This window comes from Yersinia nurmii (assembly GCF_001112925.1).
GTDB classification, from domain to species: domain Bacteria; phylum Pseudomonadota; class Gammaproteobacteria; order Enterobacterales; family Enterobacteriaceae; genus Yersinia; species Yersinia nurmii.
The window spans coordinates 57,672-115,342 of the sequence record NZ_CPYD01000015.1; the positions used below are offsets into that span (position 1 = coordinate 57,672).

Here is a 57,671-nt window from a genome sequence, read left to right on the forward strand (position 1 = left end):
GCGCTCTTGTACGACTCGTTTGAAGTCACAGCGTTCTTGTCGTGTATCACTACCAAACCAGTTTTTGCGCCAGCGGCGAATGGCCACCGGAATCACTTTATCCACCGCCGGATGCCAACTGGGAATCTGAGTAAATCCTTCTTCTACCACCCAATCGAAATGGATTCCGGGGATGGCGTTCATTGCGTCGGTCAGGGCGGGTAGCGTATGCAAAACGTCGCCCATCGATGAGGTTTTAATGATCAATACGTGCATCAGTGCGCCTCATTTACCGTTAAAGATTGTGTTGCCAACTGCTGTTGTAGCGCGGTCAGAACCTGCTCTGGTTGAATGTCGATCAGGCTTTGGTGGTAGCCTTGATCTGCATCCCCTTTGCGCACTTTGTGGTAGCCGGTAATCAAACGAATAACCGTCGCTTTATCTGACAGTGGAGGAGTGAAGTCCGGGCTGCTTGGGCCATATAAGGCCACCAACGGTTTGTTCAGCGCGGCGGCAACGTGCATCAGGCCGGAATCGTTGCTCACCACGGCGCTACAGGCGGCAATCAGTATTACCGCTTGATCCAGCGTAGTTTGCCCAGCTAGATTCAGGCAGAAATCGCGACTTTCTGCGTGAAGTGCCTGACGAATGTCCTCTCCCGCTTTATGGTCTTTTTCAGAGCCAAATAGGGTGATTTGATAACCGTCATCAATGAGTTTTTGCGCCAAAGCGGCGTAATGGTAGTGCGGCCAACGTTTGGCTGGGCCAAATTCTGCACCAGGACAAAAACCGATGATAGGCCGATTATCGCTGAGATTAAAAGCGGCGGTGGTTTCAGCAATTTCTTCATCCTGCACCTGTAACTGCGGCCAGAGAATGGGCTGCGGCAGATCGGCGGCGGAAGAGACGTGCGACTTATCGTAAGCCAGTGCAACATAACGCTGAACCATCAGTGGGAAAGCCTGTTTATCCAGAATGCGCATATCGTTGAGCAGGAAATAACGCATTTCACCGCGCCAGCCTGTACGTTGACGAATACCGGAAAAGTAGGGTATTAACGCAGACTTGAACGAATTGGGTAAGACATAGGCGCGATCATAGGCTTCCTCGCGCAAAGCGATACCCAAACGGCGACGGCCTTCCAGATTAAATACCCCGTGACCGAGCGGCATTGGGATAGCGCGGCGCACCTCAGGCATTCTGGCCAGAAGTGGACGGCACCACGCGGGTGCCATCACATCAATCTCTGCTGCCGGATATTCGGCCTTCAGGGTGCGGTACAAACTTTGCGACATCATCATATCGCCAACCCAAGAAGGGCCGATGACCAGTATTCTCATACCGTTATCAATTCCTTGCAGCGAATGACTTAAATAGTGGAATTCAACCAGCCTAGATACTCTTTTACCCCTTCGGCGACGGTTTTGAACGGTTTGTCATAACCGGCTGCGCGTAGGTTGGTCAGGTCGGCCTGAGTGAATGCCTGGTAGCGACCTTTCAGTTTTTCCGGGAATGGAATGTATTCCACTGACCGGCTCTGATGGTATTCCACCACGGCGTCCGCGACTGCCTGGAAGGATTCGGCCCGGCCAGTTCCGCAGTTGAAAATACCGGAAACCTTGCTCTTCCAGAACCACAGATTGACCGCAGCTACGTCACCGACATAGATGAAATCGCGTTTAAAGTTCTCGCTGCCAGCGAACAGTTTAGGTGTTTCGCCTGCGTTGATTTGATTGTTCAGGTGGAAAGCGACGCTCGCCATGCTGCCTTTATGGCCTTCGCGCGGTCCGTAGACGTTGAAATAGCGGAAGCCGCAAATTTGTGAATCCGCCTGCGGCAGAATTTCACGTACATATTGATCGAACAGGAATTTTGAGTAGCCGTAAACGTTCAGCGGCTGCTCATATTGGCGATCTTCGATGAAATTATCGGTTCGGCCACCGTAAGTAGCAGCTGAAGAGGCATACAGGAATGGAATACCGCGATCCAGACAGAAGTGCAGAATGTCTTTGGAGTACTGATAGTTGTTATCCATCATGTACTTGCCATCCCACTCGGTGGTAGAGGAGCAAGCGCCTTCATGGAAGATGGCGTCGATATCGCCCATATCATCACCGGCAACAATGCTAGCGACAAAATCTTCTTTATCCATGTAATCCGCGATGTCCAGATCGACCAGATTGACGAACTTAGTGCCGTCTTTCAGGTTATCTACCACTAGGATATCTTTATATCCTATATCATTCAGTGCCTTAACGATGTTGCTGCCAATGAAACCGGCGCCGCCAGTGACGATAATCATCAGGTTCACCCTTATTAATCTGCTTGGTCGGGCACAATGCCCTACACATTATTTGGCGCCATCATAACATTTCATGCGTAAGCGCACAGCCGGAAGGGGGGGAATCGCCCTTTTTGTATGAGGCTTTAGGATAGTTCCCCGTGATATATGCTGCATTTCTTACATTCTCTAACAAGGTTTCTCGTCAGTAAGCCAGCAACTCAGTAAAATGTGAGGCGAAATTGCCAAATCTGGAGATAACCGAATGCCCGCGTCTTTCTATCAACAACTAGAACAACAACTGGCTACTACCCGCGCTGAAGGTTTGTATAAAGAAGAGCGGATTATCACTTCCGCCCAGCAAGCCGATATCGCTGTAGCTGATGGAAGTCATGTAATCAATTTCTGTGCTAATAACTATCTGGGGCTGGCTAACCATCCGGCGCTGATCGCTGCCGCGAAAAAAGGGATGGATACACACGGTTTCGGTATGGCCTCCGTGCGCTTTATTTGCGGTACGCAGGACAGCCACAAGCAGTTGGAGCAGAAGATCGCCAGCTTTTTAGGGATGGAAGATGCCATTCTTTATTCTTCCTGTTTTGATGCCAACGGCGGTCTGTTTGAAACGCTGCTGGGGCCGGAAGATGCCATTATTTCCGATGCGTTAAACCATGCGTCAATTATTGACGGCGTGCGTCTGTGTAAAGCCAAGCGTTATCGCTACGCTAACAATGATATGGCTGAGCTGGAAGCCCAGCTGAAGCAGGCAAAAGCGGACGGCGCTCGTCATATCATGATCGCCACTGATGGCGTGTTTTCTATGGACGGCGTGATTGCTAACCTGAAAGGTGTTTGCGATCTGGCCGACCAATATAAAGCGTTGGTGATGGTCGATGATTCCCACGCAGTAGGCTTTGTTGGTGCCAATGGGCGCGGCACCCATGAATACTGTGAAGTGATGGGTCGCGTTGATATTATCACTGGTACTTTGGGTAAAGCACTGGGTGGCGCATCCGGCGGCTATACCGCAGGCCGTAAAGAAGTGGTGGAATGGCTGCGTCAGCGTTCACGTCCGTACCTGTTCTCTAACTCATTGGCTCCGGCTATCGTTGCTGCCTCCATCGAGGTCCTTTCTCTGCTGGAACAAGGTGATGCTCTGCGGGATCGCCTATGGGCTAATGCTCGTCTATTCCGCGAAAAAATGACGGCGGCCGGTTTCACGCTGGCAGGTGCCGACCACGCGATTATTCCGGTAATGCTGGGCGAAGCGAAATTAGCGCAGGATTTTGCTAACGCGTTGCTGAAGGAAGGTATTTACGTTACCGGCTTCTTCTATCCAGTCGTGCCGAAAGGTCAGGCGCGGATTCGCACCCAAATGTCTGCTGACCACACGACTGAGCAGGTTAAACGTGCCATCGATGCATTCGTGCGCATTGGTAAACAACTAGGCGTTATCGCATAAGGAATTTCAATGAAAGCACTATCTAAGCTGAAAGCGGAAGAAGGCATTTGGATGACCGACGTGCCTCAGCCTGAATTGGGTCACAATGACATTATGATCAAAATCGCTAAAACGGCGATTTGCGGAACCGATGTGCATATCTATAACTGGGATGAATGGTCACAAAAAACCATCCCGGTTCCTATGGTTGTAGGGCACGAATACGTCGGTAAAATTGTCGCTATCGGTCAGGAAGTTAAAGGTTTCTCCATCGGCGATCGCGTCTCTGGCGAAGGGCATATTACCTGCGGGCATTGCCGTAACTGTCGTGGCGGCCGCACTCACTTGTGCCGTAATACCATTGGCGTCGGTGTTAACCGTCCGGGTTCATTCGCTGAGTATCTGGTGATTCCTGCCTTTAATGCGTTCAAAATCCCTGACAATATTCCCGATGAGCTGGCTGCCATTTTCGATCCGTTTGGTAACGCGGTTCACACTGCATTGTCCTTCGATCTTGTGGGGGAAGATGTGCTGGTTTCCGGCGCGGGTCCTATTGGCATCATGGCCGCAGCGGTGTGTAAACATGTCGGCGCGCGTAACGTAGTTATCACTGATGTGAATGAATATCGCCTCGACTTGGCACGCAAAATGGGCGTCACTCGCGCGGTTAACGTTAGTAAAGAAAACCTGAACGACGTGATGACTGAGCTAGGTATGACCGAAGGTTTTGATGTGGGTCTGGAAATGTCCGGCGCGCCGCCAGCTTTCCGTACCTTGCTGAATGCGATGAACCACGGCGGTCGTATTGCCATGCTGGGGATACCGCCATCCGATATGTCTATCGATTGGAATCAGGTTATCTTTAAGGGTCTGTTTATTAAAGGTATCTACGGTCGTGAGATGTTCGAAACCTGGTACAAAATGGCTGCATTAATACAGTCTGGTTTGGATTTAACGCCAATTATTACCCACCGTTTCTCTATCGATGAGTTCCAGAAAGGCTTTGACGCTATGCGCTCTGGTCAATCAGGGAAAGTCGTATTGAGCTGGGATTAGTGGTTAACTGAAATTTAATCAGGTTAATAAAAATGCCGGGCATGATGACCCGGCATTGTTTTATTTGGTTTTGATTAAGCGGGTATTTGTGGCTTCAGTTGCCACAAGTGGCGCGGTTTTGTTAAACCAGAACTGCCAGCGCTGCTGCGCAAAAGTCGCCACTGGGCTTTGTATCAAACTTTTCCCCAGAATTTTAAACACCTCATCGGCGTAGATTTTCTCCGGCGTATGTCCCGCTTTCATTTTGCATTGCTTAATGGCTTTTAACCTGCTGTCTTTAAACGGATCGCGTGGTTTAACCGGCTTGACTGGCGTCAGCGTGCCCGGATTATGTTGCACCGGTTCATTCAGTAACGCACTAGGACGAACCAATACGATATCTGACGGCAATTCCGGCAGCATCTGCTGCAATACCCGAATGGTAGAAGGATGAGGGTGCCCGATGGCAATGGCCGAACCATTTTTACGTGCTAGCTGAATGGCGCGATTGAACTGCTGACGTATCGCCGTATCACTCTGCACATCATCCAGAAAAACCTTGCGTTTTATGACCTTAACGCCTGTTCCTTCCGCTGCTCGACTGGCCTGAGTATTGCCGATTGTCACGCTATCCAGAAAATACAGCTGATAATGTTCCAGCGCCTGCATGACTTTTTGCATTCCTGACAGGCTGGAAGTCATTGCACTACCCATATGATTATTCATACCAACGGCGTAAGGAACGTTGTTTACCGCCTGCTGAATAATGCGCTGAATTTCTTCGCTGCTCATATTCGGCTGCAGAGTATCCCGTTCTAACGGCTGCTTGCTTAAGGGCGCCATCGGCAGATGGATAAGAATTTCACGCCCTTGGCTGTGGGCTTTGATCGCCATTTCTTTGGCGTGGGGAGCATTAGGCAAGATAGCAACAGAGATCGGTAACGGCATCTGGAGAATTTTGTTTTCGTTCTGTGGGCGATAACCGAAGTCATCGATAACAATAGATAATTTTCCTGCCTGCGCAGAACAGGCTATCAGCAAGGTGCCGAATACAAACAGTGAGCGAGCTTTAAAATAGTGCAATGCTTTTTCCCTAATTCTATTCCCTATCTTCCTAACCAGGGTTGTGGGTTGACCGCCTGTCCTTGACGACGGATCTCGAAATACAGAGAAGGCTCACCCTGGCCTCCGCTGGTACCAACCAGAGCAATCGGCTGGCCGGCTCTAACCTGAGTCCCCACGCTGACTAACGCGCTTTGGTTATAACCATATAAACTCATATCGCCCTTACCGTGCTCGACAACGACGACGAGACCGTATCCTTGTAACCAGTCGGCCAGCAGGACGCGGCCATCGGCAATGGCTTTGACTTCGCTGCCTTCTGGCGCGGAGATAACCATACCTTTCCAGCGTAGTTCTCCTTGCAGTGATTCACCGAATCTATGTGTAACATTACCGCGTACTGGCCACAGAGCCTGCCCACTTGGGCGACCTAAGCCGCCGGTACGAGCCATCAGAGATCGCTCACTTTCGCTCGGCTTATAGCTGGAGCCGGTTTTCTTCGCTTGTTGCTCTTTAAGCTTAATCTGCTCCCGAACTCGCGCCGCCTCTTTGGCTTCTCGTTCAGCGCGGGCCTTGGCTTCCCGTTCTGCTTTGGCGATTTGATCGCGTAGACGGGTTTCATTCTGTTTCAGTTCCGCCAGACCCTGCTGGTCTTTTTCTAGCGAGGCTTCCAGAGAAATCAGCGTTTTTTTACGTGCTGAACGAGCCTGTTCCAGCTTCTGTTGCTGAGACTGTTGCTCGTTCAAGAGGGATTTCTGCTGTTGCTGTTTTTCTACCAGCGTTTTTTTCTGCGCCGCAAGATCGCTTCGAGTCTGTTTTAACTCATTGATTGATTTCAGACGGGCTTCATTCAGGTAGCTGAAATAGGCCAGAATGCGTTCGCTACGCTGACTTTCCTCACCGCTGAGAATCAGCTGCAATCCGCTGTGCTGCCCTTGTTTAAAGGCAGCATCCAACTGTTTAGCGAGGATATTTTGCTGGAGTGACTGCTGACTTTGCAGTTTTTCAATCGAGCCGTTGAGCTTGGCGACGTCTTTACCCAATTCAGTCAAAGTGGCTTGGGTGTCGCGTAGGCTACGGCTGGCTTGGGCAATAGTATTTTCTTGTTGTTTCAGCTGATCGAGCAGCGCGCTGCGTTGCTGTTTTTGTTGCTGAACGCTTTTCTCTTTTTCAGCAATATCTTGCTGAATAGTTTTTAATTGAGTCTTATTATCGGCCGTTTTTGCAGCAACTGGAACATCTGCAGCTTGGCTGGATAACGGCAATAGCAAGACGCCAGCGCAAAAAACGCTGGCGTACAGTATGGTTAACGGACGACGCGTAAACCGGGTTGGCAGCAGGCCCGCTAGGGATTGGCAGCTGCCGGGGTTTGCGTTTTCAGTCACCATCAAACGAGCAAATAACGCCTTATCCTTCATAAGAAAGGATTATTCCACGATGAACAGCGGCTTACCAGTCATCTCTTGCGGGATTTCCATTTCCATTAGTGACAGCATGGTTGGCGCGATATCAGAAAGCTTACCGCCAGCCACCGCGGCAACCGGTTTATTGCCGACGTAAATTAGCGGAACCGGCAGGCTGGTGTGGGCGGTGTGAGCCTGACCAGTCGCCGGGTCGCGCATTTGCTCGGCGTTGCCGTGGTCCGCAGTAATCAGCAACTGACCGTCAGCAGCTTTAACTGCATCAACAACCTGTGCAATACAGCCATCCAGCGTTTCGACCGCTTTTACTGCCGCATCATAATCACCGGTATGACCAACCATATCGCCATTTGGATAGTTACAGATGATGACATCGTATTTACCGCTGCCAATCGCCGCGACCAGTTTTTCGGTCAGCTCGGCAGAACTCATTTCCGGCTGTAGGTCATAAGTCGCCACTTTCGGTGAATTTACCAGAATACGATCTTCACCTTTGAATGGTTCTTCAACGCCGCCGTTGTAGAAGAAGGTGACGTGAGCATATTTCTCAGTTTCAGAAATACGTAACTGGGTTTTATCGTTCTTCATTAACCATTCACCAAAGGTATTAGCCAGTGATGCTGGTGGATAAGCGCAGGCTGCATTGATATCGGCCGCATACTCGGTCAACATCACGAAATCACCGAAATTAACTACTTTATCGCGCTTGAAGCCGTCAAAGTCTGGATTAATAAAGGTGCGGGTAATCTGACGAGCACGGTCGGCGCGGAAGTTCATAAAGATCAGTGCGTCGCCATCATTCATAGCAGCATCGGGTTCGCCAGCGGCTTGAATCACCGTCGGTTTGACAAATTCGTCGTTTTCGCCGCGGGCATAGGCATCAGCCAAACCCTGCATGGCATTGGCTGCGGTAAACTCGCCCTTGGCCTGAGTCAGCAGGTCATAAGCTAGTTGGACGCGATCCCAGCGGTTATCGCGATCCATGGCATAGTAACGACCAATAATGGATGCGATGCGGCCTTTGCCTAATGCAGCAAATTTATCGCTAAACATTTTCAAAGATGACTCGGCGCTACGTGGTGGTGTATCACGGCCATCGAGGAAGGCGTGCAAGTAGATTTTCTCGGCACCGCGCTGGGCAGCCAGCTCGACCATCGCCAGAATATGCGCTTCGTGGCTGTGAACGCCACCGGCGGATAGTAGGCCCATGATGTGTACCGCTTTGCCAGCTTTTACCGCTTTATCAACAGCGGCGGTCAGCGTCGGGTTAACAAAGAAATCGCCCTCTTTAATCTCTTTATCTAGCCGGGTTAAGTCCTGATAAACAATACGGCCCGCGCCCAGATTGACGTGGCCAACTTCAGAGTTACCCATCTGACCGTCTGGTAACCCGACGTCCAGACCGGAAGCGGCAATCAGTGTGTGCGGATTTTGCTGCCACAAGCGGTCCATCACTGGCGTTTGGGCATTCAAAATAGCGTTATCCTGATGGTCTTCACGGTGGCCATAGCCATCTAGAATAGTCAGAACTAATGGTTTTTTATTGCTCGACATTGCTTAACCTCATTTTCTTATAAGTCCAAGTGTTAATAGCCATGGGCTATACGTGGGTAGCTCATGGCTATTGACACTTATCGCTTTCGTAATTTTACTACAAAGCAGGTTAAAAATAGCCCAAAGAGATCAAGGTTGGCGTGGGATGGACATGATTGTGGCGGTTTAAATGATGAAAACTTTCCGCGATCCCTCTCAGTTTCTGCAATACCACTTGCTTACTGGCTGTATTTGCCGCAACGCGCAGGTATACTCTGTGACCTTGAATATTGACCCCTAACTAACGGGAGTTTTTCCCCCTATGTTGCAAGAAATTATGCAATTCATTAGCCAGCATCCTATTTTGAGTCTGGCTTGGGTGGCTTTGCTGGTTGCCGTGATCGTCACCACCTTTAAAAGCAGCCTGTCTAAAGTAAAAGAAATCACTCGTGGTGAAGCCACGCGTTTGATTAACAAAGAAGATGCGGTTGTTGTCGATACCCGTTCGCGCGAAGATTACCGCAAGGGCCATATCGCCAGCTCTATTAACCTGACGCCGACCGAAATTAAAAACGGCAGCTTAGGCGAGTTGGAAAAGCATAAAGCGCAGCCTATTATTGTGGTTTGTGCCAACGGCACTGCGTCTCGTACGCCTGCCGACAATCTGAACAAAGCCGGTTTTGAACGTGTATTTACTCTGAAAGAGGGTATCTCTGGCTGGAGCGGTGAAAACCTGCCTCTGGCTCGTGGTAAATAAAACGTGGTAAGTAATAAAACCATCGCTTTATCAACGGAATATTAATATAACTGAGGTCTTATCAATGGCGAAAATTGAGATATACACCAAAGCGACCTGCCCGTTTTGCGTTCGCGCAAAAGCGCTGTTAAACAGCAAAGGTGCGGCGTTCAAGGAAATCGCGATTGATGGTGATATGGCGATGCGTGAAGTTATGATTGAACGCAGTGGACGTTCCACCGTACCTCAGATATTTATTGATGGGCAGCACATTGGTGGCTGCGATGATTTACATGCGCTGGATGCGCGCGGTGGGCTTGACCCGCTGCTTTAAACTCGTCGATGGGGATTCTCATGGCGGTAGTGCTGTTTAATAAGGATGTCTAACTAAGGGTACTTTTACACATGTCAGAACAAAACAACACAGAGATGGCTTTCCAGATCCAACGTATTTATACCAAGGATATCTCTTTCGAAGCGCCAAATGCACCGCAGGTTTTCCAGCAGGATTGGCAGCCAGAAGTTAAACTTGATCTTGATACTGCTTCCAGTCAGCTGGCTGAAGATGTGTATGAAGTGGTACTGCGCGTCACAGTAACGGCCTCTCTGGGCGAAGAAACTGCATTCTTGTGTGAAGTTCAGCAAGGCGGTATTTTCTCCATTGCTGGCATCGATGGCACCCAACTGGCACATTGCTTGGGCGCATACTGCCCGAACATTTTGTTCCCGTATGCCCGTGAATGTATCACCAGCCTGGTTTCCCGCGGTACTTTCCCTCAGCTGAATCTGGCACCGGTTAACTTTGATGCCCTGTTCATGAACTATTTGCAGCAGCAGGCTCAAACTGAAGGCGAAGGTGCCGAACAACGTCAGGATGCCTGATGAACACCACTGATGCTTCAATGACTGTAATCGGTGCCGGATCTTACGGCACCGCATTAGCCATCACGTTAGCGCGTAATGGTCACACCGTTGTGTTGTGGGGACACGATCCCAAACACATTCAGGCGTTGCAGGATGCTCGCTGTAATCAGGCTTTTCTACCGGACGTACCTTTTCCCGACACATTATTACTAGAAACCGATTTGTCCCGCGCGCTGGCGGCCAGTCGTAATATTCTGGTGGTAGTGCCGAGCCACGTTTTTGGCAACGTTTTACATCAGCTAAAACCCCATTTACGCAACGATGCGCGTATTGTTTGGGCAACCAAAGGGTTGGAAGCTGAAACTGGACGTTTGCTACAGGATGTCGCGCGGGAAATCCTCGGCGATTCTATCCCGCTAGCGGTTGTTTCTGGCCCGACTTTTGCCAAAGAACTGGCGGCAGGAATGCCCACGGCGATTGCATTAGCTTCAACAGACGCTCAGTTCAGCGAAGACCTACAAGAGTTGCTCCACTGCGGTAAAAGTTTCCGGGTTTACAGCAATCCAGACTTTATCGGTGTGCAGCTCGGCGGCGCGGTGAAAAACGTGATTGCCATTGGTGCCGGTATGTCTGACGGCATCGGTTTTGGTGCTAATGCGCGAACGGCGCTGATTACCCGTGGTTTGGCCGAAATGAGCCGCTTGGGTTCCGCGTTGGGCGCCGATCCATCCACCTTTATGGGCATGGCGGGGCTGGGTGATTTGGTGCTAACCTGCACGGATAATCAATCTCGCAATCGCAGATTCGGTATCATGCTGGGTCAGGGCGCGGGGGTTCAGGAAGCGCAGGACAAGATTGGCCAAGTTGTTGAAGGTTATCGAAATACCAAGGAAGTATTAGCTCTGGCGCAACGGTATGGTGTTGAAATGCCCATAACCGAACAGATCTATCAGGTGCTGTACTGCCATAAAAATGCCCGCGAAGCTGCCCTGACCTTATTAGGGCGCACCAAAAAAGACGAAAAAAGCGGCGTTTAACCCGTTAGATAAATGCGTACTAAGTCACCTTGGGGTTTCCTCGGGGTGACTTGTTTGTGTCATAGGGAGAATAAGGCATGTCGTCAGAAGAGTTAGAGCAGGTCTGGAGCAGCATTAAATCAGAGGCGCGGGCGCTGGCTGATTGTGAACCCATGCTGGCCAGCTTTTTTCATGCGACATTGCTAAAGCATGAAAATTTAGGCAGTGCCCTAAGCTATATTCTGGCGAATAAATTAGCCGATCCTATAATGCCTGCTATTGCTATCCGGGAAGTGGTTGAAAGCGCTTACCGCAGCGATCCCCATATGATTGTTTCCGCCGCGCGCGATATTCTGGCTGTGCGCTTGCGTGATCCTGCGGTGGATAAATACTCTACACCACTCCTGTATCTGAAAGGTTTTCACGCATTACAAGCCTATAGAATTGGCCATTGGTTATGGGCGCAAGAGCGTAAAGCACTGGCTATTTATCTCCAAAATCAAGTCTCTGTAGCCTTCGGTGTTGATATCCACCCTGCGGCAACCATTGGTTGCGGTATCATGCTGGACCACGCCACAGGCATTGTGATTGGTGAAACGGCAGTTGTTGAAAACGATGTTTCTATTTTGCAGTCTGTCACTTTGGGTGGTACGGGTAAAACCAGCGGCGATCGACATCCTAAAATTCGTGAAGGCGTGATGATTGGTGCCGGGGCGAAAATTCTGGGCAATATTGAGGTAGGACGAGGGGCTAAGATTGGCGCGGGTTCTGTGGTATTGCAGGCGGTTCCGCCTCACACTACGGCGGCGGGCGTACCGGCTCGGATCGTGGGTAAACCGGAGAGTGACAAACCCTCTCTGGATATGGACCAGCACTTCAACGGCGTCAGCCAAGGTTTTGAATACGGCGACGGTATCTGATTCCTGCTATTAATCGAATAATCGAACGGGGCCACTCTGAGCCCCTTTCTGACAAATTTCTTACTCTTTCACCAATGCGCCATTATATCCCAGCTGGCGCCATGCCTCGTATACCACCACAGAAACAGCGTTCGATAGGTTCATACTGCGGCTATCTGGTTGCATTGGAATCCTGATTTTTTGCTGTGCCGGCAATGCATTCAGAATACTGGCCGGTAAACCGCGAGTTTCCGGGCCGAATAACAGAAAATCCTTATCCTGATAACTCACTGCGCTATGAGCTGGCGTACCTTTGGTGGTTAGTGCGAACAGGCGCTCGGGTTTTTCGCTGTCGAGAAAAGCCTGATAATCATGATGATGCTTAATATTCGTAAATTCATGATAATCGAGGCCCGCTCGGCGCAGCCTTTTGTCATCCCAGGTAAAACCCAAAGGCTTGATCAAATGAAGCTGGCAGCCGGTATTGGCGCACAGACGGATGATATTGCCGGTGTTCGGTGGGATTTCAGGTTCAAATAAAACAATATTCAGCATAGGCCCCCCAGTAAAGAGGGGCGCAGGATACCAGAAACTCCGATTTGGTGCAGTGGCATCTGTTGATATGGGCAGGTCTGGGCTGTGAGAACGTTTGTCGATCTGGCCGATCCACGTGGATCGGCCAAATGACTAGGCTTTTAATGGGTGTAGAGGAAGCCAGAGAATCAAGCGCAGGCCGCCAAGCGGGCTATCTTCCGCCCTAACCCAGCCACGATGCTGACTTACGGCAGTTTCAACAATGGCTAAGCCTAAGCCTGTACCGCCGGACTCACGGTCGCGGGCTTCGTCAGTGCGGTAGAACGGCCGGAAAATCTGTTCGCGGTCTTCTGCACTGACACCAGGGCCATCATCATCAACAGTGATGGTTACGCCTTGATTATCCGCATGGAACGCCACTGCGATACGGTGGTGAGAATACCGAAGAGCATTGCGAACAATATTTTCCAACGCACTATCCAATGCAGACGGATTACCAAACAGCGTCCAAGGACCCGGTGGTGCAGAGATTTCCAGCGTTTTACCGACCTGTTCGGCTTCAAATTGCGCATTTTCCAGCACGTCAGACCAAAGCTCATTAGCTTTAATCGGTTCACGCTCCAGCTCATTTTTATGCTGGTTACGGGAAAGCACCAGTAGATCATTGATCATACTGTCTAGCCGATGAGCTTCAGTTTCAATGCGTTCCAGCTCTTTTCCCTCCCCATGGCGACGGCGCATCAACGCCGTTGCCAGCTGAAGGCGGGTCAGCGGAGTGCGAAGCTCATGGGAAATATCGGAAATCAACCGTTGTTGTGCGGCAACCATTCGTTCCAACGCACTGATCATTTGGTTGAAACTGGCACCAGTGGCTAGGAATTCCTGCGGACCGGATTCCAGCTCAGGATGTTGTTTCAGATTTCCACGTGCCACGTCATCGGCGGCATTTTTCAGTTTACGAGCTGGTTTAGCCAGACTCCATGCCAGCCAGAGAAGCAGAGGCGCACTGATCAACATGGTGGCAATCAGCAACAGCAACGGCCTATCAAACATCAGATTGATAAAGTCGGACTGTGGGCTACTTGCTGGTCGAATCAAATAGAGTTGGTAATTGTCATCACCATCACGAATAGAGAATGGCCCGACCATTTCTGCCCGACCATATTTTTTCTTTTTCGGCTGATCGGCATTATCCGATTGGCCAATAAAGTTACGCACAATCTGCATTTCATGACGTTCAGCGCCAATCACTCGGCCTTCGCTGGTCACTAACACCAGATGCTGGCCGGGAGGTGCCCATTTCTCAATGGCGCGATACAGCCGCCGCCACCACATCAAATCGGTGGCAGGATCGCTGGCCAGCTCAACTTCAATATGCTGTTCCAGCATGACGCCCTGACGCTGCTCATTTTCCAATAACGGTGTTAACTGCCGCGAATCCAGCTTGGGCACCATCAGCACTAGCATTAGCACTAGTGCCAGAGTAAACCAGAAAATAGCGAAGATTCGCGCCGTCAAACTGTTGATCATGTTTCAGATACCATCAAATATCCGCGACCACGCAAGGTCTTGAACCAAGGTAAACCATCCTGACGCTCCGGTAACTTACGACGTAGGTTGGAAATATGCATATCAATGGCACGATCAAATGGCGTCAGTCGTTTGCCCAAGACTTCCTGGCTGAGATGTTCACGCGAAACCACCTGGCCCAGATGCTGAGCGAGTAAATACAGCAAGGTAAATTCTGTGCCGGTTAAATCTAATACCTGGCCTTCAAAGCTAGCTTCCTGACGACCCGGATTCAGTTGCAAGCAGTCAACTTCTAGCGTTGGCGCGCCTTGATCGACATTCTGCTGCTGTTCGCTCCAATTGGAACGCCGTAAAATAGCGCGTATACGTGCTACCAATTCACGATCGTTAAACGGCTTGGCCAGATAGTCATCTGCGCCTAACTCCAGACCCAGAACCCGATCCAGTTCACTGCCGCGCGCGGTCAGCATAATCACCGGCGTTTGGTGATGTTGACGCAGCTCTTTTAAGGTTTCGATACCGTTTTTACGCGGCATCATAATGTCCAGCAAAAGCAGGTCGATCGAACTGTCGAGCAGGTTTAGCGCTTGCTCGCCGTCATAGGCAACAACAACGTTGAAGCCTTCCATTTCAAGTAATTCTTTCAATAGCGAAGTTAGTTCGCGATCGTCATCAACCAGTAGAATTTTATGCATAGTTATTTCACCTCTAGACGCAAAATACGTTAACAATTGCCGCGATTCTATGACTTTACCTAGATTTACATCCCCTGACCTCAGTTTTACATGCACTGACGCTAGTTTTCAGCCAGACCGATACACTGCTTCACATTGAATCGCATAGCAGAGTGAATCCAGGAGTTAATCATGCGTAAAGTAACAACGTTAGTTATAGCGTCAATGTTGGCCTTCGGCTCTACCGCCGCATTTGCCGCTGATACTGTTGCAACCGCTGGCAACTGGTGCCACGACTTCGACGGCAAAATGATGAAAGGCGGTCGCGGCCACCATAACATGTTTGAAGGCTTGAACCTGACTGAACAACAGCGTCAGCAGATGCGCGACCTGATGCGTCAGCATCGCGGAACCAAAACGGCAATGTCTGTCGCTGACCGGGAAGCAATGCATAGCCTGATTACAGCAGATAAATTTGATGAAGCCGCAGTTCGAGCGCAGGCTGAAAAAATGTCTAAACAACAGGTTGAGCGTCAGGTCGAAATGGCCAAAGTACGCAACCAAATGTACAACTTGCTGACGCCAGAGCAAAAAACTGCGTTAAACCAGATGCATAAACAGCGGATGGCTATAATGCAGCAGGCTCCAGCGGCGCAACCGGCTTCTGCCCAGAAGTAAAGTACTATCCAGTACCGTAAGGTACTACCCAGTAATACCCTGTTTTCCTTGCCATAGACACCATCCCTGTCTTTTAGCCCTCCATGATGGAGGGCTTTTTTTTGCCTGTATCCGTTATACTTGTCCCCTAAGATTCAATTTGGGAAGAGTTATGGATCGGCAATATGCGCGGCTGGTTAAAGCTGCGGCCTTATCGGCTACTGCACTAGCATCAATTCTACTGTTAATTAAAATATTTGCTTGGTGGGCGACCGGTTCCGTCAGCGTCTTGGCGGCTTTGGTCGATTCACTGGTGGATTTAGCTGCCTCTCTCACAAATCTGTTTGTGGTGCGTTACTCCCTGCAACCCGCGGACGAAGAACATACTTTTGGTCATGGTAAAGCTGAGTCTTTGGCCGCTTTGGCTCAAAGTATGTTTATTTCCGGCTCCGCTTTATTCCTGTTTTTAACCGGCTTCCAGCATCTCGCCTCACCGGAACCCTTACAAGATCCTGGTATAGGCGTCGGCGTTACCTTAGTCGCGTTATTCAGCACCCTGATCTTAGTCACATTTCAGCGCTGGGTGGTGCGTAAAACCCAAAGCCAAGCGATACGGGCCGACATGCTACATTATCAATCAGACGTGATGATGAATGGTGCTATTCTTATAGCATTGGCTTTAAGTTGGTACGGTTTTCACCGCGCTGATGCGCTATTTGCGCTGGGTATAGGTGTTTATATTTTATATAGCGCCCTGCGTATGGGTTATGAAGCGGTACAGTCATTACTTGATAGGGCCTTACCTGATGAAGAACGGCAGGCCATTATTGATATTGTGACTTCGTGGCCGGGAGTGATTGGCGCTCATGACCTACGTACTCGACAATCCGGTCCGACTCGTTTTATCCAGCTGCATCTGGAGATGGAAGACGATCAACCGTTGATGCAGGCGCATATTTTAGCTGAACAGGTTGAAAGTGCGTTGTTACACCGTTTCCCGGGTGCTGATGTGCTTATCCATCAAGATCCTTGCTCGGTAGTGCCAAAAGAGCGCCATGCTCATTGGGAGCTGTAATTTTGCGTTGATTCTTGAAGCTGTGTTACAGAATGATGGAAATATTTACCGTTACTTCGTGTGACTTGAATCAATTCAGCATAGTGTTTTTGCTATAATATCCAATATCATGGTCGTAGCGTTGATTTTATGTACTAGTATCGTGCTCATGGCATAATCGGCTAATAAAGAATTCTCAAAAAATCGCATCTACAAGTTCAGAGGTAGTCATGGTAAAGAAAATCGGTGTGCTAACAAGCGGCGGTGACGCGCCAGGTATGAACGCGGCAATTCGTGGGGTGGTTCGCGCTGCTTTGTCTGAAGGGCTGGAAGTTTTCGGTATTTATGATGGTTACCTCGGCTTGTATGAAGATCGCATGGAAAAGCTGGATCGCTACAGCGTTTCAGACATGATTAACCGGGGTGGCACTTTCCTGGGTTCTGCGCGTTTCCCTGAGTTCCGCGATCCGGCCATTCGTGCAAAAGCCATTGAGAACATGAAAGCGCGCGGTATCGATGGACTGGTTGTTATCGGCGGCGATGGTTCTTATGCCGGTGCTGATTTACTTCAGGCGGAAGGCGGTATTTCCTGCGTTGGTCTGCCGGGCACCATAGATAACGATGTGGCGGGTACTGACTACACCATCGGTTTCTTCACTGCGTTGGATACCGTGGTTGAGGCAATTGACCGTTTACGTGACACTTCTTCTTCTCATCAACGTATTTCTATCGTTGAAGTGATGGGGCGCTACTGTGGCGATTTGACTCTGGCTGCAGCTATTGCCGGTGGTTGTGAGTTTATCGCGATTCCAGAAGTACCTTTCAATCCGGACGATCTAGTTTGTGAGATCAAAGCCGGCATCGCCAAAGGTAAAAAACATGCCATCGTGGCTATCACCGAAAAACTCTGTGATATCGATGAGTTGGCTAAATATATCGAGAAAGAAACCGGTCGTGAAACCCGTGCAACCGTACTGGGCCACATTCAGCGCGGCGGTTCACCGGTAGCTTATGACCGAATTCTGGCTTCCCGTATGGGCGCTTATGCGGTTGAACTGCTGATGAAAAATGTAGATCAGAGTAAAGGCGGCCTTTGCGTCGGCGTACAGAACGAGAAAATGGTTAACGACCTGATTTCTGTTTGTATTGATCCGAAAAACAAGAAAAGCAAATTCAAAGAAGACTGGTACGACACAGCGAAAAAACTGTTCTAATCCACGTTCTAGGTCTGAAAAAGCCTCCGCTCGCGGGGGCTTTTTGCATTTTACGAAACGTATATTCATTAAAGATATAATAGGGTATTTTTTATTCTTTAATCGTTAGCTTAGTTTCTGGCAGGCTTTATCTTATCCAACCTATTGAGGTTGATTATATAAATTCTGGGGAGTGGGCGATGCGTAAATGGGGTGTAGGTTTAACATTAATGCTGTTGGCATCAGGTGCTGTGGCAAAAGATATTCAGCTGTTGAATGTTTCTTACGACCCAACGCGGGAATTCTACCAGGAATATAATCAGGCTTTCAGTAAACACTGGCAGCAGCAAACAGGCGATAAAGTCACGGTACGTCAGTCGCACGGCGGCTCTGGTAAGCAGGCAACCTCAGTGATTAACGGTATTGAAGCCGATGTCGTGACGCTGGCTTTGGCCTACGATGTGGACGCCATTGCCGAACGTGGTCGGATTGATAAGAGCTGGATTAAGCGCCTGCCGGATAATTCTGCGCCTTATACTTCAACCATCGTTTTTCTGGTGCGTAAAGGTAACCCCAAGCAAATTCACGATTGGTCAGATTTGGTAAAACCGGGGATTTCCGTGATTACGCCGAATCCGAAAACGTCCGGTGGCGCTCGTTGGAACTATCTGGCGGCCTGGGGCTACGCTCTGGAGCACAATAATAACGATCAGGCGAAAGCGCAGGAATTCGTCAAAACGCTGTATAAAAATGTTGAAGTGCTGGACTCCGGTGCGCGTGGCGCGACAAATACCTTCGTTGAACGCGGTATTGGCGACGTATTGATTGCCTGGGAGAATGAAGCCTTGTTGGCGGTGAATGAGTTGGGCAAAGACCAGTTTGATATTGTGACGCCGAGCGTTTCCATTCTGGCTGAGCCGACGGTTTCTGTCGTGGACAAAGTGGTCGATAAACGTGGAACCCGTGAAGTCGCCGATGCTTACCTGAAATATCTGTATTCGCCGGAAGGCCAAACCATTGCCGCGAAAAATTTTTATCGTCCGCGTGATGCGACAGTCGCGGCCAAATTCTCCAGCGAATTCCCCAAATTGAAATTATTTACCATAGATGAGGTTTTCGGTGGCTGGACCAAAGCTCAACAAGTGCATTTTGCTACCGGCGGCGTATTTGACGAGATTAATAAGCGCTAAGCGGCATTGAAATTCAGACATAAAAAAACCCCGTTGCCGGGGTTTTTGCATTTTTACGTATTCAAACGTGAATTATGCTTTTTTCGCTTTAGCTGCGGCTTTAACGATCACTGCGAAAGCGTCAGCTTTCAGAGATGCGCCGCCAACCAATGCGCCATCGATGTCCGGCTGAGCGAACAGCTCTGCAGCGTTTTTATCGTTAACAGAACCGCCGTACTGAATAATAACTTGTTCAGCTACTGCCGCATCTTGTTTGGCGATATGGTCACGAATGAATTTGTGAACAGCCTGCGCCTGCGCTGGGGTGGCTGATTTGCCGGTACCGATAGCCCAGATTGGTTCGTAAGCGATAACCGCGCCTTCGAATGCTTTTGCACCCAAAGTGTTCAGCACTGCGTCCAGTTGCTTAGCGCAAACGGCTTCAGTTTGACCCGCTTCGTTCTCTGCGTCAGATTCACCGATGCACAGTACTGGGATCAGGCCGGCCTCTTTCAGTACGCCGAATTTTTTGGCGATGAACTCATCACTTTCGTGGTGATAAGTACGACGCTCGGAGTGACCGATAATGATGTATTTAGCACCGATATCTTTCAGCATTTCTGCTGAAGTTTCGCCGGTGAATGCGCCGGAAAGATTAACATCGACGTTCTGAGCACCCAGAGCAATACGGCTACCGGAAAGATGGTGTTTAGCCTGGCTCAGATAGATTGTTGGTGGCGCAATGGCAACGCCACAGCCGTCAACATTGCTCAGTTCTTTACGCAGGCCAGCGATCAGCTCGTTAACCATGTGAGTACTACCGTTCAGTTTCCAGTTACCCATAACTAATGGATGACGCATGTTTCTTCCTCCAACTAGGGACGCGAGGGTCAATAATAATGACTGCCAGAGCGGCAGTTTACCTGCCCAACAGTATAGAGATGATTAATGGCAATGGCTTTGCTTTTTGTCATTAATTACGCCGAGATTATGGCTCGGATAGTGCCAGCTTAATCGGTTCAATAGCGAAAGTTAGCCCTTTTTCGCCGTTATCTGCCACTACATAGCGGATTGCACCGACAGAATGGCTATGGAAATGGGCGCCTTTCCCCTGCGCTAGCAGTTTGAGTACGTTATCCAGACTTTGCTCTAGCGATAAGGTGGGTTCAAACTGGCGCATCAATGCTGCCATATAACTGATAGCGACCAGCCTTGCGGCTTTCTCTTCATCGCCTTTAATCGGTAAATAAGTAATTTGCAGCGTTTTTATTTTACCGGTGCCTTTTTCCAGCGCCGTTGAGGCATAAAGATTTTCATTAATCTTGCTGGCAGCACGGGTCAGATTGCTGCCCTCATCTTTAGCGCTGATGGCCCGAAATTCATTAATTGGTAAAGATGGATTGGCCTGGTTGTAGCTTTCGCGAAATTTTACCAAGGTTAAATCAAAAGTCGGTGCCCCTGATAGCAGGTAGGGCGCAGTGGGTTGGTTGTTCGGCACCGGAGCGCCGCTATTATCCGTTGGGTCAGCATGAGCTGTGCGGCTAACCGTGGCCATTAGCACTAAAATGGCGAGCACAGCGGCTATGGTATTTCTCATGACTTACGCCGTAGTTAAGGGAGTGTGTAGAGGATTAAAACGGTATTCGGTAGTCGTTGTCAAAAATCCCCGCAAAGATTATTCGTTAAGCTCGGCGTTAGGGTACACTTTGGCGCAATAATTTCGAAGAAATGGAATCGAATCTCTATGACCATTCAGCAATGGTGTTTTTCGTTTAAAGGCCGTATTGGTCGTCGTGATTTTTGGATTTGGATCGGCCTGTGGTTACTGGCCATGGCAACTATTTTTACGCTTGCCGGGCAAGAGATATTGCCGATGCAAACCGCCGCCTTTGCGATTGTTTTTCTGTTGTGGCCCACGGCGGCAGTTGTGGTAAAACGCCTGCACGATCGCAATAAAGTCGGTTGGTGGGCGCTGTTGGTGGTGCTGGCCTGGATGCTGATGGCTGGAAACTGGCAAATGTTGGCACCGATCTGGCAATGGGGCGTTGGGCGTTTCATTCCCACGCTGATTATTGTCATGATGCTGATTGATTGCGGCGCATTTCTGGGTACCGAGGGCGATAATCGTTTTGGCCCAGAGCCAGATCAGGTGAAGTTTTTGCCTGAGAAAAAACAATGACGACCACTCACGGGTTATCTATATGAAGAAGGGCGCTTAGCGCCCTTTTTTTCGACCAAATTTAACGGCTGACTCGAGTTACCAGTAATGTTCGCTGGTGATATGACCGGGTTTGCGACGTAGGTGTTTTTTCATCTGACGCTGATCTTTCAACGTCTGTTGCGTATCGCGGACCATCTGTGGGTTGCCGCACAGCATGATGTGATCGCGTTCGCTATCAATCTTCAAACCTACCGCAGCTTCAAGCAGGCCATGTTCAATCAGCGCGGGTACGCGTCCGGTCAGAGAACCGGGGGACTCTTCGCGACTGACCACGGTTTGAATTCGCAGTTTGCCATTGTAGCGCTGCTCCAGTTGCTGCATTAGCGGCAGGTAGCTGAGATCCTGAGCAAAGCGTGCGGCGTGAACCAGTACCAGATTGTTGAACCGTGCCAAATCGCGACCTTCCTGCAAAATCGACAGATAAGGGCCAATGGCGGTGCCCGTCGCTAACATCCACAAGGTGTCGCAGTCAGGAATTTCTTCCAGAACGAAGAAACCTGCGGCCTGTTTGGTCACCATAATTTCATCGTTGACCCGAAGCTGACGCAGTCGAGGACTGAGTTTCCCTTCCGGAACGTTGACCAAATAGAACTCAAGCTTGTTATCACTGGGAGCATTAACGTAGGAATAGGCTCGCTGTACCCGTTCACCGTGGACATCCAGTGCCAGTTTAGCGTACTGACCGGCAGTAAAGGTATCTATTGGCGCGTCAACCTGAATGCTGAACAAGGCGTCCGTCCAATGTTCAACGTGCGTGATTTTACCACTGACCCATTCAGCCATGCTTACAACTCCCGTTATTCAGATGTGCTCATGATGTAAATAGCGATGGAAGCATTTTATGGGATTTGGCTGGAAACCATTATCGATTAAATGTTATCAGCATAAAGTGTGGATATTATTCTTCAAATCCAGTTGATGATGTACAGCTTAATTTACATTCTGGTCGTTTTTACTGCCAAAATACTGTTTATCAAAATCTTACTCTAGCTGGATATAAGTTATGAATTTGATAGCTTATGCGCCATAACTAAAGGTGTGCTGTGATTTCCCCGAAATTTCCGCAGAAAAAAGCATGTAATCTGCATTGAGATATTATTTAAGACCATGAGAAAAATAGAGAATTTTCACCTGCTGTTGATGTTAATCATTCTGGTTGCTGTCGGTCAGATGGCTCAGACCATTTATGTCCCGGTGATTGCTGAAATTGCTCGGGATCTTGCCGCACGCCCCGGAGCCGTACAGCGGGTTATGGCTGCGTATCTGTTGACTTATGGTGCTTCGCAGTTGATTTACGGGCCTTTATCAGACCGTATTGGTCGCCGTCCGGTTATTCTGGCGGGGATGACGATATTTATGCTCGGCACGTTAGGCGCTTTGTTCTCTAATAATTTACCGATGTTGGTGGCGGCCAGCGCTCTGCAAGGGATGGGCACCGGTGTCGCAGGCGTGATGGCGCGTACCATGCCGCGTGATTTATACGCCGGTACTGCGCTGCGCTATGCCAACAGTATGTTGAATATGGGGATTTTGGTCAGCCCGCTATTGGCACCCATTATTGGTGGCGTGTTGGCAAGCTGGTTTGGCTGGCGCGCCTGCTACGCTTTTTTACTCTTATTGTGCAGCGGCGTGGCTTTTTGCATGTTCCGTTGGCTGCCAGAAACGCGCCCTGAACAAGCGGAGAAACCGCGTATGCTGACCAGTTTCTACACCTTGTTATCTGATCGTTCTTTTAGCTGCTACCTGGTGATGCTGATTGGCGCTCTGGCTGGGATTGCGGTGTTTGAAGCCAGTTCCGGTGTATTAATGGGCGGCGTATTGGGGCTCAGCGGCCTGACGGTCAGTATTCTATTTATCTTGCCAATCCCGGCGGCATTTTTCGGGGCTTGGTATGCGGGACGGGAAGGGCGAACCTTCCATAATTTAATGTGGCATTCGGTGATTAGCTGCCTGCTGGCAGGGCTGATGATGTGGATTCCCGGTTGGTTTGGTATCATGAATATCTGGACACTGATCATCCCTGCCGCTTTGTTCTTCTTTGGCGCAGGTATGTTATTCCCGCTGGCAACGACTGGGGCGATGGAACCTTTCCCATATCTGGCGGGTGCCGCAGGTGCTTTGGTTGGAGGTTTGCAGAATATCGGTTCAGGCCTGACAACCTGGCTGTCGGCGATGCTACCGCAGACAGGGCAGTTTAGCCTTGGGTTGCTGATGTTTGCTATGGCGCTGCTGATTTTGCTGTGCTGGTGGCCGCTCTCTCATCGGGTGCAGCGCCAGGAACATATGGTTTAGTGACGTTAAGGGCACTTGTGATTCGGTGCCCTTATCATTTTTACTTAGCTGGATGAATTACAGCAGATATTCGTGCAAGGCTTCGTCTTTACGATCGAGGAAGTGAGTAGAGCGAATGCGGCGTATGGTGCGGGACTTACCGCGAATCAACAGGGTTTCCGTGGTGGCCAGATTCCCTTTACGATAAATACCTTCCAGCAAATCCCCTTTGGTAATACCGGTCGCTGAGAAGATAACGTTATCGTTACGAGCAATATCATCCAGACGCAGTACTTTACCCGCCTCGATGCCCATGCTCAGACAGCGTTCTAGCTCTTGCTCTCCTAAACGACGGTTTTCTTCGTTGTCCCCTTTGACCTCATGACGCGGCAACAAACGCCCTTGCATATCGCCATCCAGTGCGCGAATGACCGCAGCGGAAATAACGCCTTCCGGTGCGCCGCCGACGCAGTACATCACATCCACTTCGCTTTCCGGCATACAGGTTAGGATAGAGGCCGCTACGTCACCGTCAGGAATGGCAAACACTTTGACGCCCATTTGCTGCATTTGGGCAATCACACCGTCGTGGCGCGGCTTAGCCAGCGTAATGACCGTCAGTTCTGATAACGGTTTATTGAGTTTATGGGCGATATTTTTCAGGTTATCAGCCAGTGGTAAATTGAGATCAATTGCGCCTTTAGCTTCGGGGCCGACCACCAGTTTTTCCATATACATATCAGGCGCATGCAAGAAGGTGCCTTTATCACCCACCGCTAAAACAGCCAGAGCGTTAGATTGGCCCATAGCGGTCATGCGGGTACCCTCAATAGGATCAACGGCGATATCTACCGCATCTCCTTCGCCAGTCCCGACATGTTCGCCGATAAACAGCATCGGGGCTTCATCAATTTCCCCTTCGCCGATCACGATCCGGCCATCGATATTGACCTTGTTGAGCATAATGCGCATAGCTCGGACGGCCGCGCCGTCGGCGGCATTTTTGTCACCCCGACCTAACCATTTGTAACCCGCCAAGGCGGCGGCTTCGGTTACGCGGGAGAATTCGATGGCTAATTCACGTTTCATGGCTCGACCTGTTAATTGCAGAATGGGAAAACGGATATAGGGTGGGAATTCTATCACACTGGGGCGTGGCGGCAGGGGCGAAGGGATAAAAAACGCGCTGCCGGGGGGAGCGGCAGCGCGTGATGAGTCATGCATTTACTATTTCAAATTACGGCTTAGGCCGCTGCGATTCGAAACCTGGCGATATTAGTCGTGTTCTTCCCATGCTTGAGCACGGGCCACGGCTTTTTTCCAACCGCTGTAACGGTAGTTACGTTCCGTAGTTTCGATGCTTGGGCGGAATTCCCGTTCAATGGTTGCTTTGCTCTTAACTTCGTCCAGATCGTTCCAAAAACCGATGGCTAAACCTGCGAGGAAAGCGGCGCCCAATGCGGTGCTTTCACGCACGGCAGGACGCTCAACGCGGGTGCCCAGAATATCTGCCTGGAACTGCATCAGGAAGTTATTGGCTACCGCACCGCCGTCTACGCGCAGGGATTGCAGGCGTGTATTGGCATCGGCCTGCATCGCATCCAGCACATCGCGGGTTTGGTAAGCGATAGATTCCAGCGTTGCGCGGATAATGTGGTTGCTGTTCGCGCCGCGAGTCAGACCGAAGATTGCGCCACGGGCATACGGGTCCCAGTAAGGCGCACCCAGTCCGGTGAAGGCTGGCACGACGTAAACGCCGTTGCTGTCTTTCACTTTGGTGGCGAAGTATTCGGAATCGGCGGCATCGCTGATCAGTTTCAATTCGTCACGCAGCCATTGAATGGAAGCCCCGCCGATAAACACCGCCCCTTCCAACGCATAGTTCACTTCGCCTCGTGGACCGCAGGCGATAGTGGTTAACAGGCCGTGATTGGAGCGTACCGCCTCTTTGCCTGTGTTCATTAGCAAGAAGCAGCCTGTGCCATAGGTATTCTTCGCCATGCCAGGTTGTACGCACAGCTGGCCATACAGCGCGGCCTGCTGATCACCAGCGATACCGGCGATTGGAATACGAGTACCGCCTTTACCACCGATGTTGGTTTGCCCATAAATCTCAGAAGAAGAACGGACTTTTGGCAGCATAGCGCGCGGAATATCCAGCACTTCTAGCATGCGTTCATCCCAATCCAACTGATGAATGTTGAACATCATGGTACGAGATGCGTTGGTGAAATCCGTGACGTGTACCCGTCCTTGGGTCATCTTCCACACCAACCATGTGTCCACGGTACCGAATAATAGTTCGCCGCGTTTGGCGCGTTCACGTGCACCTTCCACGTGATCCAGAATCCATTTCACCTTAGTGCCGGAGAAATAGGGATCAACCACCAAGCCGGTATTGTGGCGGATATACTCTTCCAGCCCGTCTTTTTTCAATTTTTCGCAGATTTCTGCGGTGCGACGACATTGCCAGACAATGGCGTTATAAATTGGCTTACCGGTTTCTTTTTCCCACACGATGGTGGTTTCACGCTGGTTGGTGATACCGATACCGGCGATTTGATCGGAACGTATATCGGCTTTTGCCAGCACTTCTACCAGCGTTGAGCTTTGCGTAGCCCAGATTTCCATCGGGTCGTGTTCAACCCAGCCGGCTTTTGGATAAATTTGGGTAAATTCCCGTTGGGAAACGCTCACGATGTTGGCGTCATGATCCAGCACAACGGCGCGGGAGCTGGTGGTGCCTTGGTCGAGAGCAACGATGTATTTTTTTTCAGTATTATTTTCTGTTGTCATAATAATAAGCCTGCTTTAGTTACCGTTTATTCCAGTGTCTGGATTACGCTTTACGTTCGGTGGTGCTAGTGGAAGCCTCTTCTTCTACAACGCAGATGTCACATGGCAAATGGCGGCCAATCAGTGCGCGGTAGCCGAATGCACCTAATAATGCGCCTACTATAGGTCCGAAAATCGGTACCAGGAAGTAAGGAATATCACGTCCGCCCGTGAAGGCGATATCGCCCCAGCCAGCCAGATAAGCAAAGACCTTCGGACCGAAATCACGAGCCGGGTTCAACGCAAAGCCGGTCAATGGCCCCATAGAGGCACCGATAACCGCGATCAGGATACCAATCAGCAGGGGAGCGAGCGGGCCGCGCGGAATGCCGTTGCCGTCGTCGGTTAACGCCAGAATCAGGCACATCAGAATGGCGGTAATTACGGTTTCAACCAAGAAAGCCTGGAAAACGGTGATGTGGGCATTCGGGTAAGTAGAGAAAATGCCTGCCAAATTCAGGCTTTCGCTACTGCCGCGTACCATTTGGTGGGTTTGTTCGAAATCAACAAACAGGCCGTAGTACAGGCCGTAGACTAGAGCTGCACCGCAGAATGCGCCAACAACCTGAGCCACAATGTAAGGAAGGACTTTTTTGCGATCAAAACAGGCAAACAGCCACAAAGCGATAGTGACGGCGGGGTTGAGGTGCGCCCCTGAAATGGCCGCCGTTAGATAAATGGCCATGGCGACGCCCAGGCCCCAGATAATACTGATTTCCCATTGACCGAAACTTGCACCGGCTAATTTTAATGCGGCAACACAGCCAACGCCAAAAAATATCAGCAAAGCGGTGCCAAGAAACTCCGCAATGCACTGGCCTTTTAGGGTCGGACTTGATGTTTGGCTCATAGTGATGTCCTACAGACAGAGAGTTATAGGGTATTTATTGTTTTTTCCCCAAATTCATCCTTGGGGGTTATGTGAATTTATCGTTAACGAGCACAAACGAGAAATAGCGAAATCGAAATCTGTGTGCCTTGTCATAAAAATGAGCGAATTCGCGTAACGCGTGGGTGTTAGTGCTTTCTGAAAGTGTGATCAGACCAGTGCTTTTACTTTCCATTGTTGTAAATATGTAAACTACGACGCGATAACAGGCCGCAGATTTTCAGCATTTGCTGATAGTGGTGCTAGGTAAATTGCGAGAGACTGTGTTTTGTGCCGGTATGTCGCTAGACAGGGGGAGACTGGCTACATACAATCGTTTTAATCAAGCTGCGCCGCTGTTTACGGAGGCGCGTTAAAATACAGCGCTTGTTACCGAGTTTGATGAATATATAGCGCGATGGATATTCGCAGCGGTTGCATCTGCAAAATGCGACTGCTACCAATAGATGTACGCCTTGCGATCATGAGGGGACTAAAGAATGTCATTTGAAGTATTTGAGAAACTGGAAGGTAAAGTTCAGCAGGCGATTGATACCATCACTTTGTTGCAGATGGAAATTGAAGAGCTGAAAGAAAAAAACAACACCCTGTCCCAAGAGGTTCAGGACGCTGCGGGTAACCGTGAAGCATTAGTGCGTGAAAACGAGCAGCTAAAACAAGAACAGCACGTGTGGCAGGATCGTCTGCGCGCACTGCTGGGTAAGATGGAAGAAGTCTGAGGTTATTCTCGGCATCCATAGCGCTGGCAACCGATTAAGCGCAAAAGCAAAAGGGCGATATTCATATCGCCCTTTCTTATAGCATTCGTTTGGTATAACCGAGTCGGTGCTATTCGATATCCAGCGGATCTTCCGACAGAATAATCCCAGTATTATCAGCGTACAGATGATCACCGGAGAAGAAAGTCACGCCGCCGAAGTTCACGCGAATATCGCTTTCGCCGATGCCTTCGCTAGCAGATCCTACCGGAATAGCAGCCATAGCCTGAATACCAATGTCCAGTTCGGCCAGATCGTCTACCTGACGTACGGCACCGTAAACCACAATGCCTTCCCATTCATTCGCGGCCGCTAAGCTAGCCAATTCTGCGTTGACCAGCGCTCGACGCACTGAACCACCTCCGTCGACGACCAGCACGCGCCCACGCCCGTTCTCTTCGAGTAGGCCAAAGAGCAACCCGTTGTCTTCGAAGCATTTTACGGTCGTGATTTGACCACCAAATGAAGTACGTCCGCCAAAATTGGAGAACAGAGCTTCTACCACATTTATCTCTTCATGATAGATGTCACAGAGTTCGGAAGTATCATATTTCATAGGATTAATGTCTGGTTGCGGCTGGGACAGTCAGTATATCCCTTTCTGACTACTGTTGGCAAAATCATCAATTGTTAAACTCTGCCAATCCGCAGGGTTTTTCTGTGAATTGGCAGAAAAAGGCGCATTAGTTAAATACCAGACCAACGGCAAACAGGATATTGGTGAGCAGCGCCGCTTTTACCATATGTTCCAGCATCGGACGCATGCCAGCGGCGGTTGGCTCGCGCAACACATAAATCGCGTGTTTTACCAATAGCGGAATAGCCAGAACAAAGATCCAGCCGGTCCAGCGGTGCAGATAAAGCAGGCTAAACAAGGCCAGGCAGGCAATAGCGGCGGTGATCAATACGGCGTGATAATAACGGGCGTTCTGCGGGCCCAAACGCACGGCGAGAGTATTTTTGCCGTTGACCGCATCGCTTTCGATATCGCGCAGGTTATTAATGTTCAATACCGCAGCGGCCAATAAACCACAGGCGGTAGCCGGTAGCATCACCAGGCTGTCAAAATGGCCCGATTGAAGATAATAGGTTCCAGCTACGCTTAGCCAGCCGAAGAACATGAGTACCGAAATGTCTCCCAGACCCAGATAACCGTAAGGTTTACTACCAATGGTGTAGGTAATGGCGGCGACAATCGCCATCAAGCCGAGTACCAGAAAGCCCAGAATATCGCTCGGTTTTTCACAGGCTACGGCAATCAGCGCTACGCCGGAAATAATGGTGAGAATAACGGTGAGAATTAGCGCTTTCTTCATCTGTTCGCGGGTAATGATGCCTTTTTGCATCCCGCGCAGTGGCCCGATGCGATCTTCGGTATCACTCCCTTTTACCGCGTCGCCGTAGTCATTGGCCAGATTAGATAAAATTTGCAGCATACCGGCAGTAATCAAGGCCAGTAGCGCTACCGCAGGTTTAAAACTGTCGAGCCAATAAGCTAGGGCAGAGCCGGTGACAATAGAGGCAAAAGCCAGTGGTAGAGTCCGTGGCCGCAGGCTTTCTAGCCAGGCTTGGGCTTGGCTGGTAGAAGTTGATGAGCTCATAATTCGCTTCGGTCAGTGTGAGTCCATGTCAGCCAGAGACAAAAAGGGGAGGCCAAGCCTCCCACTTTATCTATCCAGCGGACGCTAATAGAACCGAATTATAGAATAAATCGGCTCAGATCTTCATCTGCTACGAGCTCATCCAGATGATTCCCAACGTATTCAGCATCAATAGTCACGGATGAACCGTTACTTTCGCTGGCATCGAAGGAAATATCTTCCATCAAACGTTCCAGAACGGTATGCAGACGGCGGGCACCGATATTTTCGGTACGCTCATTAACCTGCCATGCGGCTTCTGCGATGCGACGAATACCTTCTGATGTAAAATCGACAGTAACGCCTTCGGTTGCCATCAGCGCTTTGTACTGCTCGGTCAGAGAAGCGCTAGGCTCGGTCAGAATGCGTTCAAAATCTTCGGTGGTCAGTGCCTGTAGCTCTACGCGGATTGGCAGACGACCTTGAAGCTCAGGAATTAAATCTGACGGGCTGGCAACCTGGAAAGCACCGGAAGCGATGAACAGAATATGATCGGTTTTCACCATACCGTGCTTGGTCGAAACGGTACAGCCTTCAACCAGCGGCAACAGGTCACGCTGCACACCTTCGCGGGAGACATCCGGGCCGGAGGTTTCGCCACGCTTACAGATTTTATCGATCTCATCCACGAACACGATACCGTGCTGTTCAACGGCATCGATAGCCTGCTGTTTCAGCTCTTCCGGATTAACCAGTTTGGCCGCTTCTTCTTCAATCAACAGCTTGAATGCTTCTTTAATTTTGACTTTACGCGGTTTTTGTTTCTGACCGGCCATGTTCTGGAACATGGATTGCAGCTGGTTGGTCATTTCTTCCATGCCAGGAGGCGCCATGATTTCAACGCCCATCGGTGCGGCAGCCAGATCGATTTCGATTTCTTTATCGTCCAACTGACCTTCACGCAGCTTTTTGCGGAATGCCTGACGAGTAGCTGAAGGCTCCTGAGATTCGTCAACCTGGCCCCAGTTGTTTTTAGCCGGTGGAATCAGCACATCCAGAATACGTTCTTCCGCCAGTTCTTCAGCGCGGTAACGGTTTTTCTCAATGGATTGATGACGCACCATTTTCACGGCCGCGTCGGTCAGATCGCGGATAATAGAGTCCACTTCTTTACCAACATAGCCAACTTCGGTGAATTTGGTGGCTTCAACTTTGATAAACGGTGCGTTCGCCAGTTTTGCCAGACGACGGGCAATTTCGGTTTTACCAACGCCGGTTGGGCCGATCATCAGAATGTTTTTTGGGGTAACTTCATGGCGCAGCTCTTCGTTAAGCTGCATACGACGCCAGCGGTTACGCAGGGCGATCGCCACTGCGCGCTTAGCTTTGTCCTGGCCAATGATATAGCTATCAAGCTCACTGACGATTTCGCGTGGGGTCATCTCAGACATATATTCTATCCTTACGCCTTGTAAGTTAATTCTTCAATAGTTTGGAAGCGGTTGGTATAGATACAAATATCCCCCGCAATACTCAGTGATTTCTCAACGATATCCCGAGCACCTAATTCTGTGTTTTCCAGTAGCGCGCGCGCAGCGGATTGAGCGTATGGCCCACCGGAGCCGATAGCGATCAGATCATCTTCTGGCTGCACGACGTCACCGTTACCGGTGATGATAAGCGAAGCGGTTTCATCCGCGACTGCCAGCAGTGCTTCGAGTTTGCGCAGCATGCGGTCAGTACGCCAGTCTTTGGCTAACTCAACGGCGGCCTTGGTCAAATGACCCTGATGCATTTCCAGTTTGCGCTCAAAGAGTTCAAATAAAGTGAAAGCGTCAGCGGTGCCACCTGCAAAACCGGCAATGACCTTATTGTTATATAGGCGGCGAACTTTTTTAGCGTTCCCTTTCATCACGGTATTGCCCAGAGTGACCTGACCATCACCACCAATTACTACATGGCCATTTCGGCGTACACTTACAATTGTTGTCACGAGCGAACCCTCGTTGCAGACGGAATGAGCCCCCGCATTGTGTCGTTCAACACAACGCGGGGCATATTGAGATTATAAATGGGGGGGGATTGATACTTTTCAACCCCCAATAGAGAGGGGAATACAGCTTGATACACCTGCGCCTTTCAATCGTTGCTGCATTTTATCTGCCGCAGGGCGGGTGCTATAAGGCCCCAGAACCACGCGATTCCAACCGCCACCGGTAGTAATCCGGCTCTCAATACCTTCAAATGCCAGCTGCGCGCGCACTGATTCGGCCTGATCCATTGCTTTGAAGGAACCACACTGCAACATCCAGCGCTGAGTTTTTTCTTTTTCCTTCTCTTTTCCCGGCTTCGGTGGCGTTACCGCCGGAGTAACCGGAGCTGGATTAGACGGCAACATCCGCTGCTGTGCTGGCGGAGCCGTTACCGGCGCGGTCTGGCGCGGTTGGTTAACCGGTTGCTGAATCTGCTGCTGCACATCCACCGGCGGCTTGATTGTCACCTGAGAACGAGGAACCTGAGTGGCATCGTTATAAGGCACTTCCGACAGTTGTGTCGGTTGTTGCCGCATATCGGCCTGCATTTGTTCTAATAATTGACGCTGTTCGTTGGTTAACTGGGTTTTTGCATCGATGCCGCCACCAGCAGAAGGTTCGGTTGGCGTTGTTACACCAATCTGACGATTTTCCAGTTCTTTGATATATCTCCAACGTTCTTCCGGCTTAGGCGGTAATCCATTGCCCGTGCGCGGATCATGGCTGGGTAACAGCGGGAGTTCACCCGGTTTGTTATGAGTAATGAAATAGAGGCCACCAACGAATACCACCAGCAGGGCGCCGGCTAGCGCCACTAGGGTTTTCGATATTCTTGGAGCACTGCTTTTCTTCTTGCTGGTGCTCTTGCGCCGCGCTCCTGAGCGCCCTCGGCTTACATAATCTCTTTGTGCCACTATCGTTTCGCTGCGTTTTGATGTTGGAGTAAGTCAGCCATGTTACTTAACCCTATAATATTTGCCTAGCTTTTAGGCTTACAGGTACTGTTTCGAATGATTAATTCGCTATCTAACAGTCGGGAACCGCTTTGAACGTTATTCCCTTGTAGCTGTTCCAGTAATAGTAACATGGCTTGCTGACCAATTTGGTAGCGAGGTTGTGCCACCGTGGTCAATGGCGGATCGCAGTATTGTGACAGTTTGAGATCGTCAAAACCAACCAGTGATACATCTTCGGGAATATGAATCCCCATCTTCTTTGCTTGCCAGATAGCGCCGATCGCCATGACGTCGTTGTGGCAGAAAATTGCCGTTGGTGGTTTCGGCAGTGACATCAGTTCGGCAAAGGCTTCGGCACCGGCTTCATAGCTGAAATCGCCCCGCAAAATATAATCTTGCTCAATGGCAATGCCATTACGGCGCAGCGCTTGTACGTAGCCCTGCAAGCGATAATGGCTCAGCGGCATAGTCTCTGGCCCGGCGATGGTGGCAATGCGCGTATGGCCCAACTGATGCAGATAATGTACGGCTTCAAAAGCGGCGGTTAGGTTATCGATATGAACCGTCGGCAGCTCCAGCTCTGGCGCGAATTCGTTGGCCATCACCATCGGCGGAAGGTTACGTTGTTCTTCTTTACTGGCATCAAAAGGCAGGTTGGAACCGAGTAACAGCATTCCATCAATCTGTTTGGTAATAATCAAATTGACGAAAGTGCGTTCCTGCTGGGTTTGCTGCGCGCAGTCGCCAATTAACACCAGATAACCCTGTTGAGCGGCGGTTTGTTCAATACCTTGAACAATGTCGGCAAAAAAGGGATCGCTGATGTCCGGCACAATGACCAGAATAGTGCGCGACTCGTTGCGTTTGATATTTCGAGATAAGGCATGGGGGGAATAACCCACGGCGAGGACGGCTTGCTCCACTTTCTGTCGCGTCATGGTCGAGACTTTTTCTGGATTCATTAATGCCCGGGAAACCGTCGCGGTTGAAACTCCGGCCATTTCAGCAACGTCTTTCATGGTCGCCATACTGAATTCTTTCTTATGTTCCAACGCCTTTCTCCTTGCTCTGGCTCCGAGCCAGCACCAACGCTTTGAGATAGTTTGTTACCAATAGCACGGAATATTAATGCTTTATCGCACGCGAATGGGATTCCCGATCGACGAGATGATTTTCGTTCCAAGCCGAGTGGTCTCGGTAAAATTAATGCCTTACGTCATTCTATACAGATAGTGAGGTCAATTTGTTACCTAATTTGCATGAAAAATGTGACCTAAGTAGTTTTTTTCGATATGCCTCGCAGATCACACCGTAAACGTTTGCCTTGTAACCCCACCCATATCTATTAATTAACAAGCTAAAGACTAACTGTCTATGGGATCGACGTCTAAAGTCCACTTAACTTTCCTTGCCTGAGGCAAAGTATTAATTAGCGGTTGGCTGGTTTTTATCAATTTTTGTAGAAACTGACGGGAGGGATGCTGGAGCAGGAGTTGCCAGCGGAAACGCCCACCGCGTTTGGCCTGTAGCGCCGGTACTGGCCCCATAATCCACAGAGCATCATCTTTCATCGGACTGGCTTCCAGTAGATTGCGTAGCTGTTGTAGGAACAGCGCTGACTGTCGATTATCGTGATCTTCGCTGCGTACAATAATATGGCTGGTGTAAGGCGGCAGAAAAACGCTTTGGCGCTCCGCCAGAGCCTGTTTAGCAAAATCATCGTAGCCGCGTTGCAGCAGGGTTTGCAGTAAGGGGTGTTCCGGATGATGGGTTTGCAGGATCACTTCGCCTTTTTTGCCTGCTCGTCCGGCTCGACCAGAAACCTGTGTATACAGTTGGGCAAAACGTTCGGCTGAGCGGAAATCGGCGGAGAACAGCGCGCCGTCCACATCAAGTAATGCCACCAGTGTGACATCGGGAAAATGGTGGCCCTTAGCCAGCATTTGCGTACCGATCAGAATACGCGCACCACCCTGATGTACCTCGGCCAAAGCCTGTTCCAATGAGCCTTTACGGCTGGTGGTATCGCGATCGATTCGGGTGATCGGCACATCTGGGAACAGCGGTGCCAGCTCATTTTCCAACTGTTCGGTCCCTACGCCAACGGAAACCATATGGGTCGAGCCGCAGTGAGGGCACTGATGAGGCACCGGACGCTGGCTGTCACAGTGGTGACACCGCAGCTGACGCTGATTCTGATGCAAAGTGTAATAGTGATCGCAACGCTGGCATTCGGCGATCCAACCGCATTCGTGGCACAGCAACGCTGGAGCATAACCGCGGCGGTTAAGGAACAGGATCACCTGATTATCAGCTTTAAGATGATCTTTCATGCGCTGTAATAACGGCTGTGAAAGGCCCACTTTGAGCGGCAGACCCTTTAAATCCAGCAAATGCTGCGTCGCCGGTTTGGCATTACCGGCACGCTTAGTCAGGGTTAACTGACGATATTTACCCAGTTGAACGTTATGCAGGGTTTCTAGCGCGGGCGTGGCAGAACCCATCACAATGGGAATATTTTCTTCGCGGGCGCGAAACACGGCTAAATCTCGTGCGTGGTAACGCCAGCCGTCCTGTTGCTTATAGGAACTGTCGTGTTCTTCGTCGATAATAATGACGCCGAGGCGAGAAAATGGCGTAAACAGCGCAGAACGCGTGCCAATAACGATGGCCGATTCGCCGTTACGCGCCCGCAACCAAACGGATAAACGTTCGCTATCGTTTAAGCCGGAATGCAGTACTTCCACCGGTGCAGTAAAGCGTTCGCGGAATCTGGCGATGGTTTGCGGTGTCAGGCCAATCTCTGGCACCAGAATCAATGCCTGACGCCCTTGTGCCAGAATATTTTCCAGCACGCTCAGGTAAACTTCGGTTTTACCTGAGCCGGTGACGCCAGCCAGCAGCCAGGCGGCAAACTGAGTATCTTCGCTGCGAATTGCACCCACGGCGGTGGCCTGCTCGGTATTGAGGCGCAGCCGGTCGCCCAGTACTTCAAAATGGGTACGCCAATCGGTGGTTGCTGGTTCCTGCGCCCGGAGATCGATTAATCCTTTGGTGCGTAACGCCTGCAAGGCGCTTTCTGTCAGAGCGAGTTCATTGACCTGATGGCGATAAATCGGTTTTTGTAGCAGTGCGGCCAGAGCCTGCTGTTGTTTAGGGGCGCGCTTCAGACTTTCCGGCGGCGTAGCCCGGCCTTGTTCGGTAGCAAACCATTGCCATAGTGGTGCGGATTGGGCTGGTTTCCCCTGTCGTAGCAATATTGGCAGAGCGTGAAACAGCACTTCTCCAATGGGATAGTGATAGTAATCCGCAGCCCAGCGCAAAATACGCCACAGGCTTGGTGGGAATAAACTTTCATGATCCAGAATTTCTTCGATAGGTTTGAGCTGCTCAAGAGGGAAATCGCTGGTTTCGCTAAGACCCACCACGATTCCGATAGCCTTGCGTTTGCCGAAGGTGACGCTAACGCGCCCGCCGATCGCCGGGCTGCTCATATTACTGCCTAAACGGTAGTCGAATGAGCGTGCAAGCGGTACCGGCAATGCAACTTGAACAACGGACATGACACCATCCTGGATAAAAAAAGATTGAACAGTTTACACTGTGTGATTCACAATGTGCGGATTCGATTGCGAGGGCTGCTCAAATTCTGTATGATTCGCCGCCTTTGATATAATCCGATATCAAATCCTATTATCAACTACGTGTGGTGTCTGGCGGAACAGGGCTGGATAGCGACACGGCCTAAATTAGAGGTTTCCCATGCAAAAAGGTATCCACCCTAAATACGAATTGGTTACTGCATCTTGTTCTTGCGGTAACGTAATCAAGATCAACTCTACCGTTGGTCATGACCTGAATCTGGACGTGTGTGGCGAATGCCATCCGTTCTACACTGGCAAGCAGCGTGATGTTGCTACCGGTGGCCGTGTTGACCGCTTCAACAAGCGTTTCAGCGTGCCGGGTGCTAAGAAGTAATCTCTGCCCGTCAGACGAAAAAGGCGCTTTTAGCGCCTTTTTTCATTTCTGCTTCTCAATAATCATCAATCTGCCTAAATACTGTGTATATCGCAGGAGCCAGCTCTGCTAATCAGTCATTCCATATAAATCATGTCCTGACGTAGGATAAAGCCGCCTGCTGCGGACAGAAGGCGACTATTGCCGATAGGTCGATAGATTGTCTCGATAGCATATTACCCGCTGTTTTGGGTATGACTGCGAAATCAATATTCCCAAGTGTCGGGATCAACGCCCAGTTCACGCATAATAATCTTCGCTGCTTCAGGAATTTCATCACTGCGTTCTTTACGCAGATCTTCATCATTCGGCAACGGCTGCCCAGTAAAGGCATGCAGGAATGCTTCGCACAGTAATTCACTGTTGGTCGCATGGCGCAGGTTATTCACCTGGCGTCGGGTCCGCTCATCGGTGAGGATTTTTAATACCTTCAGAGGAATGGATACCGTAATTTTTTTGACTTGTTCGCTCTTCTTGCCGTGTTCAGCGTAAGGGCTGACATACTCGCCGTTCCACTCAGCCATGGGACACCTTAAATTTGTCGGAAAAATACAAAATTCTGAAAACCGGCCAATTATGCCCGATCTTCCGTGTTCTCACTAAATAAATGTCGGTTTTACTCGACCAGAGTCACTGAAAGGACGCAATTTGCCCGTGATCAATAGACTCAACCTTTTGCTTAATACCCTGATTGTTGCGCGGGGTATAGCTGAAATCAGCGTGACATCATAATGATACTTAAAGTTGCTATAATTTTAGCGGGTATTATTCCATTGCTCAATCTATACGCAAAGAAGTTTAGATGTCCAGATGTATTGACGTCCATTCGTTGTGCGTCTAATCTGACGTAACATTTTTAGCGTCCCGGCAGGCAGAAACCAATATGACACGTAAACAGGCAACAATAGCAGTCCGTAGCGGGTTGAATGATGACGAGCAATATGGCTGCGTTGTTCCGCCGATTCACCTTTCCAGTACCTATAATTTTATCGATTTTAATCAGCCCAGAGCGCACGATTATTCCCGACGCGGTAACCCGACGCGCGACGTGGTACAGCGGGCTCTGGCTGAGCTGGAAGGCGGAGCGGGAGCGGTTATGACCGGCTCCGGTATGTCTGCGATTCATTTGGTATGCACGACGCTATTGCAGCCGGGCGATTTACTGGTTGCGCCTCATGACTGCTACGGCGGTAGCTATCGTCTGTTTGATAGTCTGAGTAAGCGTGGTGCCTATCGGGTGCTGTTTGTCGATCAAGGGGATGAAGCGGCGTTAAAATGTGCGCTGGCGGAAAAACCCAAGCTGGTACTGATTGAGACCCCAAGTAACCCATTATTGCGGGTGGTCGATATTGCAGCCATCTGCCAGGCGGCGCAAGCCGTGGGGGCGCTGACCGTGGTGGATAACACCTTCCTTAGCCCGGTATTACAGCAACCGTTGGCGCTGGGTGCCGATTTGGTAATCCATTCCTGCACCAAATATCTCAACGGACACTCGGACGTGGTTGCTGGCGCGGTGATTGCCAAAGACCCCGCGCTGGCGGTAGAGCTGGCGTGGTGGGCGAATAATATTGGCGTGACAGGCGCGGCGTTCGACAGTTATTTGTTATTACGTGGTCTGCGAACGCTTTCACCGCGAATGGCTCAACAGCAGCGCAACGCGGATGACATTGTTGGTTATTTACAACAGCAGCCTTTAGTGAAAAAGCTGTATCATCCTTCTCTGCCACAACATCCCGGCCACGAAATTGCCTGTCGCCAACAGTCTGGCTTCGGTGCGATGCTCAGTTTTGAACTGGATGGAGATGAACAGGTGCTGCGCCGCTTCCTTTCTGCTTTGGAGTTATTCACATTGGCAGAGTCATTAGGTGGCGTGGAAAGCCTGATTTCCCATGCCGCTACCATGACTCACGCGGGTATGGCGGCGGAAGCAAGGACTGCTGCGGGTATCACCGACAGCTTGTTACGCATTTCCGTGGGTATTGAAGACAGCGAAGATTTGATTGCCGATCTGGAAAATGCCTTCCGGTTGGCGGTAACGAGGTAAGCATGAATGCAATAGCGGTAGCAGGGGCGGTAACTGGTCGTCAACTGCATAAATTTGGTGGTAGCAGCCTTGCTGACGTGAAGTGTTACCTGCGAGTGGCCGAAATTATGGCCAACTACAGTAAACCGGGTGATTTAATGGTGGTATCTGCCGCAGGCAGTACGACCAACCAATTGATAAACTGGCTAAAACTAAGCCAAAGCGATCGTTTATCTGCGCATCAGGTGCAGCAAGCGCTGCGTCGCTATCAGCAGGATTTGATTAATGGATTATTGCCGCCGGAGGCCGCCGAACCGTTGATTGCATCCTTTATTCAGGATCTAGAGCGTCTGGCTGGATTATTGGATAATCGCGTTGACGATGCTATTTATGCCGAAGTGGTTGGCCATGGAGAAATCTGGTCAGCGCGCCTGATGTCGGCGGTACTGCGAAAGCAAGATATGGATGCCACTTGGCTGGATGCGCGTAGGTTCCTGCGGGCAGAGCGGGCGGCACAGCCACAGATCGACGAAGGGCGATCTTATCCGTTGCTGCAGCAGTTGTTGGCGCAACATCCTCATCAACGTTTAGTGGTCACCGGTTTTATCTCGCGTAATGATGCTGGTGAAACCGTACTTCTTGGTCGTAATGGCAGTGACTATTCGGCAACTCAGGTTGGGGCTTTGGCCGCCGCCGAGCGCGTAACCATCTGGAGTGACGTCGCTGGTGTATACAGCGCCGATCCGCGCAAAGTTAAAGATGCCTGTTTGTTGCCGTTGTTGCGTTTGGATGAAGCCAGCGAGCTGGCGCGTCTGGCTGCGCCGGTATTGCATACGCGTACTTTGCAGCCGGTTTCTGGTAGTGATATCGATTTGCAGCTGCGCTGTAGCTACCAGCCGGAGCAAGGCTCCACTCGCATTGAACGCGTGCTGGCATCAGGCACCGGTGCGAAAATAGTGACCAGTCATGATGATGTCTGCCTGATTGAATTGCAGATAGCCAGCCACCACGATTTCTCGCTGGCGCAAAAAGAGATAGACCTGCTGCTGAAGCGCTCACAAATCAAGCCGTTAGCTACGGGTATTCATCCCGATCGTAACCTATTGCAGCTTTGTTATACCTCAGAAGTCGTCAATAGCGCCCTGCGGGTGTTGGAAGACGCCACATTGCCGGGAAAATTATCGCTACGGGAAGGTTTGGCACTGGTGGCATTAGTGGGCGCAGGCGTTTGCAAGAATCCGTTGCACAGCCATCGTTTCTATCAACAGCTTAAAGATCAGCCGGTTGAATTTATCTGGCAGGCAGAAGACGGTATCAGCATCGTTGCGGTACTGCGTCTGGGGCCAACTGAACATTTGATTCAAGGCCTGCACCAGACTCTGTTCCGAGCGGAAAAACGTATCGGGCTGATGCTGTTTGGCAAAGGTAATATTGGTGCTCGCTGGCTGGAGCTTTTTGCTCGCGAACAAAAAAACATTTCAGCTCGTAGCGGATTCGAATTTGTACTGGCAGGTGTGGTTGATAGCCGCCGCAGCTTACTGAGTTACGACGGGCTGGATGCCAGTCGCACCTTGGCTTTCTACGATGATGAAGCCAAAGAGCAGGATGAAGAGTCACTTTTCCTGTGGATGCGTGCGCATCCATTCGATGATTTGGTGGTATTGGATGTTACGGCCAGCCAGTCGCTGGCGGAGCAATATCTGGACTTTGCCAGCTATGGTTTCCACGTGATTAGCGCCAATAAACTGGCGGGCGCATCCAGCAGCAATACTTATCGACAGATTCGCGATGCTTTCGCCAAAACGGGTCGTCATTGGTTGTACAACGCCACCGTGGGTGCCGGTTTGCCGGTCAACCATACGGTGCGGGATCTGCGCGATAGTGGTGACAGCATTCTGGCAATTAGCGGCATTTTCTCCGGTACTTTATCTTGGCTGTTCCTACAGTTTGACGGCACAGTGCCTTTCACCGAGCTGGTGGATCAGGCGTGGCAGCAAGGATTAACCGAACCCGATCCGCGCGTCGATCTTTCCGGTCAGGATGTCATGCGCAAACTGGTGATTCTGGCTCGCGAAGCGGGTTACGACATCGAACCTAATCAAGTGCGGGTCGAGTCACTGGTGCCCGCAGGTACTGAGACAGGTTCTGTCGATCAATTCTTCGAAAATGGCGAAGCGTTAAATCAGCAAATGATTCAGCGTCTGGAAGCGGCTAACGAAATGGGGCTGGTATTACGCTACGTCGCGCGTTTTGACGCCAATGGTAAAGCGCGAGTTGGTGTGGAAGCCGTTCGACCTGAACATCCGCTGGCCTCGTTATTGCCATGCGATAATGTGTTTGCCATTGAAAGTCGTTGGTATCGTGACAATCCATTGGTGATTCGCGGGCCGGGAGCGGGGCGAGACGTAACCGCCGGCGCTATCCAGTCCGATTTGAACCGTTTATCTCAGCTGTTGTAATCGTACTTCTGGCAGGTCGTTATTCAGAATTTCTATCTGACTAGCGGCCTGCTATTCATACCAATCTTCTGTTATTCCCCCTCTCCACCGCGGCTCATTTCGAGCATATTTTCCCGTGTTTATCCACATGAATTTCCTGCGTGTACCGAGTGAAGATTAATCATCGGGCTAAACTGATATAAGCGTTGACTCTAGCGATAAGATCGGTCATTTTCTATCTAGACGTCTAAACGTATGGACGCTTAGAATGGTAAATGCGGAGAAACTAAACCGCAATATCGATAACGATGGGTGACGAGGTAGACAGGGTATGAGTTTTTTTCACGCAAACCAGCGGGAAGCGCTGAATCAGAGTCTGGCAGAGTTGCAGGGTCAGATTAACGTCTCTTTCGAGTTTTTCCCGCCGCGTACCAGCGAGATGGAAGACACCCTGTGGAGCTCGATTGACCGCTTAAGCACTCTAAAACCTAAATTTGTTTCAGTGACTTACGGCGCCAACTCCGGTGAGCGCGATCGTACTCACAGCATTATTAAAGACATTAAAGAGCGTACCGGTCTGGATGCTGCTCCGCATTTGACCTGCATTGACGCTTCGGCGGGTGAGCTGCGTGAGATTGCGCAGGATTACTGGCGCAATGGCATTCGTCATATTGTGGCGTTACGCGGTGATTTGCCTGAGGGCAGCGGTAAGCCGGAAATGTATGCTACCGATCTGGTTGCTTTGCTGAAAGACGTCGGCGATTTTGATATTTCCGTGGCGGCTTATCCGGAAGTACATCCAGAGGCTAAGAGCGCTCAGGCGGATTTGATTAATCTTAAGCGTAAGATTGATGCCGGTGCTAACCGTGCCATTACTCAGTTTTTCTTCGACGTAGAAAGTTACCTGCGTTTTCGCGATCGCTGTGTGGCGACGGGAATTGACGTAGAAATCGTGCCGGGAATTTTGCCGGTATCCAACTTTAAACAGTTACAGCGCTTTGCCACCATGACCAATGTGCGCGTTCCTCATTGGATGACCAGCGTATTTGAAGGGTTGGATAACGACCCTGAGACGCGCAAAATGCTGGGCGCTTCTATTGCTATGGATATGGTGAAAATTCTGAGCCGCGAAGGAGTGAAGGATTTCCATTTCTATACCCTGAATCGGGCAGAAATGAGCTACGCCATTTGCCATACTCTGGGTGTTAGGCCTTAACTTATTATCGGCATTATAGATTTCAACATACAAAAGGGGCTAATTAGCCCCTTTGTCGTATTTACGATAGCGATTCCGCTATTTCATCATGTGAGGGATGGCTCCCCCATCAGAAACTAGCCGGTATTACGCATACCTGCGGCGACGCCAGCAATCGTCACCATCAACGCCTGTTCAACGCGCGCATCCGGATGTTCCTGCTGACGGGAACGGTGCAGTAATTCCGCCTGCAGCACGTTCAATGGATCGGTATAAACGTTGCGTAACGCAATAGATTCGGCAATCCACGGCAAATCGGCCATCAAATGATCGTCATTGGCGATGGTTAACACCACGTTAATATCGGCGGCGAGCTGATCGCGCAATTGCTTACCTAACGGCCAGAGCTTTTTGTCTACCAAACGCTGATCGTAATATTCAGCCAGCCACAGATCGGCTTTAGCGAAGACCATTTCCAGCATGCCGATACGGGTGGAGAAGAATGGCCAATCGCGGCACATGGTTGCCAACTCTTCCTGTTTTCCTGCATCAATGGCTTTTTGCAAACCAGCACCGGCACCCAGCCAGGCTGGCAGCATCAGGCGGTTTTGCGTCCAGGCGAAAATCCACGGAATGGCGCGCAGACTTTCCACACCGCCGTTCGGGCGGCGTTTCGCTGGGCGAGAACCTAACGGCAATTTGCCCAATTCCAGTTCCGGCGTTGCTGCACGGAAATAAGGCACAAAGTCAGGATTTTCACGAATATAGCCGCGATACATATCGCAGGATGCCTCAGACAGCAGATCCATGACTTCAACCCACTCTTTCTTCGGCTCCGGCGGTGGCAATAGGTTGGCTTCCAAGATCGCCCCGGCGTACAGCGCCAGACTGCTGATGGTGACTTCAGGTAAACCGAATTTAAAGCGAATCATTTCGCCTTGCTCGGTTACGCGCAGGCCACCTTTCAGGCTGCCCGGAGGCTGAGAGAGCAACGCCGCATGAGCAGGTGCGCCACCGCGACCGATAGAACCACCGCGGCCGTGGAACAGCGTCAAAGCGACACCGGCTTTCTCACAGGTTTTAATTAAGGCATCTTGGGCACGATACTGCGCCCACGAAGCGGCCATGACGCCTGCGTCTTTGGCAGAATCGGAATAACCGATCATAACCATCTGTTTGCCCTGAATTAGGCCGCGATACCAGTCAATGCTTAGCAACTGTTTCATCACGTCATCGGCGTTATTCAGATCGTCGAGTGTTTCAAACAGCGGCGCAACCGGCAGAGTGAATGGACAACCGGCTTCTTTCAGTAGCAAATGCACGGCCAGTACGTCAGAAGGGACTTTCGCCATAGAAATCACGTAAGCGGCGATGGAGCCTTCCGGCGCTTCGGCGATGACCCGACAGGTTTCCAGTACTTCCTGAGTCTCAGCACTTGGCTCCCACTTTAATGGCACCAGCGGGCGCTTGGAGTTCAGTTCGCGAATCAGGAACGCCTGTTTATCTGATTCTGACCAGCTTTCATAATCACCCAGACCCAAATAGCGAGTCAGTTCGGCAATAGCATCAGTGTGACGGGTACTTTCTTGACGAACGTCGATACGTACCAGCGGCACGCCGAAGCAGCGCACGCGGCGTAGCGTATCCAGCAACTGTCCGTTGGCGATAATTTCCATCCCGCAGGCTTTTAGCGATTGATAGCTGGCATACAACGGTTCCCACAGCTGTTCATTGCTGATCAACAGATCTTCCGGTGGTAATACACGCTCGCCTTTCAGGCGGCCTTCCAGATAAGTCTGGGTGTTGATTAGCTGGGCACGAATTCGTTTCATCAATTCGCGATAAGGTTCCAGCACCTCTTCGCCGCCGGCCAGTTTGCGTAGTTCCGGCGTACATTCTGACATCGACAGCTCGGAAACCAACACCTGGATATCGCGCAGGAACAGATCGGTCGCTTTCCAGCGGCTCAGTAGCAGAACGTGGCGGGTGACTTCGGCGGTAACGTTCGGGTTGCCGTCGCGGTCGCCGCCCATCCATGAGGTAAAGCGAATCGGTACCGCTTCCACCGGCAGTCGATAATCGAGAGAATTTTCTAACTGCTCATTGAATTCCCGCAGGAAAGCCGGAACCCCTTCCCACAGGCTGTTTTCAACAACGGCAAAACCCCATTTGGCCTCGTCGATAGGTGACGGACGTAATTTGCGAATTTCGTCGGTATGCCAGGATTGTGCGACTAACTGCCGTAAACGGCGCATGATCTTGTTGCGTTCGTAATCAGCTAAATCATTATGATCCAACTGGCTCAGGCACGTATTCACTTCGACCAGTTTATGAATCAGAGTACGGCGGGTAATTTCGGTTGGATGTGCAGTAAGAACCAGTTCTATGGACAGTTCATCCACCGCTTTGCACATATCCTTATTGCTCAGATTCTTATCTTTCAGACGGTTAAACAGCTGGGCCAAGGCTTCTGGATTACTTGCTGCTTCGCCATGAGGCGAAATGCTGTGGTATTGCTCAGCGGTGTTCGTCAGATTAAGAAACTGGCTAAACGCACGAGCGACGGGCAATAACTCGTCGTTAGAAAGGTTTTGCAGCGTTGAAAGCAGCTCCTGACGGTGCGCTTCATTACCGGCTCGTGAAGATTTAGATAACTTACGAATGGTTTCTACCCGGTCAAGGATGTGCTCGCCCAGCGCTTCCTTAATTGTGTCTCCGAGTAGTGTGCCGAGCATACTGACGTTACTTCGCATTGCGGAATATTGTTCGTTCATATGACCCCTGACCCATATATACCCTGCGTATTTGAGGCGACAGACATGTTGGTTACGCTTACTCATCTGAATGGCTGACCAGAGTCAGCTCATCGGATGCGTTTGTTGGCCACTTGTCTATAACCCAATAATTAGGGGTATAACCTTTTATGGTTTCTTTTTGTAAATTAATTTCACCCAAGAGGCTGAGACTGATTACGAATCTCGCCGCGTTCAATTCCAATAACCCAATTGACACTATTTTTAGCAAAAAAACATCAAAATTGGGGGTATTTCTGAAATTTAATTACTGGTCGCAGGTTATCAGTCTGGCTAATCATCGATATTGATCGAAATGGGTTATCCGTGGATGGGCGGTTATCTCCCATCCACTTTTTTATCTGATAACACGTGCTTAGCTGAAAACACATGCGTTCGGGCAGTTTTCTTACTGCTGGCAGAAGTGATCGACCAACTGGGAAATCAGCTGGCGGGTGGGTTCAATAAACGCGGTGTCGATATATTCATCTGGCTGATGTGCCTGATTAATCGAGCCGGGGCCAAGCACCAGCGTCGGGCATACCTGCTGAATAAACGGCGCTTCGGTGCAGTAATTCACCACCTCGGTACGGCTGCCCAGCAGTTTCTCAATCACCGCCACCATATGGTGATCGGTTGGGCATTCGTAACCCGGAATCGGTGGGTGTAGCTCGTCGATGGTCAAGCGGCCCGGCCAGCGTTGGCTCACTGGCGCCAGCGCTTCATTCATCAATTCGCTTAAATCGCTCAGCGTCAGCCCTGGCAGCGGGCGAATGTCCATATGTAATTCACAGCAGGCACAAATACGGTTTGCTGCGTCACCGCCGTTGATATGACCGAAGTTCATGGTGGGGTAGGGAATATTGAAGGCTGGATTGTTGTAACGCTCCTGCAATGTGTTGCGTAGCGCCATCAAATGGGTGATGGATTCATGCATCAGGTCTATGGCGTTGACGCCGCGCGCCGGATCGCTGGAGTGACCGGACTGACCCACGATGCGAATAGCGCTAGAAATATGGCCTTTATGGGCACGCACGGGTTTCAGCGAGGTTGGCTCGCCGATAATGGCAAAGTCGGGGCGTAGTTGAGTGGAAGCCGCAAAATAACGCGCTCCGGCCATCGTAGTTTCTTCATCAGCGGTAGCCAGAATATACAGCGGTTTGGTCAGCTTACTGACGTCGATATCGCGCACCGCATCCAGAATAAAGGCAAAGAAGCCTTTCATATCCGCAGTACCTAAACCGTACAGCTTGTTGTCATGTTCGCTCAAAGTGAACGGATCGCGCGTCCAGCGGCCTTCATCGTAAGGTACGGTATCGGTATGACCCGCCAGTAGTAGCCCGCCGCTGCCTTCACCAATGCTGGCCAGCAGGTTGAATTTGTTGCGGGATTCTGGCACTGGCTGGATTTCCACGCGAAAACCTAATTCGCTAAACCATTCGGCCAACAAGTTGATTAACGCTTCATTACTTTGATCCAGAGCGCTATCGGTTGCGCTAATAGAGGGCGTTGCGATTAATGCCCGGTACAGCTCAATAAATGGAGGTAATTTCATCTTCACTGTTGACAGCCTTTGGTTAGGGTAGTATCAATATTCATGCAGTTATTGTGAATAACTATTTGAATGAAAATACAGCAAGCATGAGCGTAAGGGAACCAGAAACGCCCTTGAATTTACGAAAATGTCAATGCTCAATCGCGTAGGGAAACAGTAAAAACTTGCTGATAAACCCTGCAACTCGTTTTGCGTACTTATGTACAGTTAGTCAGAAGGTGAACTGAATCCATGTTGAATACGCTGATTGTTGGTGCCAGCGGTTATGCCGGAGCTGAACTTACGGCTTACCTGAATCGTCACCCACATATGAACATAACCGGTTTAACGGTTTCAGCGCAAAGTACAGATGCAGGAAAATTGCTTTCCGATCTGCACCCGCAGTTAAAAGGCATCATCGATTTACCGCTGCAACCCTTGGTTGATGTGGCTCAGGCTGCGAAAAACGTGGATGTGGTGTTTCTGGCAACCGCTCATGAAGTTAGCCATGATTTGGCCCCGCAATTTCTAGCCGCTGGCTGCGTAGTATTCGATTTGTCCGGCGCGTATCGCGTACAGGACCCTGATTTCTATACCACTTATTACGGTTTTGAACATCAGCATGCCGAATGGCTGGATCAGGCAGTTTACGGCCTGGCGGAATGGCAGGCGGATAAAATTAAACAGGCTCAGTTGGTTGCCGTGCCGGGTTGTTATCCCACGGCATCCCAGCTGGCGTTAAAGCCTCTGGTAGAAAACGGTTTGCTGAATCAGGAACAGTGGCCAGTGATTAATGCGGTAAGCGGTGTGAGCGGCGCGGGGCGTAAAGCCAGCGTTGGCAACAGCTTCTGTGAAGTCAGTTTGCAGCCTTACGGCTTGTTTACGCATCGTCATCAACCTGAAATTGTGGCTCATTTGGGTATGCCGGTCATTTTCACTCCGCATCTGGGGAATTTTGCCCGCGGCATTCTGGCTACCATTACCTGTCGCCTAAAAGCTGGCGTCACCGCACAGGATATCGCCGAGGCCTATCACAACGCCTATCAGGATAAACCTCTGGTACGTTTATATCAGCAGGGCGTTCCCGCGCTGAAAGCCGTGGTTGGGTTACCGTTTTGCGATATCGGCTTCTCGGTTCAGGGCGAGCATCTGATTGTGGTCGCGACGGAAGATAACCTGCTGAAAGGTGCGGCAGCTCAGGCCGTTCAGTGCATGAATATACGCTTTGGTTTCCCGGAAACTCAGGCTTTGCTTTAATCAGGGACGGTAGCGAAATTCTCCCGCAACGTATTTTCGCTCACCCCTATATTTTTAAGACGCAATTGAGGCGCAGACCATGATGAATCCGTTAGTCATTAAATTAGGTGGGGTGTTATTAGACAGCGAAGAGGCGTTGGAGCGCCTGTTTAATGCCTTGGTAACTTACCGCGAAAAGCATCAGCGTCCGCTGGTCATTATGCATGGCGGCGGCTGTCTGGTAGACGACTTGATGAAAAAGCTGACTCTGCCGGTCGTGAAGAAAAATGGCCTGCGGGTGACGCCAGCAGACCAGATCGACATCATCACCGGCGCGCTGGCGGGGACTGCCAATAAAACCCTGTTAGCTTGGGCGGTGAAACATCATATTGCCGCCGTTGGCCTGTGTTTGGGCGATGGTAATACGGTCACCGTTACGACGCTGGATGCGGAGTTAGGTCACGTTGGACGTGCTCAACCGGGTTCAGCGACGTTAGTACAAACCTTACTGGCTGCTAACTACATGCCAATCATTAGCTCTATCGGTATTACCGCCGATGGCGAGCTAATGAATGTGAATGCGGATCAGGCGGCAACCGCGCTGGCGGCTACCTTAGGCGCGGATTTGATCCTGTTGTCTGATGTCAGCGGCATTCTGGATGGCAAAGGGCAACGCATTGCCGAAATGACGGCGCAAAAAGCAGAACAACTGATTGCTCAGGGCATTATCACTGACGGTATGGTAGTGAAAGTGAACGCGGCGTTGGATGCAGCTCGTTCACTGGGGCGCCCGGTGGATATTGCCAGCTGGCGTCATGCTGACCAGCTTCCTGCTCTGTTTAACGGTGTACCGATAGGTACACGTATTCTGGCCTGAGCTTCGTCGCTCTGGTGATTACAGATTCTTCTTCTATTGTTTTATCTGAATTGAGATTCAAGGAAATTAAAATGCAAACTAAAGGCATCAGCAAAATTGTTCTGGCTTATTCCGGCGGCTTAGATACTTCGGCAATCATTCCATGGCTGAAAGAAAACTATGATAACTGCGAAGTGATTGCCTTCGTTGCGGATATCGGTCAGGAACGTGCCGATCTGGAAGGTATAGAACAAAAAGCGCTGCGAACTGGTGCCTCAGCCTGCTATGTGGCTGACCTGCGTGAAGAATTTATCAAAGATTACGTGTATCCAGTGCTGCAAACGGGCGCTCTGTACGAAGGTACTTACCTGCTAGGGACTTCAATGGCACGTCCGTTGATTGCTAAAGCTCAGGTTGAGCTGGCGTTGAAACTGGGTGCTGATGCGGTAGCCCACGGTGCGACCGGTAAAGGTAACGATCAGGTACGTTTCGAAAGCACTTATACCGCGCTGGCACCACAGCTGAAAGTGGTTGCGCCTTGGCGTGAGTGGGATCTGCGTTCCCGTGAAGCGCTGCTGGATTACCTGAAAGAGCGTGATATTCCGACTACGGCATCCTTGGAAAAAATCTATAGCCGTGACGAGAATGCGTGGCATATCTCTACCGAAGGCGGCGTGTTGGAAAGCCCGGCTAACGCTTCGAACAAAGATTGCTGGGTTTGGACCGTAGCGCCAGAAGATGCGCCGGACGAGCCTGAACTGGTCACCGTTGCCGTTGAAAAAGGCAAAGTGGTTGCGGTTAATGGCAAAGCTATGAGTCCGTTCCAATGTCTGGATGCGTTGAATACGCTGGGCGCTAAACACGGTATTGGCCGTATCGATATCGTAGAAAACCGTCTGGTCGGTATTAAATCCCGCGGTTGTTACGAAACCCCGGGAGGCACCATCATGATGGCTGCGCTGCGTGGGGTTGAGCAACTGGTGCTGGATCGCGATAGCTTTAAATGGCGTGAGCAGTTAGGCCTGGAAATGTCCTACGTGGTTTACGATGGCCGTTGGTTTGCCCCGTTGCGTCAATCATTGCAGGCTGCGGCTGAAGTGTTGGCGCAGGAAGTTAACGGTGAAGTGGTTCTAAAACTGTATAAAGGTCAGGTGACTGCGATTCAGAAAACATCTTCTAACAGCCTGTATTCCGAAGAGTTTGCTACTTTCGGCGAAGATGAAGTTTACGATCACAGCCACGCCGGCGGCTTTATCCGTCTGTTCTCATTGTCTTCCCGTATTCGTGCATTGAACGCGAAGAAGTAATGCGGCGAGCTTTGCGAGCGTGGCTCTGTTTGCGCTCGCATCTCACTGTTTGAGCATCGTTTTATCAGGTTTATCAGGTTTATCAGTTTAAGGAAATCAAGTTATGGCATTGTGGGGCGGACGGTTCAGTCAGGCAGCAGATCAGCGGTTTAAGCAATTTAACGATTCCCTGCGGTTTGATTACCGATTGGCAGAACAGGATATTGTCGGCTCTGTTGCCTGGTCAAAAGCGCTGGTTACCGTAGGCGTGTTGAGCGCCGAAGAGCAATGGCAGCTCGAACAGGCATTGACCGTATTATTGGAAGAGGTTCAGGCTGACCCACAAGCCATTCTGACTAGCGATGCGGAAGATATTCATAGCTGGGTAGAAACTAAATTGATTGCCAAAGTTGGCGATTTAGGTAAAAAGCTGCATACCGGACGTAGCCGTAACGATCAGGTCGCTACCGATTTGAAACTGTGGTGCAAATTCCAAGTGACTGAGCTGCAATCGGCGGTACGCCAGCTGCAACAGGCGTTGGTTATCACTGCGGAAGCCAATCAGGACGCGGTTATGCCGGGTTATACCCATTTGCAACGGGCTCAGCCGGTGACCTTTGCTCACTGGTGTTTGGCTTACAGCGAAATGCTGGCTCGGGATGAAAGTCGGTTGCAAGATACTTTAAAGCGTTTGGACGTGAGTCCATTGGGCTGTGGCGCACTGGCGGGCACCGCTTACGCCATCGATCGTGAACAGCTGGCCGGTTGGTTGGGTTTTGCTTCTGCGACCCGCAACAGTCTGGATAGCGTTTCCGATCGCGACCATGTGCTGGAATTACTGTCAAATGCCAGTATTGGTATGGTTCATCTCTCTCGTTTTGCCGAAGATTTGATTTTCTTCAACAGTGGCGAAGCGGCCTTTGTCGATTTATCTGACCGCGTCACTTCAGGCTCCTCCCTGATGCCTCAGAAGAAAAACCCGGATGCGCTGGAACTGATTCGGGGTAAATGTGGCCGTGTACAAGGCGCATTGACCGGAATGATGATGACGTTGAAAGGCCTGCCTTTGGCTTACAACAAAGATATGCAGGAAGATAAAGAAGGGCTGTTTGACGCATTGGATACCTGGCTGGATTGTCTGCATATGGCGGCGCTGGTATTAGATGGTATTCAGGTAAAACGTCCACGTTGTAAAGAAGCTGCCGAGCAGGGTTATGCGAATGCGACCGAATTGGCGGATTATCTGGTAGCGAAAGGTGTGCCTTTCCGTGAAGCGCATCATATTGTCGGCGAAGCGGTGGTTGAAGCTATTCGTCAGGGTAAAGCACTGGAAGCGTTGCCGTTGCAGGATTTGCAAAAATTCAGCGCAATTATTAGCGGCGATGTATACCCAATCCTGGCTCTACAGTCCTGTCTGGATAAACGTGTCGCCAAGGGGGGGGTATCACCACAGCAGGTGGCATCAGCCATTGCTGAAGCTAAAGAGCGTTTGTTTTAATTCATCTCTCACTTATTGCGGATGGCACTCTTACCATCCGCTTTATTGCCAAATATTCCCTTCTCTGTGAATATGTTAGCTATAGGCTAGCTGTCAGTCGTCATTAAATATCTCTTTAATTAATCTATTGGGTTCATCCGCGATAATTAACCATTCATTCTTTTAGCATTAGGGCGAGCATTCACATTTATTGTTATTCATTGGCGCTATTTTTTTATTTCTTTCTGTAGGAAGTTGAGTTTATTTCATTAAATGATTATGATAATCATTCTCAATTGTTGGAATATAAATAAAGCGCTAATGTTAGGCTTTGTTTTTAAACTGTTGATTTAGTGAAATAACTAAGTTGGCTGTCGGCATTATTTTTCCAAGGATGAAGTAAAAATATGCATAATAATTATGTGAATAAAATTAAGCCTAATGGTTTAATAAGCATCATTCTTTTTTTTATTTTTTATTTATTTAGTGATAAAGGTTACTCGAAACAGCTAGACGTTAATATTTCGTCTTCAAAAATAGATGATAATAATGTGATATTAGAACCACTGAAAATAGAAGATGGCGGTCTGGGATATTCTGATGGTTGGGTATATGATGAGCCACGCTCTGTTAGTGAAATAACTAAAGAACAATTAGATAACCGTCCTGCCCGCCATGCGGCTGATATATTGGAGCAGACTTCCGGCGTCTATTCTGCGGTAGACCAACAAGATCCTGCGTTATCGGTCAATATTCGCGGTATTCAAGATTTTGGCCGTATAAATATGAATATTGACGGTATGAGACAAAACTTTATGAAAAGTGGCCACGGCGGACGTAACGGCGTGATGTTTATTGATCCGGATATTCTTAGCAATGTGGTGATTGAAAAAGGGCCGACCATCGGTATCGGCAGCGCTGGCGTAATTGGTGGTATTGCTACTTTTAATACGATAAACGCGGCAGATTTTCTTGAGCCAGGAAAAGAACTTGGCGGTAATCTGCGAGCCACAATTGGCGATAACGGTACCCGATTTATTGGTGGCGGAGCATTGGCATTTGGAAATGAAATCGGAGATGTATTGATAGCCGTTAGTGAACGTAACTTTGGTGAATATTGGCCGGGAAACATCGGTAGTCTGGGAGACTTACGTTTTGGTTATGGAAATAAGGGGAAGAACTCAATCGGTGATGAGTTAAAGCGTATGAAAGTACTCAATTCCGGCTACCAAATGCATACTCGACTAGCTAAAGTGGGTTGGAACTTGCCTGCGGAGCAGCGTTTGGTCGCCAGTTACCTGCAAACTCAGGTAAACAGCCCTAACGGTGGCTTTCTGGTCACTGTAAAGAACTCACCGAATAAAAGCGGCATCGGTTGGAAAACCAGCAGCATTAGCGATGTAATAACGCAGAATTTCGGGTTGGATTATCGTTTACAGCCTGAGCATCTGCCCTGGTTGGATGCTAAGGCAAAAGCCTATTACGTTGATACCGATGATAAAACCAATACTTTGTGTTCTGATCCAATTTTCTGTCGGAAATATACCACTCGCACGCGTTTAACTACGCGCGGTCTGCAGCTACAAAATACCCAACGTTTCATTCTACCGGATAACCATTTATTGAGCCTTCAATATGGTATGGATTGGTTTAGCGATCGTTCCAGCGGCCACACGAACAAAGATCTCATGCAGGGTGTGACTCCGTCTGGCAAGCGCAGTCTGACTAGCGTTTTCACTCAGTTTGATTACCACTACGATGACTGGTTACGGCTGGATGGCGGGCTGCGTTTCGAACATTCTCGTTTACAGGGGCATACCTGGCTATACACATCCAAAATGCCTTATACACGGCAAAACCCATGTAACCCCCAACATGGCGGGGGAAAACGAAATACCTGTAAGAAAGTCCCTGTGACAATGACCTGGGATGTTGATCGCCATGAGCAGCAAATATTGCCAACCTTAGGCATTGGGGTTAAGCCAGGAGTGCAATGGCTGGAGTTCTTTGGCAACTACGGTCAATCATGGCGGCCACCGGGTATAACAGAAACTCTGGCTACCGGCAGTGCCCACGGTTCGGGTTTTTTGTTCCCGAATCCTTATCTGGCTATAGAGCGTTCCCGCACCTGGGAATCTGGGTTGAATATTCAACAGGAAGATTTATTCATTAGTGGTGATAAGTTTGGCGCAAAAATGGCCTACTTTGATACACGGGTGGCGAACTATATCAATTTGGAATTAGAGCGAGCATTACCTCTGCGCGGAAGCCAATCCTTTGCCTATGCTGCTTACGTTAATAATTTACTTAAAAGTCGCTTTCGTGGATTGGAATATCAATTAAGTTACGATGCCGGTTTTTTCTATGCCAGTCTGAATTATACCCGAATGATAGGTCATAACGATACTTGCTCAAAACCAGCCTGGTTGGGCGGTATTCAATCGGTTAAAAATATAAAAGGTATAGGGATGTATGGTGTCGATGGTAACCATCTTAATGATTTTATCGTTTGTAGACATGGGGCGGTATTTGGTTCATCAGCCTATTTACCGGGCGATCGTGGCAGTTTAACGTTGGGGGGAAGAGCGTTAAATAAACTGTTAGATTTTGGTACCGTAATCCGTTATAACCGTGGGTATCAAGATTTATCAGTGCTTAATGGTTATGGCTATCCGGGTACGGCTTATGTCGCTGACTGGCCGAAATACACAGTATTTGATTTATATGCCAGCTATAAAATAACAAATAATTTGATATTACGTACTTCAATAGAAAATATCAGTAATCGTGCTTATCTGGTTAATTATGGTGATTCACTGTCATTTTCTGCTAGCCGTGGCCGAACTATTCAGGGTGGATTTGAATACAAATTTTAAAGTCTTCAGGTGTGTTAATTAACCCCTGTTGGTATGTATGGTTATATTAATAATCATATTCTAAGTTATATCCCATTTACTAAAAGGAAATTATTTATGAGTATAACAATTAAATACCAAGAAGAGTTTGCCGAATTTAGTGTTTCATCTTACCTCAAAGCGTGGGCTGCGGGGTTCGGTAATATCGAACTGGCTCCGGTTAAAGATCGTGGGCAATTTTATGGGGGATCAGATGGTTTTAATGGCCATCAATTTTCTATTGGTAGTTCGCATAACACGGAAACCAGCCTCATAGCGAAGGGTAACTTACATTATACCTTTTATCCTCAGCATACGCTCCATGGCAATATTGATGAGATGCAGTTTGGTGAGGGGTTAGAACCTAGCATCGGTGGGGGGAGACACATTGTCAAAACTGAGGTCACCTTTAGTGGCTTGGATATCACTGGGCAATATGATCCTGCGCTCACTGAGGAGCAGAATCATCAGGGCGATATGCACAAAACGGTATACGGTCTAATGAAAGGAGACCCTGATCCGATGCTGGAAGTCCTCAAAGCAAGAGGGGTGGATGTTGACAGCGCCGTCAACACGCTATCTATAGCTAGTCAGTATAATTCTGGTGACGTGATGGCCGATGCACCATTTATCGAAGCAATTGGTGTGGCAGAGTTCAACGAGATGTTGTTAGCCGCCTGATCACGCGCAATTGGATAAGTAACCCTTTGACTGAATAAAAATGTCACCGCCGTGCCAATAGGGAAATAAAGGTGCGGTGGTGATTTTGATATTCATTGTTTAAGCATTTTTACGAGCGGCGCTGCTCTTTTGGAATGGTACTGCGGTGCGCATTATCAACGTGTGGTTACAGTGTGGAAACGGACCCATGCCATTAGCTAATACCTCTCAAACGACATTACCTCCGATTTTAGCGGTTTTAATCTGTGATAAAACCAGCCTCTGGGGAATAGGAATATTCACTGCAATTATCAATTTGCTGATGTTGGCTCCAGCAATATATATGTTACAGATCTACGAGCGCGTTTTGGCCTCAGCAAACACCATGACTTTACTGATGCTGACTTTATTAGTTTTGGGCGCTTTTACGTTGATTGGCTTATTAGAATGGGTGAGAGGAGCCGTTGTCATTCGTTTAGGCACTCGAGCCGATATGCGGTTGAATCAGCAAGTGTTTAACTCGACTTTCCAATCAACTTTGCAAGGTAACAAAATTCAGGCAGCGCAGGCGCTTAACGATCTGACGACGCTACGCCAGTTCGCTACCGGCAATGCGTTGTTTGCCATTTTTGATGCTCCTTGGTTTCCCTTCTATTTATTGGTGATTTATTTGCTGCACCCTTGGCTTGGCGTCATGGCAACCATTGGGGCAGGCGTGCTGATTCTACTGGCTTGCATGAATCATTGGGTATGTAAAAAACCATTGAAACAGGCCTCTGAAATCACTTCGCGGGCAACTTTGCAGGCAAACGCCAATTTACGTAATGCCGATACCATCGCGGCGATGGGGATGCTAAAAGCTTTGCGGGAACGATGGCTAACTCAGCATTGCCGTTTCCTTTACCTGCAAAATATCGCCAGTGACAGAAGCAGCCGCATTAGTGCATTAGCCAAGTCCAGCAAGTTAACGCTGCAATCAATGATGCTGGGATTAGGATCATTGCTGGTTATTCGAGGAGAAATTACGGCTGGAGTGATGATTGCGGGATCAATATTGATCGGGCGAGTGTTAGGGCCGATCGATCAATTGATAGCAGTCTGGAAACAGTGGAGCCATGCCCGTCTGGCTTACCAACGTTTAGCTGATTTACTGGCGAATCAGCAACCCTCATTGGCGACAGAAATAGTTTTGCCTGACCCTCTGGGTCAGTTAACCGTCACTCAATTACTTGCCTGCCGAGCTGGCACTTCGGTTCCTATCCTGCATTCTGTCAATTTTACCCTGCAACCGGGGGAAATTCTTGGCGTTTTGGGGCCATCAGGAAGCGGTAAATCCACGTTGGCGAGGTTACTGGTTGCTAGTCAGACAGCATTCAGTGGATCAATACGACTGGATGGAGCAGAAATCTCTCTCTGGAACAAATCCTTACTGGGAAAATTTATCGGCTACTTGCCACAAGATGTGCAGTTATTCCAAGGGTCGGTGGCTGAAAATATTGCTCGTTTTGGCGTGCTGGATTCATCCCAGGTTGTGGCTGCTGCAAAGATGGCAGATGTGCATGATTTGATTCTACATTTGCCAAAAGGCTATGACACTCCTCTGGGTGATGGCGGGGAGGGACTATCCGGAGGACAGAGTCAGAGAATTGCGCTGGCGCGGGCTATGTACGGGATGCCGCGGTTGATTGTGCTGGATGAACCGAATGCCAGCTTGGATGAAGGCGGAGAAAAGGCATTATTGGCGAGCATTGCACAGCTAAAACGGCAGGGTAGTACGGTGATTATGATCACGCATAAGCCTGAATTATTGTCTGGCAGCGACTTTTTATTGCTGCTAAAAAACGGGCAACAACAGCTGTTTGATCGTACTGCGGCGGTGTTCAGTGATTTTTACGCCAAAGATAATATCGCTTCGACGCGGAAAGCAGATAAAAAAAATGTCTGGGGTCACGGTGCGAATTATCGGGTTGTTCCCGCCGGGAGAACATCAGGTGACTAATCCAAAAGCCACGGAAAGGGGCGAAATCATGCCGTTTGCCACCGCCCAGGAACCGCTGCAAATTAATAGCGGACGCTATCTTTATCTTGGCGGGCTGCTGGTGCTGATTTGGTTTATGGGTTTTTTTATTTGGGCCGGATTTGCGCCACTAGATAAAGGTGTTGCTGTCGCCGGAATTGTGGTGGTAACAGAAAATAGAAAGGTTGTTCAGTCTTCGCAAAGCGGGCGAATCAGTCAGCTACATATTGCTGAAGGTAAATGGGTAGAAAAGGGACAATTACTGATTTCGCTGGATGATACAACGGTACGTAGTCAGCGAGACAATCTACAGCAGCAGTATTTTTCCTTACTCTCGCTAGAGGCGCGTTTAATTGCTGAGAAAAACCATGAGGCGGAGATCCAGTTTCCAGTGGCATTATTAACGCAGCGTGAGCAGCCCTATATTGCTGAGGTTATGGTTTTACAACAGCAGCTTTTCTACCACCGATATCAGGCTCAACAAGCCGAAATAGCGCGCTTGTCAGCGGAAATAGCTCTTTTACGCGCTCGCCTTGCCGGGTTGCATAGACAGCGAGCAAATAACCAACTTCAGTCCGACTTAGTTCAGCAACAGTTAAAAGGTGTGCGTGCGCTGGCAAAAAGT

Annotated in this window: 51 protein-coding genes (2 of these 51 cut by a window edge); 26 read left to right on the forward strand and 25 right to left on the reverse strand. The window is 49.8% G+C overall.

The annotated features are described in order from the left end of the window. The 3 genes in view from rfaC to rfaD are tightly spaced (at most 29 nt apart) and all read right to left on the reverse strand, a layout consistent with a single transcriptional unit that may run on beyond the window. Positions 1-255, reverse strand: the start of a protein-coding gene (gene rfaC, locus AD970_RS16470) for a lipopolysaccharide heptosyltransferase RfaC (protein ID WP_049601489.1). The gene continues 711 nt to the left of window position 1, outside the view; the window shows 255 of its 966 coding nt (coding positions 1-255); its start codon is at positions 253-255; the stop codon falls past the left edge of the window. Then, on the reverse strand, positions 255-1,319 hold the full coding sequence (rfaF, locus tag AD970_RS16475; protein ID WP_049601490.1) for an ADP-heptose--LPS heptosyltransferase RfaF: 1,065 nt from the start codon (positions 1,317-1,319) through the stop codon (positions 255-257). The genes rfaC and rfaF overlap by 1 nt, the downstream gene beginning before the upstream one ends. 29 nt (positions 1,320-1,348) lie before the next feature. Next, entirely contained in the window at positions 1,349-2,281 is a 933-nt protein-coding gene (gene rfaD, locus AD970_RS16480; protein WP_049601497.1) for an ADP-glyceromanno-heptose 6-epimerase, read from the reverse strand. A gap of 244 nt (positions 2,282-2,525) precedes the next feature. Here rfaD and kbl point away from each other — a divergent pair, with 244 nt between their 5' ends. Together kbl and tdh are read left to right on the forward strand one after the other, a co-directional pair. Further along, complete coding sequence (gene kbl / locus AD970_RS16485) at positions 2,526-3,722, forward strand: glycine C-acetyltransferase (protein ID WP_049601499.1); 1,197 nt, start codon at positions 2,526-2,528, stop codon at positions 3,720-3,722. A 9-nt stretch (positions 3,723-3,731) separates the two neighbouring features. After that, positions 3,732-4,757 carry an L-threonine 3-dehydrogenase gene (gene tdh, locus AD970_RS16490; RefSeq protein WP_049601501.1) on the forward strand — a complete coding sequence of 342 codons (1,026 nt, stop codon included), beginning with the start codon at positions 3,732-3,734 and terminating at the stop codon, positions 4,755-4,757. 60 nt (positions 4,758-4,817) lie between these two features. Here the strand turns inward: tdh and AD970_RS16495 are convergent, their stop codons facing one another. From AD970_RS16495 to gpmM, 3 genes are read right to left on the reverse strand one after another with little or no spacing between them, the layout of a single operon-like run. Further along, complete coding sequence (locus AD970_RS16495) at positions 4,818-5,819, reverse strand: divergent polysaccharide deacetylase family protein (RefSeq protein WP_049601502.1); 1,002 nt, start codon at positions 5,817-5,819, stop codon at positions 4,818-4,820. Between the two features lie 23 nt (positions 5,820-5,842). Next, the gene (envC, locus tag AD970_RS16500; RefSeq protein ID WP_049601505.1) at positions 5,843-7,216 is read right to left on the reverse strand and encodes a murein hydrolase activator EnvC; all 1,374 of its coding nucleotides are present in this window, start codon (positions 7,214-7,216) and stop codon (positions 5,843-5,845) included. A gap of 9 nt (positions 7,217-7,225) precedes the next feature. Further along, the gene (gene gpmM, locus AD970_RS16505; RefSeq protein ID WP_049601509.1) at positions 7,226-8,773 is read right to left on the reverse strand and encodes a 2,3-bisphosphoglycerate-independent phosphoglycerate mutase; all 1,548 of its coding nucleotides are present in this window, start codon (positions 8,771-8,773) and stop codon (positions 7,226-7,228) included. Between the two features lie 301 nt (positions 8,774-9,074). On the opposite strand from gpmM, the gene AD970_RS16510 reads away from it, so the two are divergent. The 5 genes from AD970_RS16510 to cysE all read left to right on the forward strand — a co-directional run bounded on the left by AD970_RS16510 (position 9,075) and on the right by cysE (position 12,288). Continuing rightward, on the forward strand, positions 9,075-9,509 hold the full coding sequence (locus AD970_RS16510) for a rhodanese-like domain-containing protein (protein WP_049601512.1): 435 nt from the start codon (positions 9,075-9,077) through the stop codon (positions 9,507-9,509). 64 nt (positions 9,510-9,573) lie between these two features. Beyond that, positions 9,574-9,822: a glutaredoxin 3 gene (gene grxC, locus AD970_RS16515; RefSeq protein ID WP_049601515.1), complete on the forward strand. Its 249-nt coding sequence runs from the start codon at positions 9,574-9,576 to the stop codon at positions 9,820-9,822. A 71-nt stretch (positions 9,823-9,893) separates the two neighbouring features. After that, positions 9,894-10,370 carry a protein-export chaperone SecB gene (gene secB, locus AD970_RS16520; RefSeq protein ID WP_049601518.1) on the forward strand — a complete coding sequence of 159 codons (477 nt, stop codon included), beginning with the start codon at positions 9,894-9,896 and terminating at the stop codon, positions 10,368-10,370. Further along, positions 10,370-11,389 carry an NAD(P)H-dependent glycerol-3-phosphate dehydrogenase gene (gpsA, locus tag AD970_RS16525; RefSeq protein WP_049601520.1) on the forward strand — a complete coding sequence of 340 codons (1,020 nt, stop codon included), beginning with the start codon at positions 10,370-10,372 and terminating at the stop codon, positions 11,387-11,389. The genes secB and gpsA overlap by 1 nt, the downstream gene beginning before the upstream one ends. 77 nt (positions 11,390-11,466) lie before the next feature. Next, positions 11,467-12,288, forward strand: a complete 822-nt coding sequence (gene cysE / locus AD970_RS16530; RefSeq protein WP_049601524.1) for a serine O-acetyltransferase — start codon at positions 11,467-11,469, stop codon at positions 12,286-12,288. A gap of 60 nt (positions 12,289-12,348) precedes the next feature. Here the strand turns inward: cysE and trmL are convergent, their stop codons facing one another. The 3 genes from trmL to cpxR all read right to left on the reverse strand — a co-directional run bounded on the left by trmL (position 12,349) and on the right by cpxR (position 15,026). Then, positions 12,349-12,822, reverse strand: coding sequence for a tRNA (uridine(34)/cytosine(34)/5-carboxymethylaminomethyluridine(34)-2'-O)-methyltransferase TrmL (trmL, locus tag AD970_RS16535; protein ID WP_049601529.1), 474 nt, complete (start codon positions 12,820-12,822; stop codon positions 12,349-12,351). 132 nt (positions 12,823-12,954) lie between these two features. Next, positions 12,955-14,331 carry an envelope stress sensor histidine kinase CpxA gene (gene cpxA / locus AD970_RS16540; RefSeq protein ID WP_049601531.1) on the reverse strand — a complete coding sequence of 459 codons (1,377 nt, stop codon included), beginning with the start codon at positions 14,329-14,331 and terminating at the stop codon, positions 12,955-12,957. Continuing rightward, a complete protein-coding gene (gene cpxR / locus AD970_RS16545) occupies positions 14,328-15,026 on the reverse strand; it encodes an envelope stress response regulator transcription factor CpxR (protein ID WP_049601535.1) in 699 nt (232 codons plus the stop codon). The genes cpxA and cpxR overlap by 4 nt, the downstream gene beginning before the upstream one ends. Positions 15,027-15,197: 171 nt before the next feature. Here cpxR and cpxP point away from each other — a divergent pair, with 171 nt between their 5' ends. From cpxP to AD970_RS16565, 4 genes are all read left to right on the forward strand, one after another. Next, the gene (gene cpxP, locus AD970_RS16550; RefSeq protein WP_049601538.1) at positions 15,198-15,683 is read left to right on the forward strand and encodes a cell-envelope stress modulator CpxP; all 486 of its coding nucleotides are present in this window, start codon (positions 15,198-15,200) and stop codon (positions 15,681-15,683) included. 151 nt (positions 15,684-15,834) lie between these two features. Further along, entirely contained in the window at positions 15,835-16,737 is a 903-nt protein-coding gene (gene fieF, locus AD970_RS16555) for a CDF family cation-efflux transporter FieF (protein WP_049601541.1), read from the forward strand. Between the two features lie 209 nt (positions 16,738-16,946). Next, positions 16,947-17,930, forward strand: a complete 984-nt coding sequence (gene pfkA, locus AD970_RS16560; protein WP_049601543.1) for a 6-phosphofructokinase — start codon at positions 16,947-16,949, stop codon at positions 17,928-17,930. A gap of 179 nt (positions 17,931-18,109) precedes the next feature. Beyond that, the gene (locus AD970_RS16565) at positions 18,110-19,099 is read left to right on the forward strand and encodes a sulfate ABC transporter substrate-binding protein (RefSeq protein WP_049601546.1); all 990 of its coding nucleotides are present in this window, start codon (positions 18,110-18,112) and stop codon (positions 19,097-19,099) included. A 72-nt stretch (positions 19,100-19,171) separates the two neighbouring features. Here AD970_RS16565 and tpiA read toward each other — a convergent pair whose 3' ends face one another. Together tpiA and AD970_RS16575 are read right to left on the reverse strand one after the other, a co-directional pair. Then, positions 19,172-19,939: a triose-phosphate isomerase gene (gene tpiA / locus AD970_RS16570; protein WP_049601549.1), complete on the reverse strand. Its 768-nt coding sequence runs from the start codon at positions 19,937-19,939 to the stop codon at positions 19,172-19,174. 127 nt (positions 19,940-20,066) lie between these two features. Next, positions 20,067-20,675 carry a DUF1454 family protein gene (locus AD970_RS16575; RefSeq protein WP_049601552.1) on the reverse strand — a complete coding sequence of 203 codons (609 nt, stop codon included), beginning with the start codon at positions 20,673-20,675 and terminating at the stop codon, positions 20,067-20,069. A 147-nt stretch (positions 20,676-20,822) separates the two neighbouring features. Here AD970_RS16575 and AD970_RS16580 point away from each other — a divergent pair, with 147 nt between their 5' ends. Beyond that, positions 20,823-21,257 (forward strand): DUF805 domain-containing protein, encoded by a 435-nt coding sequence (locus AD970_RS16580; protein ID WP_049601554.1) that lies wholly within the window; start codon positions 20,823-20,825, stop codon positions 21,255-21,257. 78 nt (positions 21,258-21,335) lie between these two features. Here AD970_RS16580 and fpr read toward each other — a convergent pair whose 3' ends face one another. Beyond that, positions 21,336-22,082 (reverse strand): ferredoxin--NADP(+) reductase, encoded by a 747-nt coding sequence (fpr, locus tag AD970_RS16585; RefSeq protein WP_049601557.1) that lies wholly within the window; start codon positions 22,080-22,082, stop codon positions 21,336-21,338. 324 nt (positions 22,083-22,406) lie between these two features. On the opposite strand from fpr, the gene emrD reads away from it, so the two are divergent. Then, complete coding sequence (emrD, locus tag AD970_RS16590; RefSeq protein ID WP_049601559.1) at positions 22,407-23,591, forward strand: multidrug efflux MFS transporter EmrD; 1,185 nt, start codon at positions 22,407-22,409, stop codon at positions 23,589-23,591. 57 nt (positions 23,592-23,648) lie between these two features. Here the strand turns inward: emrD and glpX are convergent, their stop codons facing one another. The 3 genes from glpX to AD970_RS16605 form a co-directional block, all read right to left on the reverse strand. After that, positions 23,649-24,659 (reverse strand): class II fructose-bisphosphatase, encoded by a 1,011-nt coding sequence (gene glpX, locus AD970_RS16595; protein WP_049601561.1) that lies wholly within the window; start codon positions 24,657-24,659, stop codon positions 23,649-23,651. A gap of 186 nt (positions 24,660-24,845) precedes the next feature. Continuing rightward, on the reverse strand, positions 24,846-26,366 hold the full coding sequence (gene glpK / locus AD970_RS16600; protein ID WP_049601565.1) for a glycerol kinase GlpK: 1,521 nt from the start codon (positions 26,364-26,366) through the stop codon (positions 24,846-24,848). Between the two features lie 43 nt (positions 26,367-26,409). Beyond that, positions 26,410-27,255, reverse strand: a complete 846-nt coding sequence (locus AD970_RS16605; protein WP_049601568.1) for an MIP/aquaporin family protein — start codon at positions 27,253-27,255, stop codon at positions 26,410-26,412. A 518-nt stretch (positions 27,256-27,773) separates the two neighbouring features. Here AD970_RS16605 and zapB point away from each other — a divergent pair. Beyond that, positions 27,774-28,013, forward strand: coding sequence for a septal ring assembly protein ZapB (gene zapB, locus AD970_RS16610; protein ID WP_049601572.1), 240 nt, complete (start codon positions 27,774-27,776; stop codon positions 28,011-28,013). Positions 28,014-28,122: 109 nt separating this feature from the next. On the opposite strand, the gene rraA is transcribed toward zapB, so the two are convergent. From rraA to priA, 7 genes are all read right to left on the reverse strand, one after another. Continuing rightward, on the reverse strand, positions 28,123-28,608 hold the full coding sequence (gene rraA, locus AD970_RS16615) for a ribonuclease E activity regulator RraA (protein WP_049601574.1): 486 nt from the start codon (positions 28,606-28,608) through the stop codon (positions 28,123-28,125). Positions 28,609-28,735: 127 nt separating this feature from the next. Next, positions 28,736-29,653, reverse strand: coding sequence for a 1,4-dihydroxy-2-naphthoate polyprenyltransferase (locus AD970_RS16620; protein ID WP_049601577.1), 918 nt, complete (start codon positions 29,651-29,653; stop codon positions 28,736-28,738). A 98-nt stretch (positions 29,654-29,751) separates the two neighbouring features. Then, positions 29,752-31,083 (reverse strand): HslU--HslV peptidase ATPase subunit, encoded by a 1,332-nt coding sequence (hslU, locus tag AD970_RS16625; protein ID WP_049601578.1) that lies wholly within the window; start codon positions 31,081-31,083, stop codon positions 29,752-29,754. 11 nt (positions 31,084-31,094) lie between these two features. Then, the gene (gene hslV / locus AD970_RS16630; RefSeq protein WP_004719528.1) at positions 31,095-31,625 is read right to left on the reverse strand and encodes an ATP-dependent protease subunit HslV; all 531 of its coding nucleotides are present in this window, start codon (positions 31,623-31,625) and stop codon (positions 31,095-31,097) included. Between the two features lie 99 nt (positions 31,626-31,724). Continuing rightward, complete coding sequence (gene ftsN / locus AD970_RS16635; RefSeq protein ID WP_049601582.1) at positions 31,725-32,579, reverse strand: cell division protein FtsN; 855 nt, start codon at positions 32,577-32,579, stop codon at positions 31,725-31,727. 65 nt (positions 32,580-32,644) lie between these two features. Continuing rightward, positions 32,645-33,673 carry a DNA-binding transcriptional regulator CytR gene (cytR, locus tag AD970_RS16640; protein WP_049601585.1) on the reverse strand — a complete coding sequence of 343 codons (1,029 nt, stop codon included), beginning with the start codon at positions 33,671-33,673 and terminating at the stop codon, positions 32,645-32,647. Between the two features lie 312 nt (positions 33,674-33,985). Continuing rightward, positions 33,986-36,184 (reverse strand): primosomal protein N', encoded by a 2,199-nt coding sequence (gene priA, locus AD970_RS16645; protein ID WP_049601588.1) that lies wholly within the window; start codon positions 36,182-36,184, stop codon positions 33,986-33,988. Positions 36,185-36,383: 199 nt separating this feature from the next. Between priA and rpmE the strand changes: the two genes are divergently transcribed. Then, on the forward strand, positions 36,384-36,599 hold the full coding sequence (gene rpmE, locus AD970_RS16650; protein ID WP_049601591.1) for a 50S ribosomal protein L31: 216 nt from the start codon (positions 36,384-36,386) through the stop codon (positions 36,597-36,599). Positions 36,600-36,844: 245 nt separating this feature from the next. Here rpmE and metJ read toward each other — a convergent pair whose 3' ends face one another. Further along, positions 36,845-37,162: a met regulon transcriptional regulator MetJ gene (gene metJ, locus AD970_RS16655; protein ID WP_049601594.1), complete on the reverse strand. Its 318-nt coding sequence runs from the start codon at positions 37,160-37,162 to the stop codon at positions 36,845-36,847. A 359-nt stretch (positions 37,163-37,521) separates the two neighbouring features. Here metJ and metB point away from each other — a divergent pair, with 359 nt between their 5' ends. The 3 genes from metB to metF all read left to right on the forward strand — a co-directional run bounded on the left by metB (position 37,522) and on the right by metF (position 42,315). Continuing rightward, positions 37,522-38,682: a cystathionine gamma-synthase gene (gene metB / locus AD970_RS16660; protein ID WP_049601598.1), complete on the forward strand. Its 1,161-nt coding sequence runs from the start codon at positions 37,522-37,524 to the stop codon at positions 38,680-38,682. Positions 38,683-38,684: 2 nt separating this feature from the next. Continuing rightward, on the forward strand, positions 38,685-41,120 hold the full coding sequence (locus tag AD970_RS16665; protein ID WP_049601600.1) for a bifunctional aspartate kinase/homoserine dehydrogenase II: 2,436 nt from the start codon (positions 38,685-38,687) through the stop codon (positions 41,118-41,120). Between the two features lie 310 nt (positions 41,121-41,430). Next, positions 41,431-42,315: a methylenetetrahydrofolate reductase gene (metF, locus tag AD970_RS16670; RefSeq protein WP_049601603.1), complete on the forward strand. Its 885-nt coding sequence runs from the start codon at positions 41,431-41,433 to the stop codon at positions 42,313-42,315. 116 nt (positions 42,316-42,431) lie between these two features. Here the strand turns inward: metF and ppc are convergent, their stop codons facing one another. Further along, entirely contained in the window at positions 42,432-45,068 is a 2,637-nt protein-coding gene (gene ppc / locus AD970_RS16675) for a phosphoenolpyruvate carboxylase (protein ID WP_049601606.1), read from the reverse strand. A 427-nt stretch (positions 45,069-45,495) separates the two neighbouring features. Then, positions 45,496-46,641 (reverse strand): acetylornithine deacetylase, encoded by a 1,146-nt coding sequence (gene argE, locus AD970_RS16680; protein WP_049601609.1) that lies wholly within the window; start codon positions 46,639-46,641, stop codon positions 45,496-45,498. A gap of 231 nt (positions 46,642-46,872) precedes the next feature. Between argE and argC the strand changes: the two genes are divergently transcribed. The 8 genes from argC to AD970_RS16720 all read left to right on the forward strand — a co-directional run. Then, positions 46,873-47,877: an N-acetyl-gamma-glutamyl-phosphate reductase gene (argC, locus tag AD970_RS16685; protein ID WP_049601610.1), complete on the forward strand. Its 1,005-nt coding sequence runs from the start codon at positions 46,873-46,875 to the stop codon at positions 47,875-47,877. A gap of 79 nt (positions 47,878-47,956) precedes the next feature. Continuing rightward, entirely contained in the window at positions 47,957-48,733 is a 777-nt protein-coding gene (gene argB / locus AD970_RS16690; protein WP_209429087.1) for an acetylglutamate kinase, read from the forward strand. Positions 48,734-48,804: 71 nt separating this feature from the next. After that, complete coding sequence (locus tag AD970_RS16695; protein ID WP_049601613.1) at positions 48,805-50,019, forward strand: argininosuccinate synthase; 1,215 nt, start codon at positions 48,805-48,807, stop codon at positions 50,017-50,019. A 103-nt stretch (positions 50,020-50,122) separates the two neighbouring features. Beyond that, positions 50,123-51,496, forward strand: coding sequence for an argininosuccinate lyase (gene argH, locus AD970_RS16700; protein WP_049601615.1), 1,374 nt, complete (start codon positions 50,123-50,125; stop codon positions 51,494-51,496). A gap of 386 nt (positions 51,497-51,882) precedes the next feature. After that, positions 51,883-54,351 carry a TonB-dependent hemoglobin/transferrin/lactoferrin family receptor gene (locus tag AD970_RS16705; protein ID WP_053215281.1) on the forward strand — a complete coding sequence of 823 codons (2,469 nt, stop codon included), beginning with the start codon at positions 51,883-51,885 and terminating at the stop codon, positions 54,349-54,351. Positions 54,352-54,447: 96 nt separating this feature from the next. Continuing rightward, positions 54,448-55,050, forward strand: coding sequence for a heme acquisition protein HasA (locus tag AD970_RS16710; protein ID WP_049601618.1), 603 nt, complete (start codon positions 54,448-54,450; stop codon positions 55,048-55,050). Between the two features lie 187 nt (positions 55,051-55,237). Further along, entirely contained in the window at positions 55,238-57,028 is a 1,791-nt protein-coding gene (locus tag AD970_RS16715) for a type I secretion system permease/ATPase (protein WP_049601621.1), read from the forward strand. A gap of 28 nt (positions 57,029-57,056) precedes the next feature. Continuing rightward, a protein-coding gene (locus AD970_RS16720; protein WP_049601624.1) for an HlyD family type I secretion periplasmic adaptor subunit crosses the window boundary here: on the forward strand, positions 57,057-57,671 show its beginning. The gene runs 699 nt beyond the window's last position; 615 of the gene's 1,314 nt are visible here — the first part of the coding sequence; it begins with the start codon at positions 57,057-57,059; the stop codon falls past the right edge of the window.

What these genes read in the sequence shown, in the direction of transcription:
- fpr (WP_049601557.1), bottom strand. Translation starts at nt 22,082, where the DNA reads ATGGCTGAATGGGTCAGTGGTAAAATCACGCACGTTGAACATTGGACG.
- metB (WP_049601598.1), top strand. Translation starts at nt 37,522, where the DNA reads ATGACACGTAAACAGGCAACAATAGCAGTCCGTAGCGGGTTGAATGAT.
- priA (WP_049601588.1), bottom strand. Translation starts at nt 36,184, where the DNA reads ATGTCCGTTGTTCAAGTTGCATTGCCGGTACCGCTTGCACGCTCATTC.
- AD970_RS16620 (WP_049601577.1), bottom strand. Translation starts at nt 29,653, where the DNA reads ATGAGCTCATCAACTTCTACCAGCCAAGCCCAAGCCTGGCTAGAAAGC.
- AD970_RS16605 (WP_049601568.1), bottom strand. Translation starts at nt 27,255, where the DNA reads ATGAGCCAAACATCAAGTCCGACCCTAAAAGGCCAGTGCATTGCGGAG.
- ppc (WP_049601606.1), bottom strand. Translation starts at nt 45,068, where the DNA reads ATGAACGAACAATATTCCGCAATGCGAAGTAACGTCAGTATGCTCGGC.
- AD970_RS16715 (WP_049601621.1), top strand. Translation starts at nt 55,238, where the DNA reads ATGCCATTAGCTAATACCTCTCAAACGACATTACCTCCGATTTTAGCG.
- cpxP (WP_049601538.1), top strand. Translation starts at nt 15,198, where the DNA reads ATGCGTAAAGTAACAACGTTAGTTATAGCGTCAATGTTGGCCTTCGGC.
- rpmE (WP_049601591.1), top strand. Translation starts at nt 36,384, where the DNA reads ATGCAAAAAGGTATCCACCCTAAATACGAATTGGTTACTGCATCTTGT.
- AD970_RS16665 (WP_049601600.1), top strand. Translation starts at nt 38,685, where the DNA reads ATGAATGCAATAGCGGTAGCAGGGGCGGTAACTGGTCGTCAACTGCAT.
- trmL (WP_049601529.1), bottom strand. Translation starts at nt 12,822, where the DNA reads ATGCTGAATATTGTTTTATTTGAACCTGAAATCCCACCGAACACCGGC.
- secB (WP_049601518.1), top strand. Translation starts at nt 9,894, where the DNA reads ATGTCAGAACAAAACAACACAGAGATGGCTTTCCAGATCCAACGTATT.
- tdh (WP_049601501.1), top strand. Translation starts at nt 3,732, where the DNA reads ATGAAAGCACTATCTAAGCTGAAAGCGGAAGAAGGCATTTGGATGACC.
- rraA (WP_049601574.1), bottom strand. Translation starts at nt 28,608, where the DNA reads ATGAAATATGATACTTCCGAACTCTGTGACATCTATCATGAAGAGATA.
- glpX (WP_049601561.1), bottom strand. Translation starts at nt 24,659, where the DNA reads ATGAAACGTGAATTAGCCATCGAATTCTCCCGCGTAACCGAAGCCGCC.
- argH (WP_049601615.1), top strand. Translation starts at nt 50,123, where the DNA reads ATGGCATTGTGGGGCGGACGGTTCAGTCAGGCAGCAGATCAGCGGTTT.
- pfkA (WP_049601543.1), top strand. Translation starts at nt 16,947, where the DNA reads ATGGTAAAGAAAATCGGTGTGCTAACAAGCGGCGGTGACGCGCCAGGT.
- metJ (WP_049601594.1), bottom strand. Translation starts at nt 37,162, where the DNA reads ATGGCTGAGTGGAACGGCGAGTATGTCAGCCCTTACGCTGAACACGGC.
- envC (WP_049601505.1), bottom strand. Translation starts at nt 7,216, where the DNA reads ATGAAGGATAAGGCGTTATTTGCTCGTTTGATGGTGACTGAAAACGCA.
- AD970_RS16580 (WP_049601554.1), top strand. Translation starts at nt 20,823, where the DNA reads ATGACCATTCAGCAATGGTGTTTTTCGTTTAAAGGCCGTATTGGTCGT.
- argE (WP_049601609.1), bottom strand. Translation starts at nt 46,641, where the DNA reads ATGAAATTACCTCCATTTATTGAGCTGTACCGGGCATTAATCGCAACG.
- emrD (WP_049601559.1), top strand. Translation starts at nt 22,407, where the DNA reads ATGAGAAAAATAGAGAATTTTCACCTGCTGTTGATGTTAATCATTCTG.
- rfaD (WP_049601497.1), bottom strand. Translation starts at nt 2,281, where the DNA reads ATGATTATCGTCACTGGCGGCGCCGGTTTCATTGGCAGCAACATCGTT.
- argB (WP_209429087.1), top strand. Translation starts at nt 47,957, where the DNA reads ATGATGAATCCGTTAGTCATTAAATTAGGTGGGGTGTTATTAGACAGC.
- fieF (WP_049601541.1), top strand. Translation starts at nt 15,835, where the DNA reads ATGGATCGGCAATATGCGCGGCTGGTTAAAGCTGCGGCCTTATCGGCT.
- hslU (WP_049601578.1), bottom strand. Translation starts at nt 31,083, where the DNA reads ATGTCTGAGATGACCCCACGCGAAATCGTCAGTGAGCTTGATAGCTAT.
- AD970_RS16575 (WP_049601552.1), bottom strand. Translation starts at nt 20,675, where the DNA reads ATGAGAAATACCATAGCCGCTGTGCTCGCCATTTTAGTGCTAATGGCC.
- tpiA (WP_049601549.1), bottom strand. Translation starts at nt 19,939, where the DNA reads ATGCGTCATCCATTAGTTATGGGTAACTGGAAACTGAACGGTAGTACT.
- argC (WP_049601610.1), top strand. Translation starts at nt 46,873, where the DNA reads ATGTTGAATACGCTGATTGTTGGTGCCAGCGGTTATGCCGGAGCTGAA.
- grxC (WP_049601515.1), top strand. Translation starts at nt 9,574, where the DNA reads ATGGCGAAAATTGAGATATACACCAAAGCGACCTGCCCGTTTTGCGTT.
- kbl (WP_049601499.1), top strand. Translation starts at nt 2,526, where the DNA reads ATGCCCGCGTCTTTCTATCAACAACTAGAACAACAACTGGCTACTACC.
- rfaF (WP_049601490.1), bottom strand. Translation starts at nt 1,319, where the DNA reads ATGAGAATACTGGTCATCGGCCCTTCTTGGGTTGGCGATATGATGATG.
- AD970_RS16695 (WP_049601613.1), top strand. Translation starts at nt 48,805, where the DNA reads ATGCAAACTAAAGGCATCAGCAAAATTGTTCTGGCTTATTCCGGCGGC.
- AD970_RS16710 (WP_049601618.1), top strand. Translation starts at nt 54,448, where the DNA reads ATGAGTATAACAATTAAATACCAAGAAGAGTTTGCCGAATTTAGTGTT.
- zapB (WP_049601572.1), top strand. Translation starts at nt 27,774, where the DNA reads ATGTCATTTGAAGTATTTGAGAAACTGGAAGGTAAAGTTCAGCAGGCG.
- AD970_RS16705 (WP_053215281.1), top strand. Translation starts at nt 51,883, where the DNA reads ATGCATAATAATTATGTGAATAAAATTAAGCCTAATGGTTTAATAAGC.
- metF (WP_049601603.1), top strand. Translation starts at nt 41,431, where the DNA reads ATGAGTTTTTTTCACGCAAACCAGCGGGAAGCGCTGAATCAGAGTCTG.
- AD970_RS16565 (WP_049601546.1), top strand. Translation starts at nt 18,110, where the DNA reads ATGCGTAAATGGGGTGTAGGTTTAACATTAATGCTGTTGGCATCAGGT.
- cysE (WP_049601524.1), top strand. Translation starts at nt 11,467, where the DNA reads ATGTCGTCAGAAGAGTTAGAGCAGGTCTGGAGCAGCATTAAATCAGAG.
- gpsA (WP_049601520.1), top strand. Translation starts at nt 10,370, where the DNA reads ATGAACACCACTGATGCTTCAATGACTGTAATCGGTGCCGGATCTTAC.
- gpmM (WP_049601509.1), bottom strand. Translation starts at nt 8,773, where the DNA reads ATGTCGAGCAATAAAAAACCATTAGTTCTGACTATTCTAGATGGCTAT.
- glpK (WP_049601565.1), bottom strand. Translation starts at nt 26,366, where the DNA reads ATGACAACAGAAAATAATACTGAAAAAAAATACATCGTTGCTCTCGAC.
- cpxR (WP_049601535.1), bottom strand. Translation starts at nt 15,026, where the DNA reads ATGCATAAAATTCTACTGGTTGATGACGATCGCGAACTAACTTCGCTA.
- AD970_RS16510 (WP_049601512.1), top strand. Translation starts at nt 9,075, where the DNA reads ATGTTGCAAGAAATTATGCAATTCATTAGCCAGCATCCTATTTTGAGT.
- cpxA (WP_049601531.1), bottom strand. Translation starts at nt 14,331, where the DNA reads ATGATCAACAGTTTGACGGCGCGAATCTTCGCTATTTTCTGGTTTACT.